The 43,929-nt window shown below is 53.3% G+C and carries 35 protein-coding genes and 3 pseudogenes; 21 read left to right on the top strand and 17 right to left on the bottom strand.

The window, feature by feature from the left end; genetic code table 11:
• The first annotated feature begins 88 nt into the window (after positions 1-88).
• A complete protein-coding gene (locus AADJ11_RS18930; protein WP_341236004.1) occupies positions 89-286 on the top strand; it encodes a tyrosine-type recombinase/integrase in 198 nt (65 codons plus the stop codon).
• Positions 287-354: 68 nt separating this feature from the next.
• On the opposite strand, the gene AADJ11_RS18935 is transcribed toward AADJ11_RS18930, so the two are convergent.
• From AADJ11_RS18935 to AADJ11_RS18950, 4 genes and pseudogenes are all read right to left on the bottom strand, one after another.
• Entirely contained in the window at positions 355-999 is a 645-nt protein-coding gene (locus tag AADJ11_RS18935) for a hypothetical protein (RefSeq protein WP_341235968.1), read from the bottom strand.
• A 514-nt stretch (positions 1,000-1,513) separates the two neighbouring features.
• A pseudogene (tuf, locus tag AADJ11_RS18940) lies at positions 1,514-2,686 on the bottom strand (elongation factor Tu); the annotation flags it as partial.
• 220 nt (positions 2,687-2,906) lie between these two features.
• Complete coding sequence (locus AADJ11_RS18945) at positions 2,907-3,734, bottom strand: hypothetical protein (RefSeq protein WP_341235969.1); 828 nt, start codon at positions 3,732-3,734, stop codon at positions 2,907-2,909.
• 5 nt (positions 3,735-3,739) lie between these two features.
• Entirely contained in the window at positions 3,740-4,990 is a 1,251-nt protein-coding gene (locus AADJ11_RS18950; RefSeq protein WP_341235970.1) for an AAA family ATPase, read from the bottom strand.
• A 185-nt stretch (positions 4,991-5,175) separates the two neighbouring features.
• On the opposite strand from AADJ11_RS18950, the gene AADJ11_RS18955 reads away from it, so the two are divergent.
• Positions 5,176-6,768: an alkaline phosphatase D family protein gene (locus tag AADJ11_RS18955; RefSeq protein WP_341235971.1), complete on the top strand. Its 1,593-nt coding sequence runs from the start codon at positions 5,176-5,178 to the stop codon at positions 6,766-6,768.
• 88 nt (positions 6,769-6,856) lie between these two features.
• Here AADJ11_RS18955 and AADJ11_RS18960 read toward each other — a convergent pair whose 3' ends face one another.
• The 10 genes from AADJ11_RS18960 to AADJ11_RS19005 all read right to left on the bottom strand — a co-directional run bounded on the left by AADJ11_RS18960 (position 6,857) and on the right by AADJ11_RS19005 (position 17,750).
• Positions 6,857-7,615, bottom strand: a complete 759-nt coding sequence (locus AADJ11_RS18960) for a hypothetical protein (protein ID WP_341235972.1) — start codon at positions 7,613-7,615, stop codon at positions 6,857-6,859.
• Between the two features lie 149 nt (positions 7,616-7,764).
• Positions 7,765-9,759, bottom strand: a complete 1,995-nt coding sequence (locus AADJ11_RS18965; protein ID WP_341235973.1) for an ATP-binding protein — start codon at positions 9,757-9,759, stop codon at positions 7,765-7,767.
• A 109-nt stretch (positions 9,760-9,868) separates the two neighbouring features.
• The gene (locus AADJ11_RS18970; RefSeq protein ID WP_341235974.1) at positions 9,869-10,660 is read right to left on the bottom strand and encodes a nucleotidyl transferase AbiEii/AbiGii toxin family protein; all 792 of its coding nucleotides are present in this window, start codon (positions 10,658-10,660) and stop codon (positions 9,869-9,871) included.
• Positions 10,657-11,448: a type IV toxin-antitoxin system AbiEi family antitoxin gene (locus tag AADJ11_RS18975; protein WP_341235975.1), complete on the bottom strand. Its 792-nt coding sequence runs from the start codon at positions 11,446-11,448 to the stop codon at positions 10,657-10,659. The genes AADJ11_RS18970 and AADJ11_RS18975 overlap by 4 nt, the downstream gene beginning before the upstream one ends.
• A 79-nt stretch (positions 11,449-11,527) precedes the next feature.
• A complete protein-coding gene (locus AADJ11_RS18980) occupies positions 11,528-12,118 on the bottom strand; it encodes a hypothetical protein (RefSeq protein WP_341235976.1) in 591 nt (196 codons plus the stop codon).
• A 101-nt stretch (positions 12,119-12,219) separates the two neighbouring features.
• A complete protein-coding gene (locus tag AADJ11_RS18985) occupies positions 12,220-13,404 on the bottom strand; it encodes a hypothetical protein (RefSeq protein ID WP_341235977.1) in 1,185 nt (394 codons plus the stop codon).
• A 46-nt stretch (positions 13,405-13,450) separates the two neighbouring features.
• Positions 13,451-15,394 carry a hypothetical protein gene (locus AADJ11_RS18990; RefSeq protein WP_341235978.1) on the bottom strand — a complete coding sequence of 648 codons (1,944 nt, stop codon included), beginning with the start codon at positions 15,392-15,394 and terminating at the stop codon, positions 13,451-13,453.
• The gene (locus AADJ11_RS18995; protein ID WP_341235979.1) at positions 15,391-16,026 is read right to left on the bottom strand and encodes a hypothetical protein; all 636 of its coding nucleotides are present in this window, start codon (positions 16,024-16,026) and stop codon (positions 15,391-15,393) included. Before AADJ11_RS18995 ends, AADJ11_RS18990 begins: the two co-directional genes overlap by 4 nt.
• Before the next feature lie 186 nt (positions 16,027-16,212).
• On the bottom strand, positions 16,213-16,800 hold the full coding sequence (locus AADJ11_RS19000) for an SMC-Scp complex subunit ScpB (RefSeq protein WP_341236005.1): 588 nt from the start codon (positions 16,798-16,800) through the stop codon (positions 16,213-16,215).
• A complete protein-coding gene (locus tag AADJ11_RS19005; protein ID WP_341235980.1) occupies positions 16,800-17,750 on the bottom strand; it encodes a DUF1403 family protein in 951 nt (316 codons plus the stop codon). The genes AADJ11_RS19000 and AADJ11_RS19005 overlap by 1 nt, the downstream gene beginning before the upstream one ends.
• A gap of 126 nt (positions 17,751-17,876) precedes the next feature.
• Between AADJ11_RS19005 and AADJ11_RS19010 the strand changes: the two are divergent.
• The 16 genes and pseudogenes from AADJ11_RS19010 (at position 17,877) to AADJ11_RS19085 (ending at position 36,533) form a co-directional block, all read left to right on the top strand.
• Positions 17,877-19,009 (top strand): annotated as a pseudogene (locus tag AADJ11_RS19010) (tyrosine-type recombinase/integrase).
• A gap of 519 nt (positions 19,010-19,528) precedes the next feature.
• Positions 19,529-20,737, top strand: a complete 1,209-nt coding sequence (gene repA / locus AADJ11_RS19015; RefSeq protein WP_341235981.1) for a plasmid partitioning protein RepA — start codon at positions 19,529-19,531, stop codon at positions 20,735-20,737.
• 38 nt (positions 20,738-20,775) lie between these two features.
• Complete coding sequence (repB, locus tag AADJ11_RS19020) at positions 20,776-21,732, top strand: plasmid partitioning protein RepB (RefSeq protein WP_341235982.1); 957 nt, start codon at positions 20,776-20,778, stop codon at positions 21,730-21,732.
• 233 nt (positions 21,733-21,965) lie between these two features.
• Positions 21,966-23,108 (top strand): replication initiation protein RepC, encoded by a 1,143-nt coding sequence (gene repC / locus AADJ11_RS19025; RefSeq protein ID WP_341235983.1) that lies wholly within the window; start codon positions 21,966-21,968, stop codon positions 23,106-23,108.
• Between the two features lie 999 nt (positions 23,109-24,107).
• On the top strand, positions 24,108-24,578 hold the full coding sequence (locus AADJ11_RS19030) for a hypothetical protein (RefSeq protein WP_341235984.1): 471 nt from the start codon (positions 24,108-24,110) through the stop codon (positions 24,576-24,578).
• Between the two features lie 41 nt (positions 24,579-24,619).
• A complete protein-coding gene (locus tag AADJ11_RS19035; protein WP_341235985.1) occupies positions 24,620-25,552 on the top strand; it encodes a zincin-like metallopeptidase domain-containing protein in 933 nt (310 codons plus the stop codon).
• A 90-nt stretch (positions 25,553-25,642) separates the two neighbouring features.
• Positions 25,643-26,032, top strand: a complete 390-nt coding sequence (locus AADJ11_RS19040; RefSeq protein WP_341235986.1) for a DUF3768 domain-containing protein — start codon at positions 25,643-25,645, stop codon at positions 26,030-26,032.
• Between the two features lie 159 nt (positions 26,033-26,191).
• On the top strand, positions 26,192-28,171 hold the full coding sequence (locus AADJ11_RS19045; protein ID WP_341235987.1) for a ParB/RepB/Spo0J family partition protein: 1,980 nt from the start codon (positions 26,192-26,194) through the stop codon (positions 28,169-28,171).
• Positions 28,172-28,278: 107 nt separating this feature from the next.
• Positions 28,279-28,872 (top strand): regulator, encoded by a 594-nt coding sequence (locus AADJ11_RS19050; RefSeq protein WP_341235988.1) that lies wholly within the window; start codon positions 28,279-28,281, stop codon positions 28,870-28,872.
• Positions 28,872-29,528 carry a hypothetical protein gene (locus AADJ11_RS19055; protein WP_341235989.1) on the top strand — a complete coding sequence of 219 codons (657 nt, stop codon included), beginning with the start codon at positions 28,872-28,874 and terminating at the stop codon, positions 29,526-29,528. The genes AADJ11_RS19050 and AADJ11_RS19055 overlap by 1 nt, the downstream gene beginning before the upstream one ends.
• 71 nt (positions 29,529-29,599) lie before the next feature.
• Positions 29,600-29,893: a type II toxin-antitoxin system RelB/DinJ family antitoxin gene (locus AADJ11_RS19060; RefSeq protein WP_341235990.1), complete on the top strand. Its 294-nt coding sequence runs from the start codon at positions 29,600-29,602 to the stop codon at positions 29,891-29,893.
• On the top strand, positions 29,886-30,161 hold the full coding sequence (locus AADJ11_RS19065; protein WP_341235991.1) for a type II toxin-antitoxin system RelE/ParE family toxin: 276 nt from the start codon (positions 29,886-29,888) through the stop codon (positions 30,159-30,161). The genes AADJ11_RS19060 and AADJ11_RS19065 overlap by 8 nt, the downstream gene beginning before the upstream one ends.
• A gap of 113 nt (positions 30,162-30,274) precedes the next feature.
• Positions 30,275-34,540 (top strand): strawberry notch family protein, encoded by a 4,266-nt coding sequence (locus AADJ11_RS19070; RefSeq protein ID WP_341235992.1) that lies wholly within the window; start codon positions 30,275-30,277, stop codon positions 34,538-34,540.
• A gap of 106 nt (positions 34,541-34,646) precedes the next feature.
• Positions 34,647-34,838: pseudogene (locus AADJ11_RS19075) on the top strand (hypothetical protein); the annotation flags it as partial.
• Between the two features lie 220 nt (positions 34,839-35,058).
• Positions 35,059-35,787 (top strand): DUF736 family protein, encoded by a 729-nt coding sequence (locus tag AADJ11_RS19080; protein WP_341235993.1) that lies wholly within the window; start codon positions 35,059-35,061, stop codon positions 35,785-35,787.
• Positions 35,788-35,993: 206 nt separating this feature from the next.
• Entirely contained in the window at positions 35,994-36,533 is a 540-nt protein-coding gene (locus AADJ11_RS19085; RefSeq protein ID WP_341235994.1) for a hypothetical protein, read from the top strand.
• Positions 36,534-36,849: 316 nt separating this feature from the next.
• Here AADJ11_RS19085 and AADJ11_RS19090 read toward each other — a convergent pair whose 3' ends face one another.
• From AADJ11_RS19090 to AADJ11_RS19100, 3 genes are all read right to left on the bottom strand, one after another.
• Positions 36,850-37,587, bottom strand: coding sequence for a pentapeptide repeat-containing protein (locus AADJ11_RS19090; RefSeq protein ID WP_341235995.1), 738 nt, complete (start codon positions 37,585-37,587; stop codon positions 36,850-36,852).
• The gene (locus AADJ11_RS19095; protein ID WP_341235996.1) at positions 37,588-38,274 is read right to left on the bottom strand and encodes a pentapeptide repeat-containing protein; all 687 of its coding nucleotides are present in this window, start codon (positions 38,272-38,274) and stop codon (positions 37,588-37,590) included.
• A gap of 541 nt (positions 38,275-38,815) precedes the next feature.
• The gene (locus tag AADJ11_RS19100) at positions 38,816-39,835 is read right to left on the bottom strand and encodes an IS110 family transposase (protein ID WP_341235997.1); all 1,020 of its coding nucleotides are present in this window, start codon (positions 39,833-39,835) and stop codon (positions 38,816-38,818) included.
• A 706-nt stretch (positions 39,836-40,541) separates the two neighbouring features.
• On the opposite strand from AADJ11_RS19100, the gene AADJ11_RS19105 reads away from it, so the two are divergent.
• The 3 genes from AADJ11_RS19105 to AADJ11_RS19115 all read left to right on the top strand — a co-directional run bounded on the left by AADJ11_RS19105 (position 40,542) and on the right by AADJ11_RS19115 (position 43,335).
• On the top strand, positions 40,542-41,471 hold the full coding sequence (locus AADJ11_RS19105) for a DUF2493 domain-containing protein (RefSeq protein WP_341235998.1): 930 nt from the start codon (positions 40,542-40,544) through the stop codon (positions 41,469-41,471).
• A gap of 571 nt (positions 41,472-42,042) precedes the next feature.
• On the top strand, positions 42,043-42,768 hold the full coding sequence (locus tag AADJ11_RS19110) for an SH3 domain-containing protein (RefSeq protein WP_341235999.1): 726 nt from the start codon (positions 42,043-42,045) through the stop codon (positions 42,766-42,768).
• A 360-nt stretch (positions 42,769-43,128) separates the two neighbouring features.
• Complete coding sequence (locus AADJ11_RS19115) at positions 43,129-43,335, top strand: hypothetical protein (protein WP_341236000.1); 207 nt, start codon at positions 43,129-43,131, stop codon at positions 43,333-43,335.
• The last annotated feature ends 594 nt before the right edge of the window (positions 43,336-43,929 follow it).

A 43,929-nucleotide genomic window follows, 5' to 3' on the forward strand; every position in this document is an offset into this window, starting at 1 on the left:
GACCTGATAATATGTTAAACATGCTGTGAACAGGACGCTCCATCTCAGCCATTGATGCTTACCGTCCGATCGATGAGAGGCAGGAGGCATTGCACCGCATCTGACGCCGCGCTGGTTCCGGCACTCTGCGGCAACGCTGCTGATCGAGGAAGGTATCGACATCCGCATGATTCAGGCCTTAATTGGGCACGCAAACCTTAAGACGACTTTGATCTATGTGAGAGTTTCAAACCACGCGCTGAGACGCGCGTTGGAACGCGCCGATGTTCATGATGCGCTCGGGTAGCAACGACCTGAAGCCCCTAAGATGCGCGTTATTTTATCGTACGGTGCCGCTCCTTTCAGTATTCTTAGTTATTTACTCGGCGCAAAATGGAGCGGAACAATCCTATGCCTGATAAAAAAGTCCAAACCGCTGTTGCTGCAGGTATGACATGATCTAAACCAAAGAGCTTGATCGGAGCGATCTTCAATTATGTCAGCCACCTCCATCTCTTCTAATTTTTTTCGCCACTTCAACAGCACCTCAAGTGCATTGGAACCACGACAGTAGATTATTATTTCACCCTGATTTTGCCCCGGTAAAGCAGTTCCATACCTTGTAGAGAGCTGCAAAAAACCATCTCTCAACCAGCCATATGTACTATGAATTTTCGCTTCTGCAATCCATTGAAATCTTTCTGGACCCTTGACTAGAATATCGCAGTGCCCTCCAACTTGCGTATCATGCGACGCCATCACCTGGAACTGAGCTAGCTGTTCCACAATCTGGACGGTAAGCTCGTCCTCTGATTGTTTTTTGTTCAAATGGCGGTTTCGAACCAATGAGTCGTAAGCATACTCAAGCATCCCCTCCAGCGCTTCAGTCCTGACTTCGTGGTTCGGCGCCATTTGATACTTAAACGCATACCCACCAGCCTGCCCTTCTGCAAATTGTGCAAGAAGTCTCAAAGTTCTTAGGTCATTGGGGTCAATGAAGTCTTCGTCAGTGAAATGCATTTGTCTTTTTCTTTGTTGTACTTGTTTTTAGAGAAAACACTGGAAACACGTCAGTCTCTACGCCTTCAATGACCCGACCCGTCTCTGGATGGACGAGTTCGTTAGAGTCCAGGGCTGATGTGAAATTATCATCCGACAGAAGAAACCTTTTTCCAAACGCGTCGATAAATATTGCCTCTACAGAAAAGATACCGATTGGAGAGGATGAAAGAAAAAGGATTGCTTTCGCGAACTTGTCAGCGTCGTGGCCCTTCCCAGCAAGCATCATGAGGTCCAAGAACATAAAATCGGAAGGCTTATCGTTTGCTTCTGTTGCAACGGCGTCAATGATACTCTCGGCTGCTGCGCGAACTTCGTCAGACAGCATATTCAAATACTTGTCGCTTTCCTCTGACTGACCGTAGGCCGAGTCAATTTCGTCTCCAACAGCTATAGTACCAGCGAGTGTGCCCGCCGCTGTACTGAGATCACTGTATTCTCCGACACCTGATGAAAGCCCAATTGTGCTACCTCCATCCAAGATTTTTGCAACCACGCCTGCGCCTATGGTACGTCCGCCTTCGCGGATTGCAAACCGCAAGCCCTGCTCCATCGCGATCGGTGCGATCAGCTCAACTTTAAACTTCAGGTTGTCGCCAGGCATCACCATTTCTGTACCAGAAGGCAGCTCGACTGTGCCTGTTACATCCGTCGTGCGGAAGTAGAACTGCGGTCGATAGTCTGCGAAAAACGGCGTATGACGACCGCCTTCTTCTTTGGTCAGAATGTAAGCCTCTGCCTCGAATTTCGTGTGCGGCATCACCGACCCAGGTTTACAAAGCACTTGGCCTCGCTCCACCGCGTCACGATCAATACCACGCAGCAACGCCCCGATGTTGTCGCCAGCTTCACCGCGGTCCAGCAACTTTCGGAACATCTCCACACCAGTGCAAATCACCCTCTTTGTGTCCTTGATGCCGACGATTTCGATCTCGTCGCCGACACTGATTACACCACGCTCAACACGGCCAGTTACGACAGTACCACGGCCAGAGATCGAGAATACGTCTTCGACCGGCATCAGGAAGGGCTGATCCACCGCTCGCGCAGGCGTTGGGATGTATTCGTCCACGGCCTTCATAAGGTTGCGGATTGATTGCTCGCCGATTTCAGGGCGCGTACCGTTCATAGCGTGCAGCGCCGAGCCTGGAATTATCGGAATATCGTCGCCGGGATAATCGTAGGATGAAAGCAGCTCGCGGATTTCCATTTCCACTAGCTCGAGTAGCTCGTCGTCTTCTACCTGATCAACCTTGTTCATATAGACGACCATGTAGGGAATACCCACTTGGCGACCTAAGAGAATATGCTCACGCGTTTGTGGCATCGGGCCGTCGGCGGCGTTCACAACGAGGATTGCGCCGTCCATCTGGGCGGCACCGGTGATCATATTCTTGATATAGTCGGCGTGACCTGGACAGTCGATGTGCGCGTAGTGGCGGTTCTCGGTCTCGTATTCCACATGCGCGGTCGAAATCGTGATGCCGCGCGCTTTCTCTTCGGGCGCGCCGTCGATTTGGTCGTACGCGCGGAAGTCGCCGAAGTATTTCGTAATCGCCGCTGTCAGCGTCGTCTTGCCATGGTCTACGTGGCCAATCGTACCAATGTTAACATGTGCCTTGTTACGCTCAAATTTTAACTTTGCCATATTTTTCTTTGTAATACTCTGGAGCGTGTCACGTCGCTGCCGCCCTCTTATTCATGAACCCAAAAACAGTGTAGAAATAAATTCCAAAATAATCAAAAGCATAAACCAAGCTTAGCTGCTTACTGATTGAACCGAGATTCGTCTGTGCATTTCGATAAAACCGGACACACGTATCAAACTGAAGTGTTCCCCTTTATGCCGTCAAGCCTCGAAGCTAATTTTACAGGGCGTCAAGAAACCTTATCATTGCAGCATATTCACTATTTGACTTGCTAAAACTAGCCAGCAAATCCTCGGCATCAGCGCGTGACGGAGCGCCCGCTGGCAGATCATTCAGCATCTTGCGAAGGGTGTCGTAAAATCGGTACCTTTGAAAGCGCCTCCGTTTGAGCTGGGGTCGATTGATCCCATAAATCCGCTCACAAGCATCCACGATCTGATCCGAATTCGCAAACGCCATGTTAGGCACGACTTCTACCTCCTCAGTTCCTTCAAAGACTTCCCAAACAAACATCGGCTCAGGATCATCGATGTAAGGATTCGGTATCAAAGGACCTTCGGCGCGGTGCAGGTCCTCAAAAATAGCGACAGCATTTGCATCAAGAGGGTCTGGGATGAGGATCTTAGCCAACTCCTCTAATTCTTCATCCGTTGAAGCAGCTAAGACTGACGGTGGCGCGATCGCTGGCCCAATAAACTCAAACTTTGCTCCTTTAAACCGCTGATTGCAGATCGCACAAGATGCTAGGTAATTGTCATAGACATAGGCCAACCACCAATAGACCGATTTCGGTCGATAGTGCTCAACATCACCATAAGACACTGTCGTTATGTCCGACTCGCAATAAGCACATTTGTTATGCGTCTCGATCAGAAGTTGATCTTTCGTGATCGACCACTTTGACTCGATTTCGACCTTGATCGGCTCCCCGGCAACCAGCCGTTCTCGTGCAAGCTTCATCAAGGCGACCACGCGGTTGCGCGGCGTCCGCCCCCGAAACGCCGACGGCACTGCAGCTTTTGTTCTTACTCGCTCGAGCTTAATCATGTATTTTATTCGCGTTGAGAGGCCAAAATCTTCTTCATAATAATTTGTTGTTCCGCGTTAAGAGACACTGCGGCATCCTCATCCGGCGGCCGTGCACCCAATACCTCAGACAACGCTTTCAAGCGTTCTTCATCGGCAATGGTTTTGTCTTCTTTGCGTTGTATCTCCCTATACTCGTTCTTTGCTAATTCTACTTGCACAGACTCGTCGCTCATCTGACCAAAAGCCTCAGTCGCAATCAGTTGGTTTAAGAGCAAGTTACCGGGGTCGATATCAAAGAGCTCAACGACTGGGTTTCCATCGCGCCTTACACAATAATGCAACGCGCCAAATGGCGCTTGTTGTGCCGTCACGACCGAATGGGTCGTGACGATTAACTGCATCTTCGGAAGTCGGTCTTCGAGGAAATCAAGAAGCCTGCGTTGCCATTTGGGATGCAGATGCAGGTCAACTTCATCAATGATCAAAAGACCACGGGCGCTCAACGGATCTTTATAATCACCAAAGGTATTCGTGATCTGATAGAGTAGATCTCCGACCCATGCCGCCACGCTTTGATAGCCATCGCTTAGCGATCGAAGCGGCACTTTGCCATCTTCGGTCTCAAAAATAAGCGCTTCTTTCTGCTTATCAATGTGGGAAAACTTCATTTCCGGTAAGAAATCAGACAGCACAGCGCGGATGACATCAAGCCCGCTTCCATCTGTAGAATAGTCAAGCTGCATAGCCCAACTCTCCAACGGGTTCAGCGTCGCAGAAGGATCAAAGAGCGAAAGCATACTGCGTGCACGCGGATGAGTACGCCCAGAATGCCCTCTGTCGGACAGCCCTGGCTCGGATAGACGACGAGACGCACCAAAGCCGATCGTGAGGTAACTCCGGGTCGTGTGCTCTAATGCATCGTTCAACAGTGACAGAGTTTCGGATGAGCGCTTAATGAACTTTGTCATCCCCTCGCCCCGCTTTATCAACAGACTGATTTTGCGTTTTTTGCCGTTCGCCGTTTCTATTTCCGCGATGATCTCGCCTTGCTCAACTCCGATCGAAATCCAGTCGTCTGGGTTACCAATCAATTCAGGCAAAGCATCTGAGCCGGCCATAACCAGTCCAATAGATTTCAGAATGGTCGACTTACCGCTACCGTTCTCGCCAGTAAATATCGTCCACTTTCGGTTGTTTCCACCCGGCAGGTCAAAATCGACAAAAACATCCTTGAAGCAACGGATGTTGGAGAGTCTTATAGAAGTGAAAAACATAGCATTCTGCTTTCCGGCAAAGGAACCAAGCAAAACTGCTCGGCTACTTCACTCTAGTTGAAATGAGGCATAGGCTCAAACTTTAAGATCAATTCATTATCAGCGGACATGGTATAGATCTTGTTAGGGCACCGCGCGCCCATGTGGCCCATCTCGCAACACATTTAACTCCAAGGAAATCCAAAATGATCACGCTAGGGCCCATTTTAGGCATCGAACAAGACTACAAATACACCGTCGTTTTATTGCTGCCAAATGGGGTCGATACCGCGAACGGAAGCCTAGTCGAGCTGGTCTTATCTGCGCGGGGCGACACAACACGAATGCCACCGACAACAATGGAAAACACGTTTCAGAACACCCTCTTCCGCTTTGAGTTTGAGATTGACCCGTCTGCTGAGACCGAAAACGTAACCTACGTTATCGAGCTTTCCAACTTGGCCATGGAATGCGCCTCAGGCGACTCCAGTTGGACTTTCGTCGTGCCCGGACAAGAGATCATTCCAAAGGTAGGATTTGCATCCTGTAACGGCGATCACAAATTGATGCCGTCTGAAATGCACTCGTCTGAATTTATCATGTGGGAAAAACTGTTCCAAGCCCATCACCAAGAAGACTTAGCATATTCATTTCATTGTTTGCTGCTGTGTGGCGACCAAGTCTATGCCGATCCCATCTGGGATAGGGTCCCATACTTTGCGAAACATGGTCTCAATGGCCGGAACAGCACTCTGAAAATGTCCGCCCATAAAATCAGCCCGTCTGAAAAAGGCGATTTCGTTGCACAACTCGAAGCATTTTACGAAGAACTCTACATTGGGTGTTGGACCCAGCCTGCAATTGCCAAAGTACTTGCATCCATACCTTCGGTCATGATGTGGGACGACCATGACATTTTTGATGGCTGGGGATCATATCCGAAAGGCCTTCAAAACTGTGAGATCTTCCAGGAAATCTACACCGTCGCCAAACGATATTTTGAACTTTTGCAGATACGAACGAGGTCCAATTCCGCGCTCATATCCAATGATCACTATTCCCAGAGAGTCCCGTTCCGCAATTTTGAAATGCTGATCCTAGACAACAGATCACTTCGCACACGTGATCAAATCATGTCCGATTTGCAGTACAAGGAACTGGAGGACATCAAGGATGGCTCGGTTTTTGACCACGCACACGGTGAACTTGCCAAACAACGAACCTTCATCTTCGGAATCCCAGTTCCTGTTGCACACCTCAACTACAAAAAGCGCGCCGAAGGTTTGCTAGGGCGCATAGGGTGGGCCTTCAAAAACAATTTCGTCAAAAGCTATGATGATGACGCCTTAGATCATTGGGATCATCACCTACATGAAGACGAACAAAAACGCCTCATCGATTTGCTTTTTAGCTTTGGTGACACCCACGAACCAAAGTTCATCCACATTGTTTCCGGTGACGTGCATTCTGCAGGCGCAGGGCGCGTGGAGAGAGTTCGAGGTACCGAAAAACGTCACCTAAATCAATTGATCGCATCACCAATCGTGTATCACCCTGTCGGAAAAGTTCAGCAAAAAATAGTTCATTGGGTCTCCGAAGATGTGACCGATATCCCCGGCTATCGAGTGCGCGTAGACAGGTTTGGTGTCGGGGAAAATGCGCCCGCCAACATCTATGAGCGAAATTTCGGGTTTCTATACAAGGCCGAAGGCAAAGGCATCATGTTCTACCTTACGCTTGAGCATGACCAAGAAAAATATAGCTGGGATCAGCCACGCTTGTTCAATCCGGATAGGTAATAGTCCGACAGCGACCGCACTGACGTCAGGTGCAAACCGCAATAAGGGCCGTCTCGACACTATTTTAGGTGAACCACAAAAGTCTCTGCTATTCTCCAGCGTCCGCTTCTTGTGTGAAATAATTCCAGGCCTGCTGAAGGGCCCCGCCGATCCCTCTCCCTGCATCTGTCAGTGGTTCTGCACTTTCCAGAAAAATGCTTGCACCACCTGTCACCAACGCCATAGCGCCAGAAACACAAAGTTTCCCAGCTTGTTCGCCCGCACCCACCACAAAAGCTCGCCTTAGTTGAGAAAACAGACTTCCCTCCTGGACGACTTCTCGATCTTGAGCCGCCTGAAATTCCCTAAGTGCCCGCTCTGCCTGTTCAAGTTCGTCAGGCGTAAGAACAGTCAAGCAAAGCAGGAGATATTTCTCGCCAGAAAGCTGGAGAATAGCTGAGTTGAAAGAGCTATCAACGATTCCAAACTCTGAGCGGACAATCTTTTCAGCATATCCCCGCAACACCGCATCATCGAGCTGAATTTTGACTGTCCCATGTTCACTAGGAAGTACTTCCGCGCGCTTAAGTTCGCTACGGAGATTTATGTTCAGGTAATTTTCGCTCCTAGCTTCACGGAAGGAAACTTCGTCTCGTAATCCACGAATCTTTCGCTTTGTCGTTCGCAGGGTAAGCGCAGCGTCAAAGTCTGACTTGTCTTGAAACCCTGGTAGGTGCTTTTGAAGCAATTGGATCAGTAGTAGGTCGACCTCCCTCTTTGAGAGCGCACCAAAGCCAACCCCAGTATATTTCTCAAGGAACTCGCCGGCGAAAGATACAGCATGATCTGAATTCTCGGGGTCAAACATTAGACTCTCCAATCAAATTGCATGAAATCTGAATCGCGCTAACGATTGGCTTGGATCTCTGGTTGGTCACCGTTGGTTCTCCGCTTTCCAAATAGTAAGCGCGGACCAATTCAAAAGGCGACGCTCAGTTGTGAGTAGGGTATAAAAAATCAATCATCCAACAAGACCTTGCTGAACGCTTGGTTTCGCTTCTTGGCCATCGAGACCAACGTATCATATCCAAATGCTTGGATGAAAATTTCACCGTTCCCAAAGTACTTTGTCCAAATTTTTGGGTCGTGAGGATTGCGGAAATCGTGCCGCTCAAGAACTTTGATTAGGGTCGGTGTCAAATCAGCTACGATGTAGGCTGTCCGTCGGGAAACATTCCTGAATGACATGTGTTGACCATCTGTTCGGGTAATACCGCCTGCTGCAACGGCTTTTTCGAGTGTGTCAATCACCTGAGTGACGGGATCAGTTTTTGCAGGTCCGAACCGATAGTCATTACGGCTAGGTTTCTTGAACTCAACAATTGTCAGTGTTGACCCATCTTCGTCGCCAAGCACCATCGTATCGTCATAGAATAATAAGTCTGTGACCTTGTCACCCTTCTTGCGCCCACCACCATGCATCGTGCGGTCGCTTGACACATAAGGCAAGAAGGCAAGCGCATCGTCAATAAGCCAGAGGTTGTGCTGGAAGTATTCTATATCCACGCTGTCACTAAAGCGGCGGAAGATCAAAGAATGGACCTCATCTTCGGAGCCCCGTTTGTCTTTGTCGTCAAATTTTCGAGCAGCATCAATTAGTTCGATAATGCTCTTACGGTGAATGACATATTCAGCAAGCGCTTCCTTTTTACCTGCATCGATCCGGCTCGCTAATTCTTGAATTTTTTCGACATATGATTGTGGGTTACTTGCAGCCTCAGTTATCTGTCGCAATAGATCGCCCGTGTTTCGATAGCGGGAAAGAGCAAGATCTTGAACAAATTCCTCTGGCCCCCAGTTGTTTGGCTTGCGTGCGACGTATTCACTGAGTGATTGCCCACGCAGCCCAAGCCGAAGGATGGGATTTTCGTGTAGTGCGAGGTTCAAACGCTCGGTTTGCCCAGTCTTGATTTTCTGTACTTGATCAGCTTCTCGAACTTGAATCTTGTCACATATCGCTCCGACAATTTCTTCGATGGTCTTTGGCGGTAGATCTAGGCTGGTGCGTGAGTCGTTCAGGCGAGTCTCGAAGACGTCGCCGCGCACAATAGCAACGATGATATATTTCTTGTCTTGTTTATCAATATAATGCGTTGCACCAAGTTTATTCGAAAGGTCGCGCGGGTGGCCGACAATCCTTTCAGCAGCAGAGAACAACAGGCAGTGGTTCTTGAACTGCGGGGTCTTTGGTATCTTTGTAAGTGCGTAACGAAGGGTGTGCTTGCTCCCATCAATGGCTGCTTCAATTTCGCCAGCGTCGTGTTCTACAAACAAATTCTTAAAGTAAGCCGTGATGTTCTCTGGCTCATCACTGTCAAATTGAAGAGATATGTCAGGCAGGCCACGATAGAGAAATTGCGGCAAGAAATGTGCCCCAAACTCGTCCTTGACGTTTTGCTTAGAAAGAGCGCCAACGAGTGGTGCCCAACCCTCTAAGGGCTCATCGAATTCAACACAAAGACCCAAGTCTTGGAAGTCGGGTTCGCCGTCAAAGAAGATGATTTCCTCTTCGCGGGAAATGTCGAACCGGAAGGTCTTGCTTGCTTCAACCAGGGCGGACTCATATCTCGTCGAATAGTGGATGCGCGAGAACACCTTGAAAGCGATAAAACGCCCAAAGCCGCGACCGCGCTTCCGCAACTTGTACCCACTGAACGGCGTTCTAAAGGATTTGTAGTTCTCGTCATTCAGGCCACTGCCATTATCGGTGACGCTAATAATAATCTTACTAGGATCATTCAGGTTTTGGAACTTGATGGCGATCTTGCCCTTTCGGGAAGCCTGTTCGCCGAACCGATGTTCAATGCCATCTAATGAGTTTGAAAGCGCCTCGAAAACTGGAAGAAGGAACCCGTGAATGTTGACAGATAGGTTTGTTCTCTCAAGAACTGCCTGCATGTCAGGCTTGATAAGCGCATCTGCCGCAGTCGTTCCATGGGCTAAGTCTTCCAAAATCGGCTCCACAATATTTCTACAACTGTCCGACGTTTCATGGAACTAGTCTAGTCCAAAGGCTTTGTATTGAGATCATTCAGCAGACCAGAAAGCAACGTTTCGGCAATTACTCCATCTGTGCTAACAGATTTGTCGTAACGCGCCGCGCCATTCCTTGCATGTCCCATTCGAAATCAGTGCGTAGAAGGGGTGATATGTCAGCGGTAAACGACGGATCGTCCAGTTTATCAGCTATGTTTTCTTCAATCTGTGTTCGCGTAGCACAGTGCCCGCCATAGTCCATATAGGCGTTGAAAGCCTTGAGTATTTCTTGAGGGTTTGCATCCGGGTGTTGAAGCGCGACATCGAGGTCGAAGAGATCGCGGCCCTTCTTCCGCTGATACAGCGCGCGCAACTTTGTCCCAAGCAGCTCGTTCAGTCCGTAACTAGCTATGTCGCACCGGCCTTCGAACCAACGTGATCTTACTTCAAATGGGATCAACTTTGTTCCAAAGATTGAGAAATGTTCCCGGGTATTGATTTCGACCTTCAGTTTGAGCGGAATGGGCGGTGTCTCTTCGGATGCAAACCGATAGGCAAAGGTGACACGGCCCTCGGTTTGCTTGTATCGCGGTTTTCCCAACCAGGGGTCCAGCACTGAGTGAAGCCGGTCCATCAAGTCCCCAGCGGCTCCAGCTTCAATTTGAACCAGATCAATGTCTTCTGAATACCGGGCCGCGGGCTTTAGGAAGAGCTTGTAGAGTGCAGTTCCACCGCGAAAAGCAAGTTGCTTCTTGAGCAGGTCATCCGAAAAGATGTCGACGAGGGCGCGACTTATTACGAGGTCCTGCTCGACCTGGCGATCATCAATCCAAGGGGCTTCGGATCGCCATTCGGTGATGAAATCACGCGGAATCACAAATCTATCTCCACCGATGCGTTGATATGGATTTTCCAGCGTTCATCTTTTGGGACGTTGTCATGTGAGCGATCAGGCGCGAGGGGCGCGTAATCGCGCGCTTTCGCCGCCACAAGTGGGAGCAACGTCTGAGAGACTTGGTGTTGATCCACATGATCGAACAGATAGCCGAGCCTTTGAATCCAGACTGTCGGCGCATCTATTGCCAAGCGCGCTAGTTGGTCCCGGTCTATGTCTTCAGCAAGATCCGCTAGGACCGTCGCAACCATGTCCAGACCTCCGGCCCTATCGGTGTATCCAACAAGATCAATTGCGGTCGCTTCGGGTGTTGAGACCTTCAGCGTGCCTCGCGGTGTGTTGAACTGGCGCACCGGCACCGATGCGATACGCCTGTTTGCGATGAAAGAGACTTTGACGCTGCCGCATCGAATATCCTTGCGCGAGTGCGCCACGAAAACCTGAAAGGTCTGGGGTCGTTGGTGTGCAGCGCCGTAATATTGTGCGGCTGTCAGGAGACCTGCATAGTAGGCGTCACCCTTACGATCAAAAAGTGCCGGAATAAACTGTTCTGCCGGGAGGCAACCTAAAGATCTGTACTCGGGTGGCACGATCACATAAAAGCCCTTCGCGGGTGAAGCGATTAGGCCCTGCTTGGCCAACCGCGCAAGAGCATTATGCGTTGCGGGTTTCGATGCACCTAAGGCGTGGGTGATCTCGTCTGCATCAAAATTATACCGCCCGCGCGAGGCGAGCGCGTCGATGTAATCCTTGGCTCTGGTATATTTCATTTCCGGCATCACACGCGCTAACTAACACTTTTCGTTATGTGGGGGAAGTGTCACCGGAAGAAATCGACCAATTGCAAACTTACTTAGAGTTAGACGGCGTGCGAACGTTGCCTGGTACGCGCACTATCAAAGCGGTTCGGTCAACTTCACCATCGACCTTGCGTTTGACGACTTCGAAGCAACTGTCGATATGCGGCACTCCAGGTGGACGATCAGAAAGATCGAGTACCCCGAGAACACCCAGGCGGATGTCTGTTTGGCTGTATGCGACAGTTTGAGTGAGATACGGCTTTAGTTCGTCATCGGTCCATTTGAACGCGCGTTTAAGTTCGATGACCAACCTAAAACCTGCGCGTGGAATGTATATATCAGCGCGGCCCGAACTGATATCGGTTTTCTCCACGTCGGCAGCTATGTTTGACAGCAAATAATTGTGTAGATCTTCCTGAAGAGCGCTTTCTTTTGGCGCGGCAGACTTGCTTGAAAACCGTTTAAGATATGAAAATCGTTTACTTTCTCCGTCAATTCTGTCGGCCAGGAATTTGATGAGAAGAATGATCAGATGATCAAAATGCGCCTTCACTTGGTCATCATAATCAAATGCTCCGTCAAGCTCACCGACAATCTTGTCAAACAACCTCTGTTGAACATTCGTTATGTCCGTACGCATCCAAAACGCTTGGCCAGTCGATACAACCAGAGCACTGCCGTCAGCTGAAAGTCCCTCAAGCAGCGGTATCGGGGTGGATATCGGGCCGCTAGACCCACCCCCTAGAGCTTTTTTGGCGGGCCGCGGTTCTCAGCATATTCAGCGATATTTACCGTCAGATGTTCTGCATCTGCTCGGTGCAAATGGTTCTCCGGCGACGCTTCCAACCAATGTTGTAAGTGAGCGGCTAAACCGCGTTCACGGACAAAAGCAGCCTCAATGATCGGCCTAAAGTATGACCCCAGATTCGGAGAACCGGGTCGCACTGATCGGTTCACACTATAAAGATGATATACATGCTCAAGAATAGCTGAAGCATCTAGCCAGCTTGGCTTGCTAAGCTGATTTGCAATAGTCGACAAACTTTCAACGACGGGAACCCATGCCGATAGGGAATAAGACGGAGCTGCAAGCCATTCCATTCCAGGTGCAGGCCGGTCCCAAAGATCACTGACAAACGCTTCGGAACGCAATTCCTCGACCAACTGATCGAGATCAGTTTGCTCATCAGTCTGAACACCAAGGACAGATTTGATCAGTAAATGATAACTCCGTGTGTCACGCCGTTCGTCATCAGCTTCCACCGCTGCAGAAAGCCACCTTTCCGCCTCGACCAATCTAGTTTCGATATCTGATGTAGATTCACACGAAAGAGCCAGTGAGACTTCCACAAGGCCGCGTTCAAGTTTGGCTTGGGCGCCTGTCGTTTGAAGCAGCGCATATTCTTCAAGAAGATGTACCGCCCCGCTAAAATCAAAGAAGTCGTGCGCCACTGATGCCAAACGACAATACATTGGGTCTGCCAATGCATCCCGGCCAGGCTGATAGGCCTGTAACGCCGCGCAAGCAATACTACTCCAGCGATTGTCGGCTAGCGCAAATCGTACAATGCCGGCGGAGGCCTCAGCCTGTAGGAGGGGATGCTCCATCTCATTCCGCGTCCGCTTTTCTAGCGCAAGAACAAATGAGCGAAACGTATCCGGTGGCAAAGTTTGAAGCGCGTGAATGCTTTCTCGCAAGGCCAAGCGGTCATTGTTGCAGGTCAGACCATCAGAAAGGCGCGCCAGAACAGGGTCAATGTCATCAATGTTATCCCAGTCATTGGTCAATGCAGAGGAGACTATGCCAAAGGCTGGCGATGTGTGGAAATCTGTCTCAAGCACGCGATCTAACCCGCCAAGTGCAGCGATCGTCACCACCTGCCCGGAAGACTCGAGTTCGACAATAGCTTCATCGAGCCCAATCATGGGCATGAGCCCGATCTCAAGTACCGTGTTAGTTCAGCAGCAGCCGTCACCACAAGAACTCACCTTTCTTGGCATGCCGTATACGATCTGCTCCAACGCCATGAAGATCCGCGGGAACACCCGTCATTGATATAAACATTTGATAGTCGGGGTAATCCTGAGTGAGCTTCACGAGCTCAGAAATAATCTCGTGTACATGCTCAGGCTGCATTTCTTCGCGTCCGGGAGAATCAATCAGCAGAAGTCCTGGATGCCGACCCATACCGAGCGATTTGGCACCACGCGACAATGCAATCACAGTTGCTATACGAAGACGGAGCTTTTCGCCCGGAGACAGATCTTTCCATTTGGAAGTGCTTCCGCCCTTAACTACTTCGACATGCGCGTTTCGCTTAAGCGTGACTGATTCAACATCGCGAATACCGAGCGCTCTCGAAAGGCGTGTCACCTCTTGCGAAATTTCTCCCATCACAGTCGTAGATGCCTGTTTCACGCGTAGCTCAGCTTCATCCTGTGCGGCACGTACAATCAGAAGATCGTCTGCTGAATCATCCTCAGCTTCAAGAATAGCAGTGGCCGCTTCAATCATGCCTTGAAGGCGATCTTTTTCAGACTGCAAGATGCCAGCGTCCGCCGCAGTGCCAGCAGCAGCAAGCCGATTGAGTGTCTGACCAACCGTTTCAAGATCATCACGACCGGTTGAGATTTGTCTCTCCAGCTTTTTCACAAACCGCTCGGCGTCACGCTCGGTTTTCTTAGCCTCTTTCAAGCGTTCGGCGGCCTGTGCCTGCTCGGCAGCTATTTCCTTAGGGTCGACTTGCACCAAGGTCTCTGTGCACACAGAACATTCGCTTGTATCCTGTTCCTTCTTCAGACGACTTGCCTCAATCTTAGCGCTGCAGCGCGGACAAGAGTGTGGCTTCAGCAGTCCAAAAAAATGTGAAGCCGCGGTTTCCTCGGCTAATGCATTAGCGGCTTGCTCCGCATCAATACGGGATTGTCTGCAGGTGCCTGCCGTATCTTTGGCGCCAGTCAAAGAATTCGACAAAGCCTGAATGCGGGTTGTTAAGTTATCTCGTTCAGCACGAGCTGCATTTAATTGTTGCGAGGCCAGGTTGCTCGCGCCTTCATCTTTAAGCTTCTCGACAACTTCAGACAAATCTTGTTCCAAGTCATCCAACGACTTACCACCGAGTCCATTCAGCTTCCGCCTACGAGCAGCACTGTCTTGTTCCAGTAAACGTGTATGTCGGCGGGCTTGAAAAAAGGTTCTTACCCATGGAATTCCAATATATACTTGAAGGAGCCGTTGAATGAGGTCGTTGCCAAACCGCTCGCCAATAATGTCATTGCTATCCGCATCAGTCAGAAATGCACCAGTGTATGCGGCCCAGCCATCATCATATGCGACAACGCGGCCTGTGGAAGTTTTTAGGCTCGCAGGAATGGGTTCAAGTCCCAAAGCAGAAAGCATAATTTCCTGCATCACGGCTTGGAATTCATCTGCACCATCGAATTCACGCACTGTGGCTGTTTCGGCCGAACTCCCGAAACTGACATGTCCAATCGGATCGTCGTCTTCAATGTCAAATTCAACGCGCAGGTAGCGACCATCAACCCGGAAGGTGACATCGACATGTTCAATCCAGTTCCTCACGGTTGCAGTCAGACTCTTGAAGCTGCCACGCAAAGCCCAAAGCACTACTTGGAGGATGGATGATTTGCCGACCAAATTTTCCTCGGCTAAAATGCCCCAAACGCCGTCACCATCGACATCCCATTCGAATTCGAACGGCACGGTCTTCTCATCAACTAATTTCTTCCCTGAAAATGCAATGCGAACTACACGCAATGGTCTAGCTGATGGTGCAGTCCCCGACGGCTCAATCGAATAGCGCGACAGAATGGCATTCACCTCTTTGACTGTCCGCTCCGTTTTGTTTGCGATGGCTTTGGGAAACGGCAGCTCTTTCATCTTCGTTTCAGTCATGTCATCGCCTTCAGTTTGGAAAGGCGGTCTTCAACTTCTTCGCGGATGGATGCGATTATGTTGCCATGCCTTGCGTCGTTATATTCTGCTATCTTGTATTGTAGAGATTTTAGCTGACTACCGGTTCGGTTGCCGGCCACTTGAGCGACAACTGCTGCGCGTTGAGCGTACCAGTCCAATGGGTCCACCTTTTCAAGTTCGGACGCTTTGGTTGAACCTTCGTTTGTCAGATAATAACTGGTCTTTGTGATCTTTGATCCATCGGGGGAGAATGTTCTTTGCATCTTCACCAGACCGGGAAGAGACAAGGTCGCAATGGCATCATCAAGCGCCTCCCAAGCTCCGAACAAGAAGCGTTGCATGGCAAGTCGGCGGATATCCGGTTCGTCACCGGCCATTACTTTTTCCGCCATCTTGAGCAAGTTCTTTTGGGACGGGTCGGCATCATATTGATTCAAGATTTCCGATGCAAGGTAGTCCGGGTTGCGCATCCAAAAGTCGAGGGCCTGTAATCGCTTCTCGGCGTGCACAACTAGGCACGTATCGTCTGGAGCGGCCTTTTTGACCGGTTCGCCTGCCTTCGCAATGACAAAAAGTATGCGGACTGCGTCTCGCTTTCCCTGAATATGCAACTCTGTCCCTCTGCCAATGTCTGAAGCAGCAATTCGCTAACATTCACGATTCGGCGCAACTGCAAAATATATCATTCTAAAGTCATACAACTATTGCACGTGTAACATCGATTGTGAATCCGTCTTCCTTCTTGGCAAACAGATGTATTTCTCATGTCGGCACGAGGAAGCAGCGAAAGACAGATGTCATGGGAGGTTTTCTTCAAGCTCCGGCAAATCCCTTAAACTCTGCAAATCAAACGTCGTCAAAAACTCCAGTGTCGTCACAAAGGTATGCGGCGCGCCAGGCTTCGGACTTTTCGGGCCATTGCTAATCAGGCCCTTGTAGCGCAGGCGACCCAGAAGATCACGGTTGATCTCTTTGCCAAAAATGTCGGCAAGCCCTGCCCTGTCGATGGGTTGGTGGTAGGCGACGGCACACAGAACCCCCATCTCTTCTTCCGAGAAGTTGTGCTGCTGTTCACCGACATCGGCTGCCGTGCGGATCGCTGTGGCGTACTGCGGCAGCGTCCGGAACATCCAACCCCCTACCATAGGCACGATCTCATATGGCTTGGCTTTCAGATCGGCCTTGATGTCAGAGATCAACAGATCAATATTCGCGCCCTTCCCCACCACAAGCAGTAATGCGTCGCGTTCCACCGGTTTGCTACTAGCAAAGATCACCGCCTCGATACGGTTCATCCACTCGCGCCACCGAAGCTCGGCAGGCAGATCGTCGAGTTCTCGATCCAGCACCTCCACGTCGTGAACTTGTTTACGGACGGGTGTCATCATGACACCCCATAAAGTCGGAAAATACCCCGGCCGGTCAGCTCCCGGGCAACGCCAAGCTTGATGAGGCGTTCGCAGAGCCGCCGCGCTGAACGGGATGTCATGGCGGTGCTCGATCCACGGATTGTGGGTGAGAGCATGGTCGAGGGCAGGACGGCGTCTTCCGATAGGAAGAGGGTGATCGCCTCATCCGACCCCTTCGAGCGTAGCTTCGGTGCGATGGCTCGAAGCTGTGCCGCACGCCTTGCCAGGTCATGCGCCAATCGCACAGCATTCTGCGCGGCATGGGCGACCGCACTATGATACGCTGGTCCAACGTCCTCCCCCTCGCTGGCCGCACGCAGGGTCTTGCGGTTCACAGACAGTCCAAAAAGTGGAAGTGGTCGATCCCATCCAAGTGACTGGGCCAAAATGGCATCCGCACAAAGTAAAGCGATGGCTTCCTGCCGTGGGAAAACTTGAACGATGTCAGTGAGGACAGAGGTGGCTCTGGCAACGGGACTGGCTGCCGCATCTTCAGCGCGTGCACTCCAGTCCGGAAGGTGCTCTTGCAGATCTTCCGGCAGAAAAGCCTGCAGTCGATCCCGCCATCCGGCATGGCGAAGCGAGAGTGCCGTCCCTGCACGCCAAAACGCCAACATATCGCCGTCAGGGCCCATCACATCTCCCGGCACGGTGAGGAGGTAGGCATCACGCAGCTCAGCCTCCGTCACCCCCCTGCCCTCAATCTTGCTGCAATGAACCGCGGCACGCAGCGCCAGCCGGTTTCGCAATAGATCGACCGGCACCGCACAGTTGGGGTCGCTGAGCAACACATGCAGCAAAGAAAGAGCCGCCCCACTAGAAAACGCAGCGTCTTCAAGGCAGTCTGGTGTGTGTTGGTCGAAGAGCCAAGACGGCAGAATGGGCTTGGGCAGCGTGTCCGGATCATGTTTGAGCGGCTGGTTCATGCAAATCAGCCTAATTGACAACGGCGCTTTACGCCACTGTATAAGCAAATAACCGCCCCACCTTACCGTTTCTTTCTACGTCCAATAAGTTTCACTTATCGGACATAAAAGAATACGCTCAGCGCCATGTCAGATACCCCCGAAAAATCGCCCTCAAATCCAGCAAACGCGCCCTGCCCCAACGAGGACGACGAGAGACATCCTTCTTCCGGTGAGGCTCTAAGCCTTCCCACCTTTGCCGAGGGCCTCGGAGGCCTTGCTGGGTCTGGCACGCTCGATCGGCTGGTTGAGACTGCCCGCGATTATGCGAAGCAGGCTGCATCTGAGAACACCCAAAAAGCCTACGCGAAGGATTGGGCACACTTCTCTCACTGGTGCCGGACGCGCGGCATAGACCCCCTGCCCCCCTCGCCCGAGATGATCGGTTGTACCTTGCGGACCTGGCGGCACCCACTGGCAAGGCCCCTTCGAAGTCGGCGTCCCGACCCCTTTCGGTTTCGACTATAGAGCGTCGGCTTTCCGGTCTTGGCTGGAACTACACACAGCGTGGCTTCACCCTCGATCGTAAGAACCGTCACATCGCCACGGTGCTGGCCGGGATCAAACGCAAGCACGCCCGTCCTCCTGTTCAAAAAGAGGCCATCCTTGCCGAAGACATCCTTGATATGATTGCAACCCTTGGATTTGGGCTGAGAGACCTACGAGATCGGGCCATTCTGCTGATTGGATACGCAGGAGGTCTCCGTCGTTCTGAAATCGTCAGCCTAGATGTGCACAAGGACGACACGCCCGATAGCGGCGGCTGGATCGAGGTTGAAGAAAAGGGTGCCCTACTCACGCTCAATGCCAAGACCGGCTGGCGCGAAGTCGAAATCGGTCGCGGCTCATCAGATCAAAGCTGCCCGGTCCAGGCTTTGGAGCAATGGCTGCGCTTCTTCAAGGTCAGCTTTGGACCCGTGTTCCAGCGCGTCACCCGAGGCGACCTGAGCACGACGGGCGCGCGGCTGTCAGATAAACATGTTGCCCGACTGATCAAGCGCACGGTGCTGGATGCAGGTATCCGTGGTGATTTGCCTGAGGCAGAGTGTTTGGCACTGTTTTCTGGGCATTCCCTGCGGGCGGGCCTCGCCAGCTCCGCCGAAGTCGACGAACGCTACGTCCAAAAACAACTGGGCCACGCTTCTGCAGAGATGACCCGCCGATATCAACGTCGGCGGGATCGGTTTCGTGTGAATCTGACGAAGGCAGCAGGACTGTGATTACTTGAACCATCAAGGAGCCTGCCCGCTCAAACGACCGTAGAAACCTCTGCGAGATGCAGCCTCCCAGCCCAGCCTTTTCGACCATTCCACGCAGATTCCTGCTCGGTGAAGCAACTTCGCCTGATGTATGTTTCTCAAACACCGAAAGGCCTCGACAATCACGCCATCAGCGGCCCCATCGTTTGCCATTGGGTTTAGACCCCGGTTCACGCAACCCCAAAACAGGTATTGAACAACCCAAAAGTCAGGTGGGAATCACCTGAATTCAAACTCGCATTCCGATTGTTGTTTTCTGATCGTAAACACTACGAATCGATAGATACTCACCATAGATATGGTGTTTTTGCGGAATTGGCCTCTAAATTTACCCATAATGACCTCTTACACCATTGGACTGTGGAAAACTCTTGCCATGAGAAGCACAATGATGTCATTGGTTGGACGTAACGGACGGAGCCCAATAAGAGGCAAAAAGCGTTACGGCGACATTTTGTCGTTTACGTTGAGGAATCGCAGATGGCGCAAATTGTTGAACCAAGTATCGGACAGCTCCCAGGGGAGAATGTTTTTAAGGACCTTCTGAAAGACGAAGGGCAACTACGTACGTCCCTAGATAAACATATGCTAAGCAGTTTTGCGCCCGAGAAAAGCAAAGAGCTACGGTTTTTTACCAGCGCGGAAGTATCAGTGCTGCTTGGACTAAGTAATTCACACCTTCGAAAAATGCACTTTGACGGGAAGATTCCGCAAGTTCATGCTGACTCGCGCGGCCGCAAACAATATTCTTCTAAGGACCTTTACGATATTCGGGTAGCTTTGTCTCAAAACGCCAAAAACCCACAGAGTTTTCTGCCTGGTCGTGTTGGTGACGAGCATATGCAAGTCATAGCTGTTACCACCTTCAAAGGCGGCTCGGGCAAAACGACATCGACAGCCCATCTCGCTCAAGCACTCAACTTGCGTGGATATCGCGTTCTTGTTTGCGACTTGGACCCCCAAGCCTCGCTTTCAAGCATGTTTGGATTGCGTCCAGAGTTAGAGCTGGATGAATCCATCACACTTTATGACGCGATAAAATATGATGAGCCGGTTCCCATTCGTGACATCATCCAGCAAACTTACTTTCACAACCTTGATATCGCACCTGGCGGGTTGATCCTATCTGAATATGAGACAGAAACACCTCATGCGATGCGCCAAGGAATCACACCTCCATTCTACCTCAGATTGAGCGCGGCTCTGGATCAGGTATCCAATGACTACGATGTTGTGCTGATAGATTGCCCACCCCAGCTTGGTTTCTTAACAATGTCCGCTCTGGTGGCATCGACGGGAATACTTATTCCGGTCATTCCCAACATGATTGATGTGGCCTCATTGAGCCAATATCTCACGATGGCAACATCCCTGTTGAAAGTTGTCGAGAAGAGCGGTCAGAATCTCAATTACGACTTCATGCGCTATGTTTTGTGTCGTTATGAACCCTCCGACACACCTCAATCCCAAATGGCGTCGTTCTTGCGAATGCATTTTGGCCCCCGGCTTATGACTGAGACGTTTGTCAAGTCGACGGCAGTATCTGATGCCGGACTTCGCCAAAATACTCTTTATGAAGCGGTGCGCGGCGAAATAACACGCAGCACTTTAGATCGTGCGCTAGAGTCATTTAATGGCGTCGCAACCGAGCTTGATGCCACCATAAAAGCGGCATGGGGGAGAGAATAATGGCGCGGAAACCCAGATCGAACCCCCTTGAAGGACTTATGGCTGATTTTGGCTCTGAGGCCCCTACCCCGCTGTCTCCTCCTGCTCAGACGATCCCCAAACAACATACCCGAGGTCCAGTAGCAGCTCTTGAGAATGACATTCGCAGCTCTGCCGCTCGCACTGTTCAGGAAATCAGCCCCGATCTAATTTTAGACAGCTCTCACCAGGATAGGCTCCTGATTGATGATACCGAAGTGAAGGGCCTGCGGGAATCTATCGCCGCCCACGGGCAACAAGTTCCCATCCTTGTCCGTCCACATAGTGAGCTGAGCGGCCAATTTGAAATCGTCTATGGCCGACGCCGACTTATGGCCATTCGTTCGCTTGGTATCTCGGCTAAAGCACTCGTGCGCTCTCTCGACGATAGAGAGGCTATTCTCGCACAAGGCCATGAAAACAATCATAGAAAAGACCCTTCCTTCATTGAAAAGGCGCTCTTTGCTGGTGAGCTAGAAGAGGCGAATTATAGCCCCGACATTATATGGGACGCTCTGGACATCAGTCGCAGCTACGCATCTCAGATGCGCAAAGTCATAAAGGCAATCCCACGCGACGTCATCAACGCGATTGGGGCCGCACCTAGCATTGGCCGCAGGCGCTGGCATGCGGCCGTCGATCTGCTCTCTGAACTTGATATAAGCGCTGCAGATGCGCTTCCCTCAGCATTTGCAGACGATTTAGACAGCAATGGGAGATTTGAAGTATGGTATAGGGCAATTGTCGGTCGAAAACAAAATCCAGAGCCCCGCCCTGCCCCGTCAGCACCCCCTAAAACTATTTCCACAAAAGATGGAGAAAAGATCGGGGTGATCACAATGTCGCGTGGACGTGCCGTCGTGCGAATGGATCCAAAGCAAGTGATCTTTTCACAATGGCTAAACCAACACGCGGATGAGGTGTTCAAGAAGCTCTTTGCTGATTGGTCATCTGAGCAAGCCGATAAAAATCGGTAAACAACTACCATCAAACAGGAAAGGAGCACGAAACAAAGAGTACCAAAAAGAGAAGCCCCCCAAATTTCTTCGGAGAGCCCCATCTATCTTTTGCACCTTAGATGTATCCCGCTCTTGCCCAGTGTGTCAATAACAACCGATTCGGTTGACGCATATTTTTTGGCCTAAATTTAATTTTTAGCGCCAGATGCCGATGAAGTGCGGGCAAATCTAAGCTCTTTCGTGAACATCATATGAGTTTCATTCAAATCTCGCCCCCGCTTTCAGCTATCTCTGAGAGCCCAAAAGCACGTTCAAACCACGCGGATCTCCGTCCTGCCCTATGGGCCTCGATTGATCTGCTAAAGGTCATCCGCAAAAACCTCAATCTTAGTGATCGAGACTTCACCGTACTGAGTAGCCTCGCTGCGCTAGCGCTAAAAAGAGACCGCGCCGGAGACCTTGTCGTTTTTGCAAGCAACAAAACGCTTTCCTTGAAATCAAATGGCATGGATACTCGAACTCTTCGCCGACGCTTAGCCAATTTGGTCAAAGGTGGGGTAATTCGGCGTAAATCATCACCTAATGGAAAGCGCTACGCCCACCATGACACTGATGGAAATGTGATCACGGCGTATGGGTTTGACATCAGTCCACTTTTGGAACGGCTACAAGAGTTCAAAGAACGCGTTGCACTTGAACAAGAGCGCCAAGCAAATCACAAAGTTGTAAGAGATCGGCTCTCGCTATTGCGCATGAGTTTTCCAATAGATTCTGAGGAGGACGTTATTCTGCGTACCGCGTTAAAACGCAAATCAACCACCACGGAACAAATGGAAGATCTCATTGAATTGTTTACCGCGGTAAACGAAGATGAAGCACCGCCCAACGACCTTGATGCGATGGCAAATTCTACACATTTGTCCGCCACAGACGGTCAAAATGACCCCCACCTTCAGAGTTCAAAACATAATACATATGAAAGAAAGAAGGACAGTCCTCCTAAAGCCCAAGCAATTTCAGAACAAGTTTCGCAAACAATTGACATCACTGAGACAACGATCGACGTGGATTGCCACGAAGTGATGCGTGCTTGCCCAGAAGCTATAAGCTTTGCTCAAGAACAGCCACGAAACTGGGCAGACCTTTACGCATTCTCTCGGTGGTTAGCACCAATGATTGGAATTAACACCAACCTAGTTAACCAAGCAGAACAAGCTCTCGGCAGAAGCAGTCTCACGATAACGATACTCGCGATTGTACAAAAGTCAGGATCTATAAGGAATCCCGGCGCATACCTCCGTTCACTCTTCCAAGGCCCCAGAGCCGAAGGGTATTGCGCAACTCGCTACCTGCGGAGCCTCTTAACGCACCCCATGGTGCCATCTTCCTTATGAAACCAAGATGTTTACCGCGGTAAACATCTAAAAACTGGAAGGCATCGGTCAGACGTGAATGGATTGACGAAGTTAGCGCATGTTCTACATCGGGTTTCCCGACTTATTTACTTCAAACGAACTTCACTGCCATACAGTAAACGTCAAATGCCTCCAGTTCATCGTATCTAAAAGTAAGAGTGAACGCCGTCCGGCTGGGCACAAAATTTACTTCAAATGACAAAAGGATTGATACGTACACTATAAGCGTACGGTTGATTTGTAATTCAGTATCGCTCGTTCTCCTTATCGGAACGGCAAGTGACTGCACTCTTCTGGTTTGTTAAGATGTCTGTCATACAGGTGTTCGACGCTCGCCATGGCCAGGACTTACGGCCCTTGATTGTTTCCACCTCATCAAGATGCCATGTGTCGCTGGAATTAACCTGACAACATCTACGTCCGAGTTCAGAAAGTGACGTCGTGCCACCAAATTATGTTGTAAGGAGAAGAGGAAGAGCTTCCAGTTGATGCTACCGCTGTCGATCATCTAAAGTGGGCAACCGTAAGCTGGATAAGGGGTTTTGTTGCAAAATTGTATGTCGTTCTCTATTTATGCTCTCGAATGGTGATCGTTGACATCTACACCCTTATTTCCGTCCAAAATGTCTTGAATTGATCGCTCACATTTTAATAAATATATATTTATCAATGAGATAGATGGAAATTAGCCTTAGGGGAGAGCCAAAATCACCTCGCTGACCTTCATTAAGACAACCTCATTCAATCTAAACTGATTTCTACCAATTTACGAAGCTCTGTGCTTCAATGTCCGCGTCAAAGATCTCATCGAAAATGCCCCGCTGCTGTTTTGGGTAAGGTCAATTCGGTTCAGGTCTGGCGCTGCCGAAAAGTGAAAGTTTCCTTCTTGTTTTAGGACTGTCTGAAGGAAGCCTTGTGGGGTGTTCCTGAAGGGTCCAGGTCGGTTTCCGGCCTGTCTGTCCTGACAAGGAACCTCCCATGCAAACAGAAATATTGCGCGTGCTGCGCGCAGAGGCGCGGTCGTGGTGGCGACACCGCGCGCTTAGAAGAACTGGTGACCTTGATGAAGCGCGTCGGCTGGAACGCCAAACCATCCTACGTGACCTTGGCTACCTACGAGCGGCAATCAACAACCCCAATGCCTATGTAAGCTGCGGTGGGGGAGGGACCATTCTTCACCTCGGCCCGACAACAGTCTCGCTCTTTGCCCCCGTTGAACGCTTCCCTCTCGCCAGCCTAGCTGTCCGGCTTGGAACGCCTCTGATCGACTGCCGTCCCGTCCGGGACATCATCGCCTTCGCAAACCTGCCCAAGGTCATAATGGACCGCCAGATCGATCCAGAACCTTGGACGTCCTCCAGTCAGGTATCGCTCCTGACATATATCGGCGCTGTCGAACGCCTTGGCGCTCGTATCGTCAACGACCCGCGCATCGATCACGCGACCTAACCCAACCTTCCAAATCAATCCCAACCGAAAGGAGGCCAGCCATGGCCCGTTCCCGCACGCCCAAATTCGACGCATCAGAAGCCATCACCAATGAACTTATCCGCACCATTGAACGCGGTGTCCTTCCTTGGCGCAAACCGTGGACCGCAGGTGGCAGCGCGCGTCCATTGCGCCACAACAGTGAGCCCTATCAGGGCGTGAACAACTTTCTGCTCACCATGCGCACGGTGATGGCAGGATATACCTCTCCGTTCTGGATGACCGTGCCGCAAGCGAACTCGCTCGATGCCAAGATCCGGAAGGGCGAACGATCGGCTGTTGTTGTTTACTATGGCCAGAGTCGAACGCAGTCGGATGATGAGCAGGATGCCAACGATGGTAATGCCGATGAAGCCCGCGTCTTTCGGTTCCAGAAGTCATACCGCGTGTTCAATGCAGATCAAATCGAGGGCTTGCCGGATGCTTTTTACCCGGATGCCTGTCCGGTTCCCGTTCATACGCCGTCCGCGCCAATCCAACATATGCAGACGTTCTTTGATGCCATCGATATTACGACGGTCTTTGGGGGGACCGAGGCACGCTACAATCCGCCCGTCGACAAAGTGTTCATGCCGGACATTTCCCGCTTCAAGAACCCGCTGAACTTTTACGGGGTTTGGGCGCACGAGCTTGCCCATGCCACCAAGGCACCCCATCGTCTGAACCGAGACTACGGTCTCAGCCGGTTTGGCAACACAGCCTATTCCCGCGAAGAGATCGTGGCCGAGTTGACGTCCTGCTTTCTGGGGCAGGAGCTTGGGTTCACCGCGCATACGCTCGAACTGAACGCGTCGTATTTGTATCACTGGCTGCGTGTGTTGCGCTCGGACAAGACGGCGATATTCAAACACGCTGCCGATGCCCAGAAGGCCTGTGATTACCTAATTGCCCGCTCAGAAGCGGGAAGGGCCGGGGCCACCGATCAGGCAGCTTGAGAGGTCTGGTTTTGTCGTGGGTGGCGGCTCTCAAAGAGTGAAAGCAAGCTTTGGGTTTTGTGTTTTCAATTTCCTCGAAAGGACAAGCCCATGACCACTTCCGCACTCCCTCAAACCGAAGGCCCCGACATCACAGCAATCGCGGCGCAGAATGATGCCTACCGCAAACTCGCCTGCCTTGGCATCGCACCGGATCAGCCGATTGCAGGCCGGATGCACGTCACACGGTCTCTTGCTGAAGCCGAGGACGGCTTCATGGCTGAGGCGGTCAAAGCGACAGGAGAGTTCGACACCTTTGAACCCGAGAATGATCCTGACGGCTGCCACGATTTTGGGGTCGTAGATGTCCGTGGGCAAAAGGTCTTCTGGAAAATCGATCTTTATGAGGCGGATAGCGATTTTCGCTACGGCGCTGAGACCCCTGACAACCCTGCAACCACCGTGCGCGTGTTGACCATCATGATGGCAACTGACTGGTAGGGCAGGGGGCCGAACCTCACAATCGAAGCACAATCTGAAGGTTCGCTGACCCCCTCTAAAGGGAAAGCGGGCCCAATGCCCATGTGATCCTCAAATCCGGGGATTGGTCAGGTCGTTCCGAAGGTTCGGGGCGGTGCAACATCTCAATAAGGACATCACATGACACATGCTCTCAAATCTATCTCGGTCGCCATTGGCGATCTCACATCGCATCCTGCCAATGTGCGCAGCAATTCCCCTGAAACTTACGAGACAGAGGCTATCGCCCACCTCACGGCCAGCATTGGCGTTCTGGGCATCATCCAACCGCTGTTGGTTCAAAAGATCGATGGCAAGTTTGGCGTCTTGGCAGGTGGCCGACGTCGCGCTGCCCTGAACGAGTTGGCCGCTGACAAGACCGCCAAGGGCTTCACCAACAAAACCAAGATCGAATGCCGTTTGGTGCCGGACAGCTGTGATGTGACCACGGCCCTGTCGCTGGCCGAAAACATCACCCAAGCCCCGATGAATGCCATTGACGAGTTCGAGGCGTTTGCGCGTATGATGGAAGTGGATGGGCAGTCACCTGAGACGATTGCCAAGACCTTCGGGACAACGATTGCAGCCGTCAAAGGTCGCTTGCGCTATGGTTTGATCCATCCAGATATCCGCGCAGCCGCCCGCGCCAAGACGATCACGCTCGATACGATGAAGGCCTTTGCGGATCATCCAAGCCAGGCTGTGCAGCTTGAGGTGTACGAGGCCCTAACAGGCGATGACAGCTATGTGCAGGCCTATACAGTGCGTCAGGCGCTCAAGACCCGCGGCGTGCAGGTCAGCGACGATATCGGCGCCTTCGTGCGCGAGGACTATGAGGCGCGGGGCGGTCCTATTGCTGCCGATCTTCTCGAGGAGCATTCGGTGTTGGAAGACATCGCACTGGTCGAGGTCATCATGGTCGAAAAACTCACGGCCGCCGCTGAAGAGGCACGGGCCCAAATGGGGTTTGCATGGGCCGAGGCATTGGTGCGCTACGATTATGCAACGATGGCAGACTATGGTCGCGTCTATCCCGGTCCGGTCGAGCCTGATGCCGCTGGTCAAAAGCGCGTTGATGCGATCACGGAGGAGCTCGAGAAACTGCAACTCGAAATGGAGGACGAGACCCTCGAGACGGATGCCCACAACGCCCTCTACGATCGCGTGGATGCGCTCGAAGAAGAGGCGCGGGATCTGCAGGAGGCCTACAGTGCAGACGATCTTGCGCAGGGTGGGGTTATCGCATCGTGGTCAAACGGTAAGATTACGCTCCATGTCGGCTTGGTACGGCCAGAGGACAAGCCTGAGGCGACTGCGCAGACAACAAGCGCCGGCGGCACGTTTGGTGACGCAGAAGGGCAGGGCACGGACGCAATCGTCTATCCCGCCTCACTGACCCAAGACCTCAAGACCGAACGGGCAATGGCACTCGGCGCGGCGATGACGCTGCATCCCGAAGCCACGCTCGATCTGACCTTGTTCAAGCTGGTCACGGATGTGCTTGGCACCATGAGTGCAACCCATGGCATCAAGGTCGAGGCCCGCAAAGAATACCGCAGCCACGCCAAGATGGACGAGATCGATGGCACATCTCTAGAACAGGTGGCCGAGGCGCATGATGCGCTCGATCTGTCCTGGGCGGATGAGGCGAAGTCTCCGGCAGATCAGTTTGCATCATTCCGTGCGCTTGAGGCGGGCGAGAAGGCCAAACTGGTCGCCTATGCCACGGCCAGCACGACGCAATCTTGTTTTGCGCGCAGCTCTCAGAGCGACAGCCTGATGTTTGATTTCGAGATCGAGGTCATGCCTGACGTTCGCGCGCATTGGACGCCGAACGCGGCGCTGTTCAACCGGTTCAAGAAGGCGTGGCTGCTCAAAATCCTTGGCGAAGAGCTCGGCCTCGCGCAGGAGGCGGTCACACTGGCCTCCATGAGCAAGAAAGAGATCGTCGCCTTTTGTGACAAGCTCTTCGCCGAGCCCTTTGCGACCCTCACAGAGGCACAACATGCGGCGGTCGCTGCATGGTGCCCGCCGATGATGCAAACGACCGGTGGCGTCAGCTTGGGTGTCGGCGCGAAAGAGACCGCTCAAGCAGAAACGGTTCAGGCAAAAGCCGCCTGATCCACCGAGATGACCCGCGCTTGGGAACAACCAGACGCGGGTCATCCCACTCCCCAACAACTCCCAGAAACAAGCGGCTCAGGCCGCCGTTTATGAAAGACATCCCCATGGCTATTCTCAAATTCTCCGCGTCCGTTGTTGCGGCGCAAATCACGCATGCGCGCTCCTGTTCAACCTTCCTGCCCAATTGGAACGGGCCGATCGACAAACCCGCCCTGATCCTCATCGTTGGAAACGGCGTACATCTGCGCTCCAACGGCATTGACGGCTCAACCACTCGTATTGTCACCACCGAGCAGTCCGATCCCAGCTTTGCCTTTGCCAACGGCATTAATCCGTTTCGGGACAGCGATTGGATCGCACAGCGTCAATTGGCGTTCCGTGATCTGACCGGGCAGTTCTACACAGACATCCTTGACGATGTGCAGACACTTATTGATCGCGGGCAGGGGGCCATCCGACTGGCAACCGACGGTCATTCCATCCGCGTCTTTGTGCGCCGCGCCTCAGACTTCCTGATTGGCGGAACCTACGAGGTTCCGTCGGGCTTGGGTGGTACATTCCGAGTGGTCCTCAAGGACGCCTGCGACACCTTTGCCATCGTGCAGAACTGCAGCAACTGCGAAGACTTCGATGCCATGCAGCCGTATCGTGTGCCGCTCGATGCGCTCATGGAGCTTGAAGACCAGAGGGCAGCATAATGGGTTGGCTCTTTTACACCGACCGGCGGGTTCAAAACTACGCCGATGAGAAAGCAGAGATCACACGTCTTTGCACGTTTGAGACAGATACGCGCCGCACGACACTGGTCAAAGCCAGTAAGGTTGGCTCGACGTGGTATGCGGCCGCAAAGGTCCTTGCATGCGATGCAGGGCCCTTGGAAGATCGGACCTATGTGACCGACAAAGACGGATCATTCACCTTCGGTGCGGTGTTTTTGACGCGGTATGACGACCGGTGCTGGGGCTACAAGGACATGGAGGAAAGCGCTGGTCCCTGCGAGTCCCGCGCCCCGCTGAGCATCCTCAATCTCCTGTCCGAGTTGAAGGACCCCGACAGCTATGCCCACGCCTGGCGGCAACGGTGTCGGGACTGGGCAGCGATCCCTGACTACGCAGAGGGCGACAAGATCAAACTCGCCTCCCCTGTGACGCTCAGCGATGGCAGCACCTGCCAGATCGTCACAGCTACCTATTACAGGCGCGGGCGTCAAAAACGGCGCTGCTACCGCACCCTGGAAACCGGCAGCCTTGTGCGGCTATCAAAGGCGTCACTGGCGGGATCGATGCTTATCAGCCGCGAAATGGCTGAGGGCAGTGCGGTGTTGGCGGAGTTTTTTGCAGGGCAAAGCTCCTAGAGTGGAACTTTCTACCGTCTTGAATGCGTATCTCATTTGAGATACAACAGCAATAGCAAAAGGAGACCCACATGGCCGCTCAAACATCTATGATCCATGTCCGTGTTGATGATCAGCTTAAAGCGCAGGCCTCGGATGCACTTTCCGGCGTCGGCCTGACGCTCTCGGATGCCGTACGCATCCTCTTGACGCGTGTGGCCGCAGAGGGCGGGTTGCCGGCGGGACTAACCGCTGATCCAGACGCCTATGACGCATGGTTCCGTTCCAAAGTGCAGGAAGCATTGGACGATCCACGGCCGACAACACCTCAAGCTCAGGTAATGCAAGACGCTCAGGCGCTGATTGATAAGAAGCGCCGTGCCTGATCTCGAATGGAAGGCCACGGCCATCGCTGATCTGCTTGCGATTATCGACTACATTTCTGACGACAATCCAGATGCGGCCCAAGCTCTCAAGGACGAAATCGAAGCCAAGACATCAAGATTGCCAGAGCATCCCCAAATGTACCGCGTGGGACGCGTTGACGGCACCCGTGAAATGGTTGTGCGTCCAAATTACATCGTGATTTATGCTGACGACCCAAGTGCCATAGTGATCTTGCGGGTGCTGCACGCAGCTCAGCAGTGGCCATAGGTCGGCATGTTTCAAAGCCATTCAGATAAATGGAAGCCCTCTCGGCACTCACAAAGTGCAAAGGGGGCTTTTTGTCCTGTGAACCTCAAACCGGATCACAAAGGACAGAAATCATGGCCCATCCCAACCCGAAGTACCCCACTCAAACTCCGTCCAATGCGCAGCTTAAATCAGCCCTGTCGCTGATCGCCGCCGAGATCGCGTGCGGCCGTCTGCGCAGTTCCTCTCTCTCAAAGATCATGCGCGACACCTTTGCCGGTAGCGATGCCAGCGGTGCATGGAACTGGCGCATGGCCTACGACATGATGCAGGCTGCTTCTGTTCAAGGGCTTTCAACGGATGCGAGCGGGTCAGGCCCACTTGGTGCTGCCAAGAACCTCGCGACGCGGCTTTTGACCGAAACCCGCCGGTCCGAGCAACAGATCCGCCTTCAACAGTTCTCGACCCCGCTTCCATACGCGGCCCTCGCCGTGCGCGCGGCGGCGATCCGCAAAGGTGAGACTGTGCTGGAACCTTCTGCGGGAACCGGCTCATTGGCGGGTTTTGCCAAGCGGGCTGGGGCCAGGCTCATGCTCAACGAAGTCGATCCGTTTCGCCAGCGGCTGCTCGATGTGGTGTTTGACACACAGGTGAGCGGACATGACGCGGAACATATCGATGATCTGCTGACAGCAACATCCGCCCCCAGCGTTATCGTGATGAACCCGCCGTTTGCATCCTCGGTCGATCGTTCTCGCGACAAGCACATTGCGGCCAAGCATCTCATCGGGGCCGCGAAACGATTGGCCCCCGGCGGGCGTCTTGTTGCGATCATGCCGATGGGCTTCACCCCCGAGCGCGACGCAGCACATTGGGCGCGTGCGATGAACCTTCTCACTCCGCGCCTGGCCCTGACCTTCCCCGGCCATGTCTATCGCAAGCTCGGCACCAGCGTGGATACGCAATTGATGGTCTTCGATAAGGTTGATGATGACGTCGAGATGTGCCCCACCTCCGTTGAAGACCTGGATGCAGCGGTTAGCATCGTGGACCAAATTGCCAAAGCGCGCCCGATTGTAGCGTCTGTGACGGCCGCACGCTCATTGCATGTCGGGCGTCCTCTGTTGGGATCTGCGCTTCACAAGGCGCGCAAGCCTGCAGCATCAACGGCATCTGCCGCCAAAACACCTAAACACGCAGCAACACCGCTGTCGTTCACCACGCTCGAGACGCCACGCGAAAACACCCCCATCTCCGAGATTTATGCCCGCTACCGCCCGCAGCGGATCGATATCGCTGGCGCACAGGAGCACCCAACGCCGCTGGTTGAAAGCATTGCGATGGCTTCAGTCGCACCACCAGTGCCTTCCCTGCAAGCCGCCGAGGGGCTGCGCCTGCCGAACCGATTGATTGCAGAGGGTCATCTCTCGGAAGCCCAGCTGGAAACCATCATCATGGCCAATGATGCCCATGCACGCGATTTGCCCGGCAAGTTCACCATCGATGATGACCAGACCAAGATGCTGCGCAGTGATGAGGATGCGGAGGCGCGGGCTTACCGCTTGGGATACTTTCTGGGGGATGGCACCGGTTGCGGCAAGGGCCGCGAATGCGCAGGCCTTATTCTGGTCAATTGGCTCACCGGGCGGCGCAAAGCCGTCTGGGTGTCAAAATCCGCAACGTTGATTGAGGACGCCGTGCGCGACTGGACCGATCTCGGCGGTTCTCCTGCAGATATCCAGCCGCTCTCGAAATGGAAGCCCGACCAGCCTGTCACCATGGGCGATGGCATCTTGTTCGTTACCTACGCCACGCTGCGCTCTGCTGGCAAATGCGGCACCACCCGCCTGAACCAGCTTCTCGCGTGGATGGGCGACGACTTCGACGGCGTGCTCGCTTTTGACGAGGCCCACGCGATGCAAAATGCGGCTGGATCAGAGCAGGGTAGGGGAGCGAAACCGTCCCAGCAGGGTCTTGCGGGTCTGCGCCTGCAACTCGCCACCCCACGCGCTCGCGTCTTCTATGTCTCGGCGACGGGGGCCACATCTGTCCACAACCTCGCCTATGCCTCCCGGCTCGGGCTCTGGGGGCAAGGGCCCGAATATCCGTTCCCCAGTCGCGAGAGCTTTGTCTCAGCGATGGAGGCGGGTGGCGTGGCGGCCATGGAAGTCGTGGCCCGCGATCTTAAGACGCTCGGGTTCTATACGGCGCGTGCGCTGAGTTTTGAAGGGGTCGAATACGATGTTCTGGAACATGCGCTGACGCCTGCCCAGACAGAAATCTATGACGCCTATGCGGGCGCATTCCGCACGATCCACCATAACTTAGAGGCCGCACTGACCGCGACAGGTGTCAATGATGCCTCGGGAGAGACGAATGCGTCTGCTGCAAAAGCTTCCGCCAAGTCGCGGTTCGAGAGCACAAAGCAGCGCTTCTTCAATCATCTGCTGATGGGCATGAAAGCCCCGTCCATTGTCAGCGCTATTCAGCAGGACCTATCCGATGGCTATGCTTGCGTCATCCAAGTGGTCTCGACGGGCGAAAGCCTCTTGAAGCGGCGCTTGGAGATCATGGACCCCAATGATGAACTCGTTGAGGGGGCATTGACGCCGCGCGATTACGTGCTCGGCTATCTCGAACAGGCCTTTCCGATCCACACCCAGAAGCTTGTCGAGATTGACGGCAATGTTGTCGCAGAACCGCTGCGGGATGAAACTGGGGCCTTGGTCGTCTCCCGCGAAGCGTTGGCCCTGCGGGATGAAGCGATGATGGACCTGATGGCGCTAGCCCCGATCCCCTCGGCACTCGATCAAATCCTCTGGGCATTCGGGGATGAAGCCGTGGCAGAAGTCACGGGGCGGTCCATCCGCCCGCTTAAATCGAGCGATGGCGCGCTCTTCATCGAAAAGCGCGCTGCAAGCAGCAATTCGTCCGAGACGCAGGCGTTTATGGATGGCGAGAAAAACATCCTGATCTTCTCAGATGCGGGGGGCACAGGGCGATCCTATCATGCGGCGCAAACAGCGAAAAACCAGAAGCAGCGTCGCCATTACTTGCTGGAGCCCGGCTGGCGCGCGGATTCAGCCATTCAAGGACTTGGGCGTACGCATCGCTCCGCGCAGGTCAGCGCGCCGTTCTTCCGTGTCTGCACTTCGGACGTGCACGGTGAAAAACGCTTCACGTCAACAATCAGCAAACGTCTCGATCAACTTGGTGCACTCACCAAAGGCCAACGGGAGACTGGCTCGCAAGGCATGTTTCGCGAGGAGGACAATCTCGAAAGCCCGATCGCGCGCTCCGCGCTGCGGGGATATTACGCTGATCTTGCCGCGGGGCGTGCGGAGGCGATGGGTTATGAGGTCTTCACCGATTGGACTGCGTTGAGGCTGATCGACAAGGATGGCGTGCTGCTGGAAGAATTGCCGCCAATCCAGCGGTTCCTCAATCGGGTGCTGGCCCTTCCTATCTGTATGCAAAACGCGCTCTTTGCTGAGTTTATGCAGCGCATCGCGGACCAAACTGAACGTGCAAGGGATGCAGGTACGCTTGATCTCGGGGTGGAAACGCTGCGAGGCGAGACGATCAAGCAGGTTTCGGCGGAGGATCTCTGGACCTGCCCCCAATCCGGGGCTGTGACACGTATCATCGGATTGGAGGTGACGGATCCAGTTCACATCGCGCGCGCCGATGGCGCCCTTCGCAACAACTTCGACAAAATCCCGATGGTCAATCAGGCGTCAGGACGGGTTGGGTTGATCTCAAAACGCCCGATGCAGATGTATGACGAAGACATCGTCACCTCGATGCGCAAGGTTATCCGTCCCACCGGCAAATCCTACCTAGAGGAGGCGAAGTTTGAAGCCTCGGCTTGGGAGGCGGTCGCGCAATCAGAGTTCATCCGGCTTTGGGACGAGGAGGCTGACAGCTTGCCCAAAACCACCACGACAAAGCTGTATTTGCTCACGGGTCTGTTGCTTCCGATCTGGAAGACCATCCCGACCAGCAACGAGCGCATCTATCGCGTCACGCCCGAGGGCTGCGCCAGCATGATCGGCCGCACTCTTAGTGAAGAGGGGGCCGCAGCCCTTCGAGCGCGGTTCATGACAGGGACGCCAGAAACACCGAGTGAAATGCTGACGGCTGCCCTTGGTACAACTGCACCCGTCGATCTAGGGCGCGGCCTGACGCTCACGCGCCGCCGTGTTGCAGGCGATGTGCGCTTGGAGATTGGTGGGGCGGAAAAGGGTACAATTGAGGGTCTCAAGGCCCTCGGATGTTTTACTGAAATCATCGCCTTCCAGCTGCGGGTCTTTGTCCCGCATGGTGCAGGTGTCGATGCGGAAGCGATCTTGACCCGCATTGTTGGCGATGGGCACCCAAGTATCCGCAGCGCAGCCTGATCGGCGTTGCGGGCGACAGTAGCACTTCCACCAAATGCAGAGACCGCGTGCCCGCCCATATTGGCGGGTGCGCGGCCGGAATTCGTCAACTTAGATGGAGACACACATGAACATTGCGGAAATCAAAACAGCTGTGGACGCAGGGAAATCCGTTCACTGGTCAAACGAGGGATATGTGGTCCGCAAGGATACACTGGGCCAGTATCTCATCGTCTTTGAGCTGGGCGGCAGTGCCATTGGCCTGACCGACCGCAGTGGGGGCCGTCTGAATGGTCAGGAAGAGGAGTTCTTCCTTTCCGATCGTGATGTCTGAATCATCCCATTTGACCATTGGGCAAAGAATGGGTCGCGCTGGTGTTGTGGCGACGTGCGTCCAATTAGAGCTCTGCACTGTCTGAGAGGTCGGGAGAAAGTTGAAAGCAGGCTTTGTGGTTTTGTGACTCCATGAGGGGTCGAAAAGCAATCTCGGGTAGTCTGGCAAGATGTCCGGCCCCGATAACCCAAGAAGGATAAGACCCATGTTCGCAGGAACCCTCACGAAAAACGCCGACACCGCAGCCGCTGTCTTCACCGGCACAATCCACAACACCAAGTTCGACATCGCGATCCAGTTAGAAACCCGCGCAAAGATGTCAGAGCGCAGCCCGGACTATGATGTCACGGCAGTCAATAAATCAGGCCGCAAGGTCCGCATTGGCACAGCGTGGAGCGAGACCGGCAACACCAGCGGTAATCCCTATATCTCGATGCAGCTGGACGTTGGCCTTGGGCCATTCCGCGTCAATGCGGTTCAAACGCAGGAAGCGCGCAAAGCCAAGAGCGAAGACTTCGAGATCATCCCGCTGGTCTCAAACGGCACGATGAAATCCGGCTCAATCTCGGGCGAGCTGACGGCGATGGATGCTGACAACGCCTTCGCAGGTTACATCGCCAACATGATGTTCGATCTGGACTTCATGCTGATTGAGAACGACTACAAGACGGAAGAGACGCACCCGGATTACCGCATCGAAGTGAGCTCGCCGAAAGGTAAGCCGATCCGCGTTGGCTCCGCCTGGATGGCCAAGAGCAACCGGACGGGGCACGACTATGTCTCGCTTCTGATTAACACGCCAGACGGTGATTTGCGGGTTAACGCTGTGCAGAACGAAGAGCAGCGTGGCGGGCAGACGTTCTCAATCATTCCATTCGTGCAAAGCGGCGATCAGCAGCAGGACGCCAGTGGTGGATTGTCACTGGTTGCCTAATCGAAGCGAGACCATCGACTGACAGGATAGGGGAGCCGCGGCAACGCGGTTCCCCTTTTTTGTGTTTGTATGTTCGAGAGACACCCGCGCTTTCCCGGGACTTCGGCTGACACCCCCATCAAGATCGCTTGTTATGCGCTGGCTTGTCGAACAACAGATCTGTGTTACAATAATATACTAACGTGAATTGCTTCTTAAGAGGGCGGATGGCTAGAATACCGAAAACAGACAGCGTTTGGTTCGAAAGCTTTGATCTCGAAGCCGAAGTAACCGCTCTGATCACGCGCATCGAGGTATGTACCAAATTTACGCTTCCAGCCCGGAAGCGCGACCTAGCGTTCTCCTATGCAGCGTCGCGGTTGAGCAAAACGAAACAGGCATACGCCGATGCGAAGAGCTCGGGCAAGCCTGTCTCCACATCCCGTCGCGACTTTTTAGAAACAATTCAGGATACGATTTTCTTGGCGATCCCGGCCGAGAATGTCGCGTTGATGCCGTTGAGCGAATATGTCCTGAACGATCCGTCTTATTACGAAACAGCAATGTGTCGCGCGGCATCCCTCACCGAGGACGAGCTCTTTATGGCCCTCTCTCCCATACTCAAAGATATGACGGTGCAGGATGCTCGCGATTTTGTATCGAAGCTTTGGCATGAGGGGATCGATGACAACGCGAGAAAGTATGCAGAAGCACTGAAGCGCCCCGAGCGTGAGCGTGTCCCATTGCGGCCAGGTCATATTGTGTAGGCAAGCTGAACCGTATGCTGCCTGACTTTAATGGGCACTGGTAGTTTCTTGCTGTTGGTGGGTGAGAGATTTAGCAACGGCCTAAACCGGACGTTGATGAATTGTGCGGCTTCGTCCAAGAGCCCACTTTACCTGATGCTGCAAACTGCTCAAATGTCCGCATTTAGATGTCGGGTGAAAAAGCGTGGCGAATTCAGCTTGGGCATTGGCAAGGGTGTGTGCCACAAGAATTCTCAACGATCTCGATGAAAAAGCAGCACATAACGAACGCGACCATGTGTGCCGCGGAACTATATCTTAAGTGACATCAAAGATATCACTTATGCAGCACATGGATACCAAAGTGCTGAAGCATCCTGTCTTGTTGATCGGAACTAATTGTAAGGTCGGTCAAGTCGAGAGCCTGATTGAAGTCTAATTCATCAATGTCCGCATGCGCTATCATAGCGTTTGTGAGCAAAGAATTTGTGATGCGTGTGGTGTTTAGGTTTGATCCAACGAAGTTGGCGAACGACAGATTGCAACCACTCAGGTCGGCACGACGAAGGTCACATAATTCAAAAATGCTGCCTTCTAGATTTTGCCCTGACATGTAAGTATCGGATAAATCTGTGCGGTAACAAGATATACCGCCCACAACATGGCGAGCATTGACGTGACGATGCGGATCCATGTTAAGTTGGACTGCGGAAAAGTTGCATTTCTCTAATCGTAACTTGAACCCCTTACACGCTGTGAACTGATTGCTGGAAAGATCGCAGCCCTCAAAGATTGTGTCGGAGAGATCGCAGCCGGACCAGATACAACGTTTCTCACCATCTGCCTCGTTGAACTGACAAGAAATCAATCGAGTATCTCGAAAAGAGCAGCCTGTGAATCTGCAGCCATGGAACGTAGACATCCCAATTTTTTCGCCATCAAAAACGCAATCTACAAAAACGCACTCCAAGAACTCAGTTTCAAAGATTGAAAACCTGTCGAGGCTGTCTTCGCGAAAGACCACCCCCTTAACCTGACGACTTTCTGCTGCGTCCAGCAGTGTTATGGCAGGCATCTAGAGGACCACTAAGCCAAGTTGGCCAAGTAAATCTGCCGCCTGCCGTTTCGAAATGATTGCACCTTTGAAACGTCGCGCATCGTGCAGCTTGACACCACCCAAATCAGCACCGCGCAAATCGGCATTCTCAAATCCGCAGTCGGCTAGATGCGCATTCCTAAGGGAGCAGTCTTCGAAAACACTGTTTCTAAAATCGCAAGCTCTCATATCCGCATCGCTAAAGTCGACTTGTTTCAGTGTCATCTTTTGGAACGAAAATTTAGGAATAATAGCCAGCACCAACAGCACGTCTTCAAATTCAATACCCATGGATTGCACCTCGGTGAAATCCGCTCCTGTCATCTTGCATCGTTTGAGACTGGCAGCGGATAATGTGGCTCCCCGCATATTTGTGTTGCTGAAATCCCCTCCATCTATTGTACCGTCCAGGAATCTGGCCCCCTGAAAGCTGGCTCGCGCGGCACGGCAGCCTGAAAAACTAACTCCGTCGAGAATTGCCCCGTCGAAGGACGCGCGCGTAAGGTTGCATCGCTCAAACTGCCAACCGGACAAGTCAAGCTTTGTTAAGTCCAGTTCTTCAAAATTGCAGTTTTTCATAGTGCATGGCTGTCCTGTCATGCTGATACGCTCGATGTCGGACCGAGAAGGGCTGCAATCTGATAGTGTCGATTCTAGTAGTGACATACCTTTTCCTTTCGGAGCACTTTGATCCAAATTTGACAAGAACGAACAATGATTTGAAATCCTTTGGATCGGAACGTAACGCGAACAAAAGTCGTTCACAATACCCTCCGTTCAGTAAATTTGGATTTGCATAGGCTATTTTTGTACTTGCGTGGCTACTCCAAGGTCGCCACCTTTTTGCATTCTGGGAAACAGATGTGGTGATCGCGGCTTCGCGAGAGCAGTCATTGGCGCAGCCGCAGCGAAATTACGCTTTGTCCTGTGTGGATGGCTCCCTTTTTGCAAGTACAATTTAGCGTATGGCATTTCGTCAGAAGCAGTCTTGTGTTCGGCCTGTTAGCGCGACGCACATGGCCGCTGGCCCTCCCTCTCAGCGATGCAAGCATCGCCTGCCGGGCAGTGGATGGTTTCCACCAACCAAGTCCCTTCCGCACATCGAACAGCAAGCGTTCTGGACAAAGCTCGGGGTGTCTTGGTTTTTGGGCTGACAAAGTTCCATCACTTCATTGGTTTTGCAAACTCCTGTTGTTTCGTTGGTCTATTAAACGGTTCTCACTTTGTAGGGTTCATTCCTTGTCAGCACAGCCCAGATCATACGGGCGGTTTTGTTGGCCATGGCAACGGCAGCTACCCTGCTTGGCTTGCGTGACAGGATGTCAGCGAACCATGGATCAAACTTTTCCGGTTTCACCCTGATGGATCGGATGCGGGACGTCATACCGAGAACCAATGATCGACGTATGTATAGATCACCCATCTTCGAGATGTGACCCAGACGTTCCTTTCCACCACTTGATCTATTGAGCGGTGTCAGTCCCAGCCAAGCGGCGAACTCTCTGCCGTTGTTGAACTGCTTGCCACTACCGACGGTCGCCACGATTGCTGACGCTGTAATTGGTCCGACACCAGGTATCGTTCGCAGCAACGCAACGCGTTTCTCGCTTTTGGCAATCCGCGTCATATGTCGAGAATGCCGCAGGATCTTGGCGTGCAGGAACAGCAGTTCGTCGCACAGATCGAAGACAACCTCTTGAGCGTCCTTTGGCAGGTCTGGTTGTTCTCCATCTACGCAATCCTTGGCAAACCGCAGCGGATGATAAACGCCTTGCGGCAAGACGAGACCGAACTCTGCCAACTGTGCCCGCAGCATATTGATCGTTTGAGTTTGCTGTCGGACAATGAGATCACGGGTTCGATGAACCGTGAGTATCGCATGCTGTTCCGGCGATTTCACTTCGACAAACCGCATTGTTGGGCGCGTCACCGCTTCACAAATGGCCGCAGCATCAACGGCATCAGATTTGCCACGTTTGACGTAGGGCTTCACATAGGCTGGTGGGATTAGCTTCACGTTGTGGCCCAGCTTGATCAGTTCCCGTGCCCAATGGTGGCTGGTTCCACAGGCCTCGATGCCGACCAGACATGGCTCAAGGCGTTCAAAGAACGCCAACACTTGTGCCCGCCGTAAAGCGCGGTTGAATGCAACCTCGCCATTCTCATCAATATCGTGGACTTGAAAAACGTTCTTGGCCAAATCTAGGCCGATTGTTGTAACATGCATTGGGTGGCTCCTCTCATAAGCAGTTCATGGCAATTGCACTATGGCGCATTGCGACGCCGTTTGATGCAGGAGCCATCCACCCCATCCGCACAGTGGGACTTGAGGTATTGAATATCAAAGTTTGCTCTGCCGTGTTCGCCAATCAACTTAGCTTCTGACGAAATACCTAACGTTCTCCCCTGCTCGGCTCCGCGTGTCACAGGTGAGAACGTCCCTGCGGTCCGTCGCGCATGCGGCCATGCGGCCTTACCGCGGTGTCGCACTGTGTATCCCGGTTTGCCCGTCTCGCGAGCACGGCGGGTCTCGGCCACGCCTGCGGTCTTCGCTCTGGTCTGTTTTGCCGAGGCAAAACGATCCCGCCGCTGCGTCCGCCTGCGTGTCCGGCCCCACCGCTTGCCTGCTCGTGTCGGTCAAACCTGGCGTCCAAACACACACACATGAGTATGGAAGCATATCCTCCGGATGGCCCCCAAATCAGCCCGCCTCAAGGATCGCAAAACTTTTCGGCAAGAGTGGGGGTGTGGGGGGAGGTCAGTCGTGCCCGCGAGGGTGCGCCTTTTGTCGGCGTCGTACTTCGAAAACTTTTGCGCCCAGCAAGCTGGCGGCTGCGCCGTCCCTGACCCGGACAGATTCGGTGAACCAGAAATCGGCCATGCCCCCACAATCACGTGGTGGTCATCAAACTCAAACATCTGGAGATGAACACATGGCCTACGATCAAGCGACAACATACGAGACAATCGAACTCTTCGGTCTGACGGAGAAAGACGCACACCTGCCAATCCCGCAGGACGATATCCTGAAAGACAGCATTATTCGCGAAGCATTTGAGACACTGCTCGGGCAATTGCGGAATACCGGACTTGAAGGAGAGATCGAACCTCTCGCGCACGGGTTGGCAACAATCCTGCAGCGGCGCAAGGTTGCCCTCGGTAAGGAAGTTGATCGCACAGCGGATAAGATCGGCGCACTGGCAAAATGTCACGACGGATCAGAAATCGCCGAGACCGCACTGGAAGAGGCACAAGCGCGCTTCGTGCACTTGCGCGAGATTGTCGACGCCATCGAGACGATGGGGGAGGCTGCAGCGGAATGCTACGAGGTCGAGACAGGCAATGCCTTCATCCCGGCAGCGGGATCGCGGGCCAGCGTTCGGGCGCAAGAGACGGGAGCCGTCTTCGAGGCCAAGCAACTTTTGGAGCAGCATGATCGTGAGACGGCCGCCAAGTCAAAAGTCGAGGGCGTTCCTCTGATTGTCTCGGGAGCGACGGACTGGACTGACATCGACGTCATCTTCCGGACCCTCGATAAGGTTCGCGACCGCATCAAGCAAAACCGCAATCAGGATATCTTCATCTGCCACAAAGGCGGCAAGCATGGGGCGGAAATGATCGCGGCGCGGTGGGCGCGTGCACGGGGTATCAATCAAGCGCGCTTTGATCCGCGTTGGTCCGCACACGGACGTGCAGCACCGTTCAAGTGCAACGATGAGATGCTGGATGATAAGTTCGCCGCGACGGGAGTTGTTCTCTTCGGCGGCAACGGGGTCGCACTGAACCTCGGGCAGAAAGCCGAAGCGAAAGGACTGACGGTGATGCGGGTCGCGGATCCAGCGAAGGAGAAGGCAGAGGCATAAGTCAAAGAGGGTCACCTTCGGGTGGCCCTTACTTCGTTCTCAAGGGTGGCGATCGACGTACTGCTCTACGGCTCGGGTTCATTTATGGTATGCAGTCGCTATCCGAATTTCCCGTTTCCCGATTGGCAGAGCGGTATCTCAATGTAATCCCTGTCTATTGTGCCTGAGCTGCAAATAACATTTGTTGCGCAGCATATCACGCGCGCAGGTTTTTCAGATCATGCCCTTTTCTCCAGAACGCACCAAAGAGATTCAATCGCGCATTGATGCGCGACTGCAGTCTGGTCAGGCGAACGATTGGGAAGTGTCGTTTCTAACAAACATGGCCGCGCGGTTTCAGCAGTACGGAACCGACACACGTCTGAGTAAGGCCCAATATGCCAGTCTGCATAAAGTCCTGAAGTTGGAACGTGAGCCATCATCTCGGACTTCAGCGCAGACCAACGATGTTACTTCGCGCCCGACTCCGAAGCGCCGCACCAAGTCTTACCAACCAAAATCCAGACCGATGTCTGTCACCCGCGCAATCACTGCACCTCGGCGGGCGGTCCGTAGGGCCCAGCGGCAAATCATGGTGCCGCTTGTTATAGCTGTCGCATTCTTTGCGCTGATCGAATCTTTGTTCGATACAACATCGTCGCGATCCACATCCTACAGCCCACCAGCGACGTCTGCACCGCAAACGGCAAGTGCTGCTTACGTCTATGTGACGGGGACACGGGTCAATCAACGGGACGGGCCGTCCACGTCCGATCCGGTTATGGGCGTGCTGGTTGAAGGCACGCGTGTCCAACTGCTTCGTGACCAAGGGCAATGGGCGCAAATCCGGTCTGACTTGGGAACCGGCTGGATGTCCTCCAGCTTCCTGTCGCTCAATAGGCCGACCACCGCGCAACCCATACGACCGGATGGGACTCTCCGTTCAAGCGATGTGCGGATCATCGACGGTGACACCGTCGACATTCGCGGGCTGCCGGCGAACGTCCGCCTTGTCGGATTCAATGCCCCTGAGACGTGGCGGCCGTCCTGCACTGCAGAACGTCAGGTCGGGGAACGCGCAACGGCGCGTTTGAGCCAACTGGTCCGGAATGCGGCATCGATAGAATTTGAACGCGTGGCATGTTCGTGCAGGCCCGGAACCGAAGGTACTGACCGTTGTAACTTTGGACGCCTATGTGGATCGCTGTTCGTAGACGGTCAGGATGTTGGACGCACTCTGATTGGGGAAGGACTGGCCGTGCCATACCGGTGCGGCCGGACCAGCTGTCCTCCGCGTCCTCAAGCTTGGTGCGGATAATATCACAACCATCTCAACACCGAGAAATTGATCTTCGCCCGAGGATGAACAACCGCCCTGCCTTTCGATGCGCGTGATAGACCAAACCCCAACACCTTGCATCAAAGCGATCCCGACCTTCACCTCCATCGAGATCAACGAGAACCGTGGCGACTGCGATGTGGGGGCATACATTTTGGTCTCTTCTTTTTGCTCATTGATGTGGATCGCACGGGGTCGGACCGGCCGTACCCTACGCTGCGCTCCGGCGAGCACAAATACGGCTTCCACGCTTGTGGCGCGGACCCTCCGCATTTGCGCTTGCGACCGGTCCTCAGCCCCCGTGCTTTTTGATCCCCATCGCAAAAAGGAGAGACCAAAATGACCAACCACTACGTCGCAACAGTTCCCGTCAAATACACCGATGGCGAAGGCCAGGAGCGCACCCGTTTCCAACGCGTCGGAGCCATGTTCCGCAATACCCGGGGCGCGGATGGATCGGAGTTCTTCAGCCTCAAGCTCGACTTCCCCGTCGGTGTCCAAGAGCTTGTGATGTTTCCACCAAGCTCAAAGGAACCCCAAGAGTAAATCCTCCCCGAGGATGGGCCGCCGTAAGGCGGCCCTATCTCTGTCCCAGAGATCGCTGCGGGTCCCGTTGAGACCCCTGCCTTCGGCAGCAGTCACGGTTGCCGATGACAGAACTGCAAAGCAGTCCTGATGGTTCTGGTTGTGTTTGACCTTGTGCGGTGACAGGGCTGACAGCCAGCCTCAAGGGGGCCATCCGCAAAAACCTATCGGCGCTGCCTCCTCGGTTTTTACGGCAGAGAATTGGCAAGCAATTCTGGCCTCCCTTGACCCTGTCTGTCAGCCCTGTCGGTTGAGATCTGTCCCACCGCCTCAATTCCGTCCGAACATGACATGTTCAGACAGACCTCAGGCGCGGGCCCTGTTGAGAGCGGCCCATGTTAGAGCATGGGGCCGATGTTTGTTGGCGCCCTCTCGGGCGCGGCCTCGCACCTGCGGTGCTCGGCGTTAAACGGAATACAAGGCTGCCTGCGCACCAATTCACCGTAAGTATATTATTGACAGATTAGTATAGTTTCGTATGGTAGGTGTAGCCTTGTATGAAGGTGGCAGGAAATAGGGGGTCTTTCTTCGCATGTCTCGCTCAAAACGTCTCAC

Origin of the sequence: uncultured Sulfitobacter sp., assembly GCF_964021855.1 — a bacterium.
Lineage (GTDB): Bacteria > Pseudomonadota > Alphaproteobacteria > Rhodobacterales > Rhodobacteraceae > Sulfitobacter.

Coding starts and splice junctions, on each gene's coding strand:
- AADJ11_RS18935 (WP_341235968.1), bottom strand. CDS start 999: ATGCATTTCACTGACGAAGACTTCATTGACCCCAATGACCTAAGAACT.
- AADJ11_RS18945 (WP_341235969.1), bottom strand. CDS start 3,734: ATGATTAAGCTCGAGCGAGTAAGAACAAAAGCTGCAGTGCCGTCGGCG.
- AADJ11_RS18950 (WP_341235970.1), bottom strand. CDS start 4,990: ATGTTTTTCACTTCTATAAGACTCTCCAACATCCGTTGCTTCAAGGAT.
- AADJ11_RS18955 (WP_341235971.1), top strand. CDS start 5,176: ATGATCACGCTAGGGCCCATTTTAGGCATCGAACAAGACTACAAATAC.
- AADJ11_RS18960 (WP_341235972.1), bottom strand. CDS start 7,615: ATGTTTGACCCCGAGAATTCAGATCATGCTGTATCTTTCGCCGGCGAG.
- AADJ11_RS18975 (WP_341235975.1), bottom strand. CDS start 11,448: ATGAAATATACCAGAGCCAAGGATTACATCGACGCGCTCGCCTCGCGC.
- AADJ11_RS18980 (WP_341235976.1), bottom strand. CDS start 12,118: ATGCGTACGGACATAACGAATGTTCAACAGAGGTTGTTTGACAAGATT.
- AADJ11_RS18985 (WP_341235977.1), bottom strand. CDS start 13,404: ATGATTGGGCTCGATGAAGCTATTGTCGAACTCGAGTCTTCCGGGCAG.
- AADJ11_RS18990 (WP_341235978.1), bottom strand. CDS start 15,394: ATGACTGAAACGAAGATGAAAGAGCTGCCGTTTCCCAAAGCCATCGCA.
- AADJ11_RS19000 (WP_341236005.1), bottom strand. CDS start 16,800: ATGACACCCGTCCGTAAACAAGTTCACGACGTGGAGGTGCTGGATCGA.
- AADJ11_RS19005 (WP_341235980.1), bottom strand. CDS start 17,750: ATGAACCAGCCGCTCAAACATGATCCGGACACGCTGCCCAAGCCCATT.
- repA (WP_341235981.1), top strand. CDS start 19,529: ATGGCGCAAATTGTTGAACCAAGTATCGGACAGCTCCCAGGGGAGAAT.
- repB (WP_341235982.1), top strand. CDS start 20,776: ATGGCTGATTTTGGCTCTGAGGCCCCTACCCCGCTGTCTCCTCCTGCT.
- repC (WP_341235983.1), top strand. CDS start 21,966: ATGAGTTTCATTCAAATCTCGCCCCCGCTTTCAGCTATCTCTGAGAGC.
- AADJ11_RS19030 (WP_341235984.1), top strand. CDS start 24,108: ATGCAAACAGAAATATTGCGCGTGCTGCGCGCAGAGGCGCGGTCGTGG.
- AADJ11_RS19035 (WP_341235985.1), top strand. CDS start 24,620: ATGGCCCGTTCCCGCACGCCCAAATTCGACGCATCAGAAGCCATCACC.
- AADJ11_RS19040 (WP_341235986.1), top strand. CDS start 25,643: ATGACCACTTCCGCACTCCCTCAAACCGAAGGCCCCGACATCACAGCA.
- AADJ11_RS19045 (WP_341235987.1), top strand. CDS start 26,192: ATGACACATGCTCTCAAATCTATCTCGGTCGCCATTGGCGATCTCACA.
- AADJ11_RS19050 (WP_341235988.1), top strand. CDS start 28,279: ATGGCTATTCTCAAATTCTCCGCGTCCGTTGTTGCGGCGCAAATCACG.
- AADJ11_RS19055 (WP_341235989.1), top strand. CDS start 28,872: ATGGGTTGGCTCTTTTACACCGACCGGCGGGTTCAAAACTACGCCGAT.
- AADJ11_RS19060 (WP_341235990.1), top strand. CDS start 29,600: ATGGCCGCTCAAACATCTATGATCCATGTCCGTGTTGATGATCAGCTT.
- AADJ11_RS19070 (WP_341235992.1), top strand. CDS start 30,275: ATGGCCCATCCCAACCCGAAGTACCCCACTCAAACTCCGTCCAATGCG.
- AADJ11_RS19080 (WP_341235993.1), top strand. CDS start 35,059: ATGTTCGCAGGAACCCTCACGAAAAACGCCGACACCGCAGCCGCTGTC.
- AADJ11_RS19085 (WP_341235994.1), top strand. CDS start 35,994: ATGGCTAGAATACCGAAAACAGACAGCGTTTGGTTCGAAAGCTTTGAT.
- AADJ11_RS19090 (WP_341235995.1), bottom strand. CDS start 37,587: ATGCCTGCCATAACACTGCTGGACGCAGCAGAAAGTCGTCAGGTTAAG.
- AADJ11_RS19095 (WP_341235996.1), bottom strand. CDS start 38,274: ATGTCACTACTAGAATCGACACTATCAGATTGCAGCCCTTCTCGGTCC.
- AADJ11_RS19100 (WP_341235997.1), bottom strand. CDS start 39,835: ATGCATGTTACAACAATCGGCCTAGATTTGGCCAAGAACGTTTTTCAA.
- AADJ11_RS19105 (WP_341235998.1), top strand. CDS start 40,542: ATGGCCTACGATCAAGCGACAACATACGAGACAATCGAACTCTTCGGT.
- AADJ11_RS19110 (WP_341235999.1), top strand. CDS start 42,043: ATGGTGCCGCTTGTTATAGCTGTCGCATTCTTTGCGCTGATCGAATCT.
- AADJ11_RS19115 (WP_341236000.1), top strand. CDS start 43,129: ATGACCAACCACTACGTCGCAACAGTTCCCGTCAAATACACCGATGGC.